This window comes from Pantoea sp. Cy-639 (assembly GCF_011752525.1).
Classification (GTDB): Bacteria; Pseudomonadota; Gammaproteobacteria; order Pseudomonadales; family Pseudomonadaceae; genus Aquipseudomonas.
Window position 1 is genome coordinate 113,842 of record NZ_VWXI01000006.1, and the last position, 55,775, is coordinate 169,616.

At 63.6% G+C, this 55,775-nt stretch carries 55 protein-coding genes and 2 tRNA genes (2 of these 57 only partly in view); 30 read left to right on the forward strand and 27 right to left on the reverse strand.

Annotation, left to right across the window (positions count from 1 at the left end; translation table 11 throughout):
• The 7 genes from F3J43_RS09770 to F3J43_RS09800 form a co-directional block, all read left to right on the forward strand.
• Positions 1-2,279: the 3' portion of a serine/threonine-protein kinase gene (locus F3J43_RS09770; RefSeq protein ID WP_166885227.1), read on the forward strand. It extends 682 nt beyond the left edge of the window; 2,279 of the gene's 2,961 nt are visible here — the last part of the coding sequence; its start codon lies beyond the left edge, outside the window; its stop codon occupies positions 2,277-2,279.
• A complete protein-coding gene (locus F3J43_RS09775; protein WP_166885230.1) occupies positions 2,279-2,983 on the forward strand; it encodes an ATP-binding cassette domain-containing protein in 705 nt (234 codons plus the stop codon). Before F3J43_RS09770 ends, F3J43_RS09775 begins: the two co-directional genes overlap by 1 nt.
• The gene (locus F3J43_RS09780; protein WP_166885232.1) at positions 2,983-4,185 is read left to right on the forward strand and encodes an ABC transporter permease family protein; all 1,203 of its coding nucleotides are present in this window, start codon (positions 2,983-2,985) and stop codon (positions 4,183-4,185) included. Before F3J43_RS09775 ends, F3J43_RS09780 begins: the two co-directional genes overlap by 1 nt.
• Entirely contained in the window at positions 4,178-5,944 is a 1,767-nt protein-coding gene (locus F3J43_RS09785) for a formylglycine-generating enzyme family protein (RefSeq protein ID WP_166885234.1), read from the forward strand. The genes F3J43_RS09780 and F3J43_RS09785 overlap by 8 nt, the downstream gene beginning before the upstream one ends.
• A 76-nt stretch (positions 5,945-6,020) precedes the next feature.
• On the forward strand, positions 6,021-6,938 hold the full coding sequence (gene tagQ, locus F3J43_RS09790) for a type VI secretion system-associated lipoprotein TagQ (protein ID WP_166885236.1): 918 nt from the start codon (positions 6,021-6,023) through the stop codon (positions 6,936-6,938).
• 81 nt (positions 6,939-7,019) lie between these two features.
• Entirely contained in the window at positions 7,020-7,922 is a 903-nt protein-coding gene (gene ssp4, locus F3J43_RS09795; protein ID WP_166885238.1) for an Ssp4 family T6SS effector, read from the forward strand.
• Positions 7,919-8,338: a hypothetical protein gene (locus tag F3J43_RS09800; RefSeq protein WP_166885240.1), complete on the forward strand. Its 420-nt coding sequence runs from the start codon at positions 7,919-7,921 to the stop codon at positions 8,336-8,338. The genes ssp4 and F3J43_RS09800 overlap by 4 nt, the downstream gene beginning before the upstream one ends.
• Positions 8,339-8,396: 58 nt before the next feature.
• Here F3J43_RS09800 and F3J43_RS09805 read toward each other — a convergent pair whose 3' ends face one another.
• Positions 8,397-8,594 (reverse strand): DUF3079 domain-containing protein, encoded by a 198-nt coding sequence (locus F3J43_RS09805; RefSeq protein WP_166885242.1) that lies wholly within the window; start codon positions 8,592-8,594, stop codon positions 8,397-8,399.
• 77 nt (positions 8,595-8,671) lie between these two features.
• Positions 8,672-9,814 (reverse strand): copper-containing nitrite reductase, encoded by a 1,143-nt coding sequence (gene nirK / locus F3J43_RS09810; protein ID WP_166885244.1) that lies wholly within the window; start codon positions 9,812-9,814, stop codon positions 8,672-8,674.
• A gap of 171 nt (positions 9,815-9,985) precedes the next feature.
• Here nirK and F3J43_RS09815 point away from each other — a divergent pair, with 171 nt between their 5' ends.
• Positions 9,986-10,201: a hypothetical protein gene (locus F3J43_RS09815; protein ID WP_166885246.1), complete on the forward strand. Its 216-nt coding sequence runs from the start codon at positions 9,986-9,988 to the stop codon at positions 10,199-10,201.
• Positions 10,202-10,270: 69 nt separating this feature from the next.
• On the opposite strand, the gene F3J43_RS09820 is transcribed toward F3J43_RS09815, so the two are convergent.
• The 5 genes from F3J43_RS09820 to F3J43_RS09840 all read right to left on the reverse strand — a co-directional run bounded on the left by F3J43_RS09820 (position 10,271) and on the right by F3J43_RS09840 (position 11,911).
• Positions 10,271-10,346 (reverse strand) — tRNA-Thr (locus F3J43_RS09820).
• A gap of 98 nt (positions 10,347-10,444) precedes the next feature.
• Positions 10,445-10,696: a hypothetical protein gene (locus F3J43_RS09825; protein ID WP_205297763.1), complete on the reverse strand. Its 252-nt coding sequence runs from the start codon at positions 10,694-10,696 to the stop codon at positions 10,445-10,447.
• 21 nt (positions 10,697-10,717) lie between these two features.
• Positions 10,718-11,098, reverse strand: a complete 381-nt coding sequence (locus tag F3J43_RS09830) for an Aq_678 family protein (protein WP_166885248.1) — start codon at positions 11,096-11,098, stop codon at positions 10,718-10,720.
• Positions 11,099-11,116: 18 nt separating this feature from the next.
• Positions 11,117-11,323, reverse strand: a complete 207-nt coding sequence (locus F3J43_RS09835; RefSeq protein ID WP_166885250.1) for a helix-turn-helix domain-containing protein — start codon at positions 11,321-11,323, stop codon at positions 11,117-11,119.
• Between the two features lie 9 nt (positions 11,324-11,332).
• Positions 11,333-11,911, reverse strand: coding sequence for a hypothetical protein (locus tag F3J43_RS09840; protein ID WP_166885252.1), 579 nt, complete (start codon positions 11,909-11,911; stop codon positions 11,333-11,335).
• 514 nt (positions 11,912-12,425) lie between these two features.
• Here F3J43_RS09840 and F3J43_RS09845 point away from each other — a divergent pair.
• Both F3J43_RS09845 and mdtI read left to right on the forward strand, forming a co-directional pair.
• Positions 12,426-12,785 carry an SMR family transporter gene (locus F3J43_RS09845; protein ID WP_166885254.1) on the forward strand — a complete coding sequence of 120 codons (360 nt, stop codon included), beginning with the start codon at positions 12,426-12,428 and terminating at the stop codon, positions 12,783-12,785.
• Positions 12,779-13,096, forward strand: coding sequence for a multidrug/spermidine efflux SMR transporter subunit MdtI (gene mdtI, locus F3J43_RS09850; protein WP_166885256.1), 318 nt, complete (start codon positions 12,779-12,781; stop codon positions 13,094-13,096). Before F3J43_RS09845 ends, mdtI begins: the two co-directional genes overlap by 7 nt.
• Positions 13,097-13,346: 250 nt before the next feature.
• On the opposite strand, the gene F3J43_RS09855 is transcribed toward mdtI, so the two are convergent.
• From F3J43_RS09855 to F3J43_RS09875, 5 genes are all read right to left on the reverse strand, one after another.
• Positions 13,347-14,567 (reverse strand): methyltransferase, encoded by a 1,221-nt coding sequence (locus F3J43_RS09855; RefSeq protein ID WP_166885258.1) that lies wholly within the window; start codon positions 14,565-14,567, stop codon positions 13,347-13,349.
• Between the two features lie 97 nt (positions 14,568-14,664).
• The gene (locus F3J43_RS09860) at positions 14,665-15,354 is read right to left on the reverse strand and encodes an ABC transporter permease (protein ID WP_166885260.1); all 690 of its coding nucleotides are present in this window, start codon (positions 15,352-15,354) and stop codon (positions 14,665-14,667) included.
• The gene (locus tag F3J43_RS09865; protein ID WP_166885262.1) at positions 15,355-16,047 is read right to left on the reverse strand and encodes an ABC transporter permease; all 693 of its coding nucleotides are present in this window, start codon (positions 16,045-16,047) and stop codon (positions 15,355-15,357) included. It lies immediately after the preceding gene.
• 56 nt (positions 16,048-16,103) lie between these two features.
• On the reverse strand, positions 16,104-16,865 hold the full coding sequence (locus F3J43_RS09870) for an ABC transporter substrate-binding protein (protein ID WP_166885264.1): 762 nt from the start codon (positions 16,863-16,865) through the stop codon (positions 16,104-16,106).
• 11 nt (positions 16,866-16,876) lie between these two features.
• Positions 16,877-17,650, reverse strand: coding sequence for an ABC transporter ATP-binding protein (locus F3J43_RS09875; protein ID WP_166885266.1), 774 nt, complete (start codon positions 17,648-17,650; stop codon positions 16,877-16,879).
• Positions 17,651-18,258: 608 nt separating this feature from the next.
• Between F3J43_RS09875 and gabP the strand changes: the two genes are divergently transcribed.
• Positions 18,259-19,647 carry a GABA permease gene (gene gabP, locus F3J43_RS09880; protein WP_166885268.1) on the forward strand — a complete coding sequence of 463 codons (1,389 nt, stop codon included), beginning with the start codon at positions 18,259-18,261 and terminating at the stop codon, positions 19,645-19,647.
• 134 nt (positions 19,648-19,781) lie between these two features.
• Here gabP and F3J43_RS09885 read toward each other — a convergent pair whose 3' ends face one another.
• The 6 genes from F3J43_RS09885 to F3J43_RS09910 all read right to left on the reverse strand — a co-directional run bounded on the left by F3J43_RS09885 (position 19,782) and on the right by F3J43_RS09910 (position 25,254).
• Positions 19,782-20,225, reverse strand: a complete 444-nt coding sequence (locus F3J43_RS09885) for a hypothetical protein (protein WP_166885270.1) — start codon at positions 20,223-20,225, stop codon at positions 19,782-19,784.
• Positions 20,226-20,315: 90 nt separating this feature from the next.
• Positions 20,316-21,326 (reverse strand): polyphosphate kinase 2, encoded by a 1,011-nt coding sequence (gene ppk2, locus F3J43_RS09890; RefSeq protein ID WP_166885272.1) that lies wholly within the window; start codon positions 21,324-21,326, stop codon positions 20,316-20,318.
• 185 nt (positions 21,327-21,511) lie between these two features.
• Positions 21,512-21,587: transfer RNA gene (locus F3J43_RS09895), tRNA-Phe, on the reverse strand.
• A 90-nt stretch (positions 21,588-21,677) separates the two neighbouring features.
• Complete coding sequence (locus tag F3J43_RS09900; protein WP_011536185.1) at positions 21,678-21,950, reverse strand: oxidative damage protection protein; 273 nt, start codon at positions 21,948-21,950, stop codon at positions 21,678-21,680.
• Positions 21,947-23,014 carry an A/G-specific adenine glycosylase gene (gene mutY / locus F3J43_RS09905; RefSeq protein WP_166885274.1) on the reverse strand — a complete coding sequence of 356 codons (1,068 nt, stop codon included), beginning with the start codon at positions 23,012-23,014 and terminating at the stop codon, positions 21,947-21,949. Before mutY ends, F3J43_RS09900 begins: the two co-directional genes overlap by 4 nt.
• Positions 23,011-25,254, reverse strand: coding sequence for an AsmA family protein (locus tag F3J43_RS09910; protein ID WP_166885276.1), 2,244 nt, complete (start codon positions 25,252-25,254; stop codon positions 23,011-23,013). Before F3J43_RS09910 ends, mutY begins: the two co-directional genes overlap by 4 nt.
• 379 nt (positions 25,255-25,633) lie before the next feature.
• On the opposite strand from F3J43_RS09910, the gene F3J43_RS09915 reads away from it, so the two are divergent.
• From F3J43_RS09915 to hisF, 6 genes are all read left to right on the forward strand, one after another.
• Positions 25,634-27,292, forward strand: a complete 1,659-nt coding sequence (locus F3J43_RS09915) for an OFA family MFS transporter (RefSeq protein WP_166885278.1) — start codon at positions 25,634-25,636, stop codon at positions 27,290-27,292.
• Between the two features lie 260 nt (positions 27,293-27,552).
• A complete protein-coding gene (gene hisB, locus F3J43_RS09920; RefSeq protein WP_166885280.1) occupies positions 27,553-28,146 on the forward strand; it encodes an imidazoleglycerol-phosphate dehydratase HisB in 594 nt (197 codons plus the stop codon).
• Positions 28,147-28,785 carry an imidazole glycerol phosphate synthase subunit HisH gene (gene hisH, locus F3J43_RS09925; RefSeq protein WP_166885281.1) on the forward strand — a complete coding sequence of 213 codons (639 nt, stop codon included), beginning with the start codon at positions 28,147-28,149 and terminating at the stop codon, positions 28,783-28,785.
• The gene (locus tag F3J43_RS09930; protein ID WP_166885283.1) at positions 28,786-29,046 is read left to right on the forward strand and encodes a DUF2164 domain-containing protein; all 261 of its coding nucleotides are present in this window, start codon (positions 28,786-28,788) and stop codon (positions 29,044-29,046) included.
• Positions 29,047-29,073: 27 nt separating this feature from the next.
• Positions 29,074-29,811 (forward strand): 1-(5-phosphoribosyl)-5-[(5-phosphoribosylamino)methylideneamino]imidazole-4-carboxamide isomerase, encoded by a 738-nt coding sequence (gene hisA / locus F3J43_RS09935; RefSeq protein WP_084856396.1) that lies wholly within the window; start codon positions 29,074-29,076, stop codon positions 29,809-29,811.
• A gap of 9 nt (positions 29,812-29,820) precedes the next feature.
• Entirely contained in the window at positions 29,821-30,591 is a 771-nt protein-coding gene (hisF, locus tag F3J43_RS09940; RefSeq protein ID WP_166885286.1) for an imidazole glycerol phosphate synthase subunit HisF, read from the forward strand.
• A 115-nt stretch (positions 30,592-30,706) separates the two neighbouring features.
• On the opposite strand, the gene choV is transcribed toward hisF, so the two are convergent.
• The 3 genes from choV to F3J43_RS09955 all read right to left on the reverse strand — a co-directional run bounded on the left by choV (position 30,707) and on the right by F3J43_RS09955 (position 33,768).
• The gene (choV, locus tag F3J43_RS09945; protein ID WP_166885288.1) at positions 30,707-31,885 is read right to left on the reverse strand and encodes a choline ABC transporter ATP-binding protein; all 1,179 of its coding nucleotides are present in this window, start codon (positions 31,883-31,885) and stop codon (positions 30,707-30,709) included.
• Positions 31,882-32,727 carry a choline ABC transporter permease subunit gene (choW, locus tag F3J43_RS09950; protein WP_166885290.1) on the reverse strand — a complete coding sequence of 282 codons (846 nt, stop codon included), beginning with the start codon at positions 32,725-32,727 and terminating at the stop codon, positions 31,882-31,884. Before choW ends, choV begins: the two co-directional genes overlap by 4 nt.
• A 93-nt stretch (positions 32,728-32,820) precedes the next feature.
• The gene (locus tag F3J43_RS09955) at positions 32,821-33,768 is read right to left on the reverse strand and encodes a choline ABC transporter substrate-binding protein (RefSeq protein WP_166885292.1); all 948 of its coding nucleotides are present in this window, start codon (positions 33,766-33,768) and stop codon (positions 32,821-32,823) included.
• A gap of 442 nt (positions 33,769-34,210) precedes the next feature.
• On the opposite strand from F3J43_RS09955, the gene F3J43_RS09960 reads away from it, so the two are divergent.
• Positions 34,211-35,587, forward strand: a complete 1,377-nt coding sequence (locus tag F3J43_RS09960; protein ID WP_166885293.1) for an L-serine ammonia-lyase — start codon at positions 34,211-34,213, stop codon at positions 35,585-35,587.
• Between the two features lie 468 nt (positions 35,588-36,055).
• Entirely contained in the window at positions 36,056-37,162 is a 1,107-nt protein-coding gene (gene gbdR / locus F3J43_RS09965; protein ID WP_166885300.1) for a choline metabolism transcriptional regulator GbdR, read from the forward strand.
• 85 nt (positions 37,163-37,247) lie between these two features.
• Here the strand turns inward: gbdR and F3J43_RS09970 are convergent, their stop codons facing one another.
• Complete coding sequence (locus F3J43_RS09970; RefSeq protein WP_166885302.1) at positions 37,248-37,505, reverse strand: hypothetical protein; 258 nt, start codon at positions 37,503-37,505, stop codon at positions 37,248-37,250.
• Positions 37,506-38,847: 1,342 nt separating this feature from the next.
• Here F3J43_RS09970 and F3J43_RS09975 point away from each other — a divergent pair.
• Entirely contained in the window at positions 38,848-40,026 is a 1,179-nt protein-coding gene (locus tag F3J43_RS09975; RefSeq protein ID WP_166885304.1) for a hypothetical protein, read from the forward strand.
• Between the two features lie 89 nt (positions 40,027-40,115).
• Here F3J43_RS09975 and F3J43_RS09980 read toward each other — a convergent pair whose 3' ends face one another.
• The 4 genes from F3J43_RS09980 to choX form a co-directional block, all read right to left on the reverse strand.
• Positions 40,116-40,583: a thioesterase family protein gene (locus F3J43_RS09980; RefSeq protein ID WP_166885306.1), complete on the reverse strand. Its 468-nt coding sequence runs from the start codon at positions 40,581-40,583 to the stop codon at positions 40,116-40,118.
• Between the two features lie 11 nt (positions 40,584-40,594).
• Positions 40,595-41,560 (reverse strand): L-carnitine dehydrogenase, encoded by a 966-nt coding sequence (locus F3J43_RS09985; RefSeq protein ID WP_166885308.1) that lies wholly within the window; start codon positions 41,558-41,560, stop codon positions 40,595-40,597.
• Positions 41,561-41,665: 105 nt separating this feature from the next.
• Entirely contained in the window at positions 41,666-42,550 is an 885-nt protein-coding gene (gene cdhC, locus F3J43_RS09990) for a 3-dehydrocarnitine:acetyl-CoA trimethylamine transferase CdhC (RefSeq protein WP_166885311.1), read from the reverse strand.
• Positions 42,551-42,610: 60 nt separating this feature from the next.
• Positions 42,611-43,555, reverse strand: coding sequence for a choline ABC transporter substrate-binding protein (choX, locus tag F3J43_RS09995; RefSeq protein WP_166885313.1), 945 nt, complete (start codon positions 43,553-43,555; stop codon positions 42,611-42,613).
• Between the two features lie 80 nt (positions 43,556-43,635).
• Between choX and F3J43_RS10000 the strand changes: the two genes are divergently transcribed.
• The 3 genes from F3J43_RS10000 to F3J43_RS10010 all read left to right on the forward strand — a co-directional run bounded on the left by F3J43_RS10000 (position 43,636) and on the right by F3J43_RS10010 (position 45,340).
• Positions 43,636-44,652, forward strand: coding sequence for a GlxA family transcriptional regulator (locus F3J43_RS10000; RefSeq protein WP_205297764.1), 1,017 nt, complete (start codon positions 43,636-43,638; stop codon positions 44,650-44,652).
• Between the two features lie 76 nt (positions 44,653-44,728).
• The gene (locus F3J43_RS10005) at positions 44,729-44,923 is read left to right on the forward strand and encodes a hypothetical protein (RefSeq protein WP_166885314.1); all 195 of its coding nucleotides are present in this window, start codon (positions 44,729-44,731) and stop codon (positions 44,921-44,923) included.
• A gap of 18 nt (positions 44,924-44,941) precedes the next feature.
• Positions 44,942-45,340: a metallophosphoesterase family protein gene (locus tag F3J43_RS10010; RefSeq protein WP_166885315.1), complete on the forward strand. Its 399-nt coding sequence runs from the start codon at positions 44,942-44,944 to the stop codon at positions 45,338-45,340.
• 98 nt (positions 45,341-45,438) lie between these two features.
• On the opposite strand, the gene F3J43_RS10015 is transcribed toward F3J43_RS10010, so the two are convergent.
• Positions 45,439-45,840, reverse strand: a complete 402-nt coding sequence (locus tag F3J43_RS10015; RefSeq protein WP_166885316.1) for a lysozyme inhibitor LprI family protein — start codon at positions 45,838-45,840, stop codon at positions 45,439-45,441.
• A gap of 286 nt (positions 45,841-46,126) precedes the next feature.
• Between F3J43_RS10015 and F3J43_RS10020 the strand changes: the two genes are divergently transcribed.
• The 7 genes from F3J43_RS10020 to F3J43_RS10050 form a co-directional block, all read left to right on the forward strand.
• Complete coding sequence (locus F3J43_RS10020) at positions 46,127-47,104, forward strand: dipeptidase (protein ID WP_166885317.1); 978 nt, start codon at positions 46,127-46,129, stop codon at positions 47,102-47,104.
• 211 nt (positions 47,105-47,315) lie between these two features.
• A complete protein-coding gene (locus F3J43_RS10025) occupies positions 47,316-47,846 on the forward strand; it encodes a DUF5943 domain-containing protein (RefSeq protein ID WP_166885318.1) in 531 nt (176 codons plus the stop codon).
• A 15-nt stretch (positions 47,847-47,861) separates the two neighbouring features.
• A complete protein-coding gene (gene dgcA / locus F3J43_RS10030) occupies positions 47,862-49,922 on the forward strand; it encodes a dimethylglycine demethylation protein DgcA (RefSeq protein ID WP_166885319.1) in 2,061 nt (686 codons plus the stop codon).
• A 208-nt stretch (positions 49,923-50,130) separates the two neighbouring features.
• Positions 50,131-52,083 carry a dimethylglycine demethylation protein DgcB gene (dgcB, locus tag F3J43_RS10035; protein ID WP_166885321.1) on the forward strand — a complete coding sequence of 651 codons (1,953 nt, stop codon included), beginning with the start codon at positions 50,131-50,133 and terminating at the stop codon, positions 52,081-52,083.
• Positions 52,083-53,315, forward strand: a complete 1,233-nt coding sequence (gene etfA, locus F3J43_RS10040; protein ID WP_166885323.1) for an electron transfer flavoprotein subunit alpha — start codon at positions 52,083-52,085, stop codon at positions 53,313-53,315. Before dgcB ends, etfA begins: the two co-directional genes overlap by 1 nt.
• Positions 53,316-53,326: 11 nt before the next feature.
• Positions 53,327-54,097, forward strand: coding sequence for an electron transfer flavoprotein subunit beta (etfB, locus tag F3J43_RS10045; protein WP_166885325.1), 771 nt, complete (start codon positions 53,327-53,329; stop codon positions 54,095-54,097).
• An 831-nt stretch (positions 54,098-54,928) separates the two neighbouring features.
• Positions 54,929-55,775 (forward strand): IS3 family transposase gene (locus F3J43_RS10050; protein ID WP_166885327.1). Its coding sequence is split into 2 segments (ribosomal slippage): positions 54,929-55,184 and positions 55,184-55,775, totalling 1,164 coding nucleotides; it runs 316 nt beyond the window's last position; the frame shifts between segments, so codons are not numbered across the junction.

Consider the following 55,775-nt stretch of genomic DNA (forward strand, 5'->3'; position numbering starts at 1 on the left):
TCGAACATGGCCGTTATCAGGACATCCTGCGTGGGCTGTTGGCCAAAGAGCCGGACGAGCGCTTCGCCGATGCCGCCGCGCTGCTCGCTGCGCTGGATCGGTTGGGTGCTCAGGAGCAGGACGGCACGGTGATCAGGCCGTTGGCCGTGACGGCGCCGGTGGTGCCGGGGCCGGAGGCGGTCACGCCTCATCCTGCGGCGAGCGAACCGGCGCCACGCGCGGCAAACGGGCCGCCGGCGACGGCGAGGTCCGATGCCAGCCGGCCGGCCAAGGCCGTGCTGGCGGTGGCCATCGCCGTGGCATTGGGCCTGGGTGGAGCGTTCTTCTGGCTGCTCGATGGTCACGACGAGGCGCCGCCAACACAGGCTGCGCAGGGACAGGCGCCAACCCCGCCTGAGACAACGGCGGTGGTCGGTACCGACGAGGGCCGTCCGTTGCTGATGGCAGGCAAGAAAACCCTGTTCCAGCGTGTGCTGGTCAAGCCAGGCGCACAGTTGATGGCCAAGCCTGGCGACGCTTCGGGCGAGCCGTTGCCGGCGTTTTCCGTGCTCTATGTCTATCAGCGCAAGGACGTTGGCGGCCAGGCCTGGCTGCAAGTCGGCGCCGCCAGCGACGGTCAGCGCGAAGGCTGGTTGGCGGCCGCGCAGGCCAGCGACTGGAAACAGAGCCTGGTGCTCAAGTTCACCGAGCGTTCGGGGCGTTCGCCGGTGATGTTCATGCGCCAGGCAGACGATGTGCAGCGCCTGCTCGACGACACTGCCAAGGCCCGCGACAGCCTGCTCAAGGCGCAGAACCAGCCCGACCAGGTGCCACAGGTGCTGGCGCTCGAGCCGGCTGCCAGCGCCGTGCCGCAGAACCAGTTCTACCTGATGCCGATCTTCGACTATCGCGAAACCTTCGATGCCGATGGCCAGCCGTTGCAGTTGCTCAACATCGCCTCCATCGATCCCGGTACCAGCCAGCCCAGTGCTGCGCCGCAGGCCGCTGGCGTGGCGTTGGCCGACAACAGTTTCCGCACCGGTATCGTCCTGGTGGTCGATACCTCGGTATCGATGCAGCCCTATATCGATCGGGTGCGCCAGGTGGTCGCCGAACTGCAGCAACAACTGGCCGCCCGAGGCGAGCTGGACAGCGTCAGCTTCGGCCTGGTGGGTTTTCGCAACAGCGTCAAGCGCACCCCGGGCCTCGACTACCTGAGCAAGACCCTGGTCAGCCTGGAAGAGGGCCGCGACCCTGCGCGCTTCCTCAAGGCCGCTGCCCAGGTGAAGGCCACCCAGGTGTCCAGCCATTCGTTCAACGAGGACGCCTTCGCCGGTGTGATGCAAGCGGTCGAGGGCATGGACTGGTCGGGTTATGGCGGGCGGATCATCCTGCTGGTCAGCGACGCCGGAGCGTTGCGCAAGAACGACCCGTTCAGCAGCACCCGGATGAACGAAGCCGAGGTCCGCCAGGCCGCGCTGAGCAAGCAGATCAAGATCTACGCGCTGCACCTGCGCACTCCGGCAGGCGTGAAAAACCATGCTTCGGCCGAGAGCCAGTACCGGGTACTCACTGCCGACAGCAACCCGCAGATCGGCGACCTCTATGTCGGCGTGCCTGGCGGCGAGATCGGCGCGTTCGGCGATCGCGTGCGCGAGATCGGCTCGACTTTCGCCGAACTGGTGCATCAGGTACGCAACCAGCAGCCGCAGGCCGTGCCGCTGCTGACTTCGGCGGCGAGCCTGGCGGCCAAGACCCAGGCCATCGGCTACGCCATGCACATGGATTTCCTCGGCCGTCACGCTGCCAGCCAGGCACCGCAGCTGGTCAGCGCCTGGACCGCCGACCGCGACCTGACCAATCCGGCGCTGCCGACCCTGCAGGTGTGCGTGATGCTGAGCCGGCTGCAACTCAACGACTTGCAGCAGTCGCTCAAGCTGATCGTCGACGCCGCCCGCAAGACCCGCAGCTCGCCTGGCGACTTCTTCGCCGAGATCGCCAGCGCCAGTGCCTACATGAGCCGTGATCCCGATGCCTTGCGCAAGGGGGCCAACCTGGCCCAGGGCGGTGTGCTTGGCGAATACCTCGAAGGCCTGCCGTACCGCAGCAAATCCCTGAGCATGACCCAGGACCTGTGGCTGTCGCTGTCGGTGGCGGAGCAGGAAGACTTCATCGACGAGCTGGATTCGAAAATCCGCTTGTACGAGACCTTCCACAATGACATGGCCAACTGGGTGCGCTTCGGCAATGCCGAGCCAGGCGACGCCTTGTACCGTGTCCCGTTGTCGACGCTGCCGTGATGATCCGCCTGGACGGTGTGCGCAAGACGCGCGGGCAGGGTGCCCAGCGCTACAGCCTGCAGGTCGACGGCCTGGTGCTGGCGGCTGGCGAGCGGTTGGCGCTGGTTGGCCCCAGCGGTTGTGGCAAGAGCACCTTGCTCGACCTGCTGGCGCTGGTGCTGGCACCGGATGTCGCCGAGGCGTTCGAGCTGGGCGGCGAAGACATCGCCAGGTTGTGGCGGGCCCGCCAGCTAGACCGCCTGGCGAGCCTGCGCAGCCGCCAGTTGGGCTATGTGCTGCAGGCCGGGGGGCTGCTCGGCTACCTCGATGTGCGTGGCAACATCCGCCTGCCACGCCAGTTGCTGGGCTTGTCCGACGACGGCAGCGTCGAGCGTCTGGCCCAAGCGCTGGATGTGCACGAGCAACTCGGCAAGAGGCCTGCGAGCCTGTCCATCGGGCAGCGTCAGCGGGTCAGCTGCGCTCGCGCGCTGGCCCATGCCCCGGCCCTGTTATTGGCTGACGAGCCTACCGCGGCGCTGGATCCGGTCAACGCCGGGCGGGTGATGCAACTGCTGCTGGGCGAGGCAGGGCGGCGCCGGGTGACGTGTGTGATCGCCACCCATGATCAGACCCTGGCCGAGGCCGCAGGGCTGGCCGTGCTGCGCATGACCTGCCGCCGCGATGCCGATGGCGGCGTCACGGCCACCGTGGAGCGTTCGGTCTGATGCGCCCGCTGCTGATCGCCGGGCTGGCCTGGCAGGACTACCGCCACGAGGCGCGCCTGTCAGCCTGCGGCGTGCTGGCGCTGGTGGCGGTGATCGCGCCGTTGCTGGTGCTGTTCGGGCTGAAGTTCGGTCTGGTCGGCAGCCTGACCGAACGCCTGCAACGCGACCCCGGTGTGCGCGAGATCATTCCGCTGGGAGGCGGGCGTTTCCGTGCCGCGTTCATCGAGGAACTGGCACGCCAGCCTGGGGTGGCTTTTGCCATCCCGCGTACCCGGCAGATCGCGGCGACTGCCGAACTGCTGCTGCCGGCGCAGGGGCGTGGTGTCACGGTCGAGATGTTGCCGACCGCCGAGGGCGATCCTCTGTTGCAGGAGGTGGTGCCGCCTGCCGGCCTGCAGCAGGTAGTGCTGAGCCTGACTGCGGCGCAGAAGCTCGGGGCCAAGGCTGGCGACGAACTGCAGGCCAGCTTCAGTCGCCAGCAAGCCGGGCAGGTGCAATGGCGCCAGACCCGCCTGCAGGTGGTCGCGGTGCTACCGCTGGCGGCCTTCGAGCGTGACGCCCTGTTCGCTTCCCTGGCCTTGCTCGAGGCTGTCGAGGACTACCGCGATGGCCGTGCCGTACCGGCGCTGGGCTGGCAGGGCGAAGTCCGCCCAGCGCAGGCCGCACGGATATATCCGGCGTTCCGTCTCTATGCCCGCGAACTGGGCGATGTCGAGCCGTTGCGGCGAATGCTTGCCGAGCGCCGGCTGCTGGTTTCCACCCAGGCGGCGCAGATTGCCCAGGTGCAGTCCTTGAGCCGCAACCTCGACCTGGTGTTCTGGATCATCGCCAGCCTGGCCGTGGCCGGTGCCGTGGCGGCCGTCGCCGCAGGTGCCCTGGCGGCCGTTGCGCGCAAGCAGCGCGAGCTGGCGGTACTGCGCCTGCTGGGCTTCGGCAGTGCGGCGCTGTTGCTGTTCGTCATCTGCCAGGCGCTCTACAGCGCAGTGCTGGCCGGTGCCGTGGCGGGATTGCTGTACCTGCTGGCCGAGCAGGGTCTCAACCGATTGTTCATGCAGGTGCCCGGCGAGTACGCCAGCCACTTGTTGCCTGTGCACTATCTCGTTGCGCTGTGCGTCGTGCTGCTGGCCAGCACCGCCGCCGCCGCCCTGGGCGGCTGGCGTGTCGCACGTGTCGATCCTTGCCAAGGAATCCGTGATGTCTGACCTTCGCCTCGGGGCTGCGGCCCTGATCCTCTGCACGCTAAGCCTGGGCGGCTGTTCCCAGGCCGATGGCGATGACAAGGCCAAGCCGGCGGCGCCGTCCCAGGTCGCCGCCGACAGCCGACTGGACAACCCCAAGCCCCTGCCGGGCGATGTGAGCCTGCCGCTGCCGTGCGGCGGCGAACTGGTGCTGCGCAGCGTCTACGTATTGGCCCAGGGCAGCCTCGACGATCGCGAGGTCAACCTTGGCTACCCCTTCAGCGAGGGCGAGGATGGCTACCGGCAGTCGTTCATCTCCGGTTATCGGCGCGACTACATCAACGGCCAGTTCCGCTTGCAGGACCTGGCGCCGCAATGGCAGGCGGCGGTCGGGCCGAGCCTGCCGGAGGTCGAGAAGGGCAGCCCGCTGACACCGATGATGTACTTCATCGGCAAGTACGAGGTGACCGCGCGCCAGTACGCCCAGGTCATGGCCCAGGCCCAGTCGCTGGCCGACGGCGGCGCTGCGCCGGCCTGCGAGGCGAACGGCGACGCGGCGGGCCGGTTGCCAAAGGTCAGGCTTTCGCGGTTCGAGGCCGAGCGCTTCGGTGCGGTCTACAGTGCCTGGCTGATGAAGCATCACCGCGACCTGCTGCCGGTCAGCGGGCGTGACGGCAAGGCGCAGGAGGGCGGTATCGGTTTCGTGCGCCTGCCCACCGAGGTGGAATGGGAGTTCGCTGCCCGAGGCGGCTCGGCGGTCAGTCGCCAGGAGCTGGAGGGGCGGTTGTTCCCACGCAAGGTCGAGGGTTCCGACAGCGAGGGTCCACTGGCTGACTTCGCGGTGTTCAATCAGGTGGCCGGAGGCACTGGGCAAGCCGCGCGGCTGATGCCGATCGGCACCCGGCAACCCAACCCGCTGGGTCTGTTCGACATGATCGGCAACGCCGCCGAGATGGTCCAGGAGTCGTTCCAGCTGGTTCACGCTGGCCGTCGCCAGGGCGCCTATGGCGGCTTCGTGGTCAAGGGCGGCAACTACCTCGAAGGCGAGGGTACGCTGTTCACCGGTATGCGCCGCGAGTACCCGCTGTTCGCTGCCGACGGCACCGAGCAGCGTAACGAGACCACAGGCTTCCGGGTGGCCATCGGCGCCTTGTCGGCGCCGCGCTCGCGCTATCCGGAGCTGTTCGAGCAATGGCAGAAGGAGGGGCGCCTGGCCGGTCTGACCGATGACATCGAGGCCAGCCAGGACCCGACCCAGCGCCTGGACAGCATCATTGCCGCCAGCCACGACCCGCGCCAGCAGGCTGAGCTGGGCTTGGTCAACGAAGAGCTCAAGCGCAATGTCTCGTTGATCGCCCGCCAGCGCGAGGAAGCCGCCGGCAACCTGATCCAGTCCGCCGCGCTGGTGGCCGAGACCATCAACAACTACAACATCCGCCTGACCAACCTGCAGAGCACTCAGGCCAAGGCCGAGGCCGCTGGCGACCAGGCCAGCGCCCGCCTGTATGGCGCCGCCATCGCCAATGGCCGCGCGGCGCTCGACGGTGCCGTGGCGATCTACATCGACAACCTGGCCAGCGGTACGCGCTACACCGACGCGGTGATTCAGGCGCAGTTCCAGCGGGTCAAGGAAGAACTCAACCGCAAGCCGGTCCTGGGCAACAGCCTGGTGACCCGCGCCACCCTGTTCGTCCGCCACGTTGGGGAGTACCGCCAGAACCGGCGGGCCGATCCGGCGACGATCCTCAAGGAGCTGCTGGTATCGGCCGCTCCGCGACGCTAAGGACAGCTTCGACGCCAAGCCATCCCGGGCGGCATGAGGCCCCCGGACATCGACACCACCAGGAGAGAACCTGACCATGTTCACCCGCAAAGCTCTGATCAACACCTCCCAGGCCCGTACCGCGTTGCTGCTGGCTGCCGGCTTCAGCACCGTGCTGCTGAGTGGCTGCGCCAGCTCGCCGACCTCCAAGGTCGGCGCCACGACCAAGGTAGAGTACTACCCCAACTGCTATGAGCCGGTTCAGCACCTGCGCGCCACCGACGGCGACATGACCCGCTCGGTCGCCACCGGCGCGCTGCTGGGCGCGGTCGGTGGTGCCCTGACCGGCGCCCTGGTCGACAAAGACAACCGTGGTCGCAACGCCGCCATCGGCGCGGCCGGTGGTGCCCTGGTCGGTGGTGCCGCTGGCTACTACACCGAGCGCCAGAAACAGATCAGCGACGACCGCCAGCGTATTGCCTCCTATGCCGGTGACATCGACAAGAGCGCCGCCGACCTGGATCGCACCACCGCCTACGCCAAGTCCTCGCAGAGCTGCTATCAGCGTGAATTCTCCAGCCTGATCCAGAACCGCAAGAGTGGCCGCATCAACGACAGCGAAGGGCGCAAGCGCCTGGCCGAGATCGTCTCGGGCCTGCAGGAGTCGAACAACCTGCTGGGTGCTGTCAATGGCCGCGTCGGCGAGAACCTCGACAACTACACCCAGGCCTATGAACAGGACCTCAAGCAGGTCGGCGTGCCGCGTACCGCAGTGGTCGCAGCGGTCGAGCCACCCAAGCCCGTCAGTGGCAAGAAGGGCGGCGCCAAGGTCCAGCCCAAGGTCGACAAGGCCGTGCCGCAGGAGGCGCTGACCACCGAGAAGACCCTGCAGAACGCCAACGGCAAGAAGGCCCAGGCCCAGCAGGTTGCCAAGGCCGGCCAGGACCAGGTCAACAGCATGTGCCGCAACCCGGACATGGGTGACTGGGCGCCGGTGCCGTGCCCGAACGTGTAATGCCTTGAGCATGGCCGTGGGAGCGCCGTGATCGCTCCCGCGGACCGTGCGCTCCAGTTTTTCACTGCAAGGAGCCCTGCCGTGACTGACCTTCTGGCCAACAGCCTGGCCAACAGCTCGCAACAGTTCGCCCGTCAGCGCATCCAGGCGCGGATCAACCTGCCGCAGATGTTCGCCGCCATCGATGCCGACCCGCGTATCGTCGGTGCTGGCGTGGTGTACATCGATGCCCACTACAACATCGTCACCCTGCGTGAGTTTCAACCCATCTGCAGCATCAGGCCCAAGCGGGTGATCCTGCGCGAGATCAAGAAATACCAGACCCCCGACCAGTACACCCAGCAACTGCAGCACAACCCGCGGGAGTCCCGGGTGGTCAAGGAGGCGATCAACACCAGCCTGTCCTGTGCCGGCGCGGTGATCGGCTGGTTCGTGGTCTTCAGCGGCACCATCGCCGCGCCGTTTTCCGGTGGCACCAGCCTGGTGCTGACCTATGTCGGTGGCGCCGCCGCCACTGCCAGCAGCATCCAGTGCGGCATCGGCGTGATGCGCACGGTACGCGAGGTGACCAACCCGGCCGCCAACGACGCCCTGGACGAAAACCAGTGGTACCAGGCCGCTTCCATGGTTCTCGACGGTGTGTCGTTGCTGGGGGTCGGCGCTTCCGGACTCACCACCCTGAAGTACCTGCAGGTGCACAAGGCCGCCACCGGGCGCAGTTGGCTGGAACTGTCCAAGACACTCAGCCGTCAGCAGCGCAAGGCGCTGACCGAGGAACTGCTGTCGATCAAGCATCCGAGCCTGACCGCCAAGCAGCTCAAGTTGCAGCAGGTGGCCGGTACCTTGCCCAAGCGCTACACCCCGACCGAGATCAGCCATGCCACGCAGACACTGTTGCGCGATTCGCTAGGCGCCACCCTGGGTCTGGCCGGCAGCGCGACGATGCAGAGCATTGCCGTGGGGCTTTACGAGGAAATCGAATGATGGCCGACAACGGCGACTTCCAGGCCTTCATGGCCCGTTACTTCCCGATCTTCCTGCTGGGCTTTTTCACCTCGTTGCTGGCGGTGGCGCTGGCGGTGACGCTATGGGTCGATGGCCATTGGCGCGGGCACCCGGACAATGCGTTGTACAGCGTGGGGGCCTGCGGTGGCCTGGTGCTGTTGCTGTGCATCGGCCACTTCGTGATGATCCGCGGGCTGCGTTGGGCGACGTGGGTGGTGCTGGCAGGGCCGGTGGTGGCGCTGCTGATGGCGCTGAGCCTGATCGGCAGCGGCCAGGACCGGGTGTTGCTGGCGGTCATGCTGGGGCTGCCATTGCTGGCGCTGCTGGTCTTCAACACCGCCCGGCACCGGGAAATGCGCCAGCGGCTGGTGGCGTTGCGACAGGCGCGCCGGTAGCAGCAATAACTGCTCATCCGGTACGCCCTGGGCCTGGTCCGGCAGGAGCCGATGTCTGTCAGGGCTGGTGGGCTTTTTCGAGCGGCTTGTCGAGCCGATTCTCGAAGCTGTCCCAGTCCTCGCCGAACAGCTCCAGCGGATGCATGGTGCGATCCGCGCCGTTGCCACAGGCCAGCGCCTTGGCCGGGCAATACAGGTCGCACCCCCAGCAGATCCGTTCGGGATGGCTGGGGTTCGCGGGAAATTTCTTGGCCATGGTCTCCCTCCCTGAAGTGGATGCCTGCACTCAGGCTATGCCGCGCATGGCCAAGGGGCTTGACCGGGGTCAACCCGCTAGCGGATCGGCCCAGGTGCCTCCAGCTGTTTCATCAGGTCGTCGTTCCACTGCCCCTCGACCTGCACATGGGCGGCAGCGCCGAGCATCACCGCCTCGATCAGGTTGTGGTTGAGGTAGGTGTACAGGCCTGGCTGGCGGAAGGTGTACAGCGCCGTGCCGGCCGCGCCACCGGGGATGAACCAGGTCTCGAGGTTGCGCTGCGGCGGGTTGGCGAACTTGCCGGAGGCCCACACGTAGTCGCCATGGCCTCCGATCAGGTGCGGGCGGGTATCACGGTTGGCCTGCGAATGGACGATCAGCACACGCTCGCCAACCTTGGCGGTGAGCGCCTGCTTGCCGGTGAGGGCGCCGACGCTGCCATTGAATACCACATGGGTCGGCACCAGCCCCTTCATCAGCTGGCTCATCTCGGCGAAGCTGGCCATCGGCGTGGGGTAGCGCTTGTACTTGCCGTCCTGGTCGCGGGGGAGGTAGTAGTCCTGCTCGCCGATGTACCAGGCCGTGTCGTACTGCAGTGGCCGGCCCTCGGGGTCTTTCAGGCCATCGCGCGGCAGCACCATGACTGCGCCGTTCATGCCGCACACCACATGCCAGGGGATCATCGAGCCGCCCGGAGCGCAGTGGTAGACGAACACCCCGGCGCGATCGGCCTTGAAGCGCAGTTTCACCTGCTCGCCGGGCTTCACATGGGTCAGCTCGCCGCCGCCGAGGGCGCCAGTGGAGGCATGGAAGTCGATGTTGTGCATCATGCTGTTGCTGGCCGGATTGACCAGCGTGAGCTCCACGTAGTCGCCCTCGTGCACCACCATCAGCGGCCCGGGCACCGAGCCGTTGAAGGTCATGGCATGGATGTAGGCGCCATTGCCATCGACCGCCAGTTCCTTTTCCTCGATGACCATGCGGAACTCGACGATTCGCGGCTGGCCGGGCGCGCGTTGGCTGTGGGCATGGACCTGTGGTGGCGCGACCAGTTCGACCTTGACCCGCTCCAGCTTGGCCAGGTCCGCCGCCGGCGCTTTCGCCGCTGCCGGTGCGGCCTGGGCCAGGCCGCTGCCCAGCACGGTACCGCCAACCCCCAGCAGCACACCACCGGCAAGGATGCCGCGGCGGGTCAGGGCTACGCCTTGTTGTTCACTCATGGGACTTCTCCTTAAGTCGACGAAAGCCGTCGGCGACAGGATTACCCATTTTTTGTGTGTGGTTTATTGAGCGAAAACAATAAGTGGAGGGGCGAGCGGGGTGTCGCAATGATGGCTGGGAGCTACGCTGTCTGGGGACCGTTGCGACGCGTATTGCAAGGAGAGCATGGCGTGAGCCGTTTCGTCAGTTTCGAGATCACCAATCACCGTCAGTACGTGGTCAGTGTGGACCGTATCGTGGCGCTGTATCCGCTGGCCCAGGAACGGACCTTCGCCAAGGGCGGCATCGTGCTGATCAGCGGGCTGGGCAAGGAGGGCGCGAATGTAGCGCTGGAGCTGAGCGGGCCGGAGATCCGCAAGCTGCAGAAGACGTTGGTGCATGAGTGAGGGGGGGGGGATGGGAGAGGGTTGGCCCCCCAGAAACACGAAAGCCCCGCGTAGCGGGGCTTTTGAATATGGTGCCGGCACCAGGAATCGAACCCGGGACCTACTGATTACAAGTCAGTTGCTCTACCATCTGAGCTATACCGGCACAGGGGCGTCATTATAGCGATGGATTTGCGCCTGTAAACCACTTCCTCGCATCCACCACACAATCCCCTAAGTCACCGCGCTGAAAGGAGAATTTTCCTACCAGCCGCGGTGGATGGAGTTGACGCTCGGTTCGGGTTGTCCAGGGTTGAAGAACAGCTTGCCGTTGTCGCAGCCGCGCTTGCGGCAGGAGCCGTCGAGGTTGTGCAGCGGCAGGCCGCGATCGCCGCCCAGCTGCATGCCGGGCATGTTCCAGTCCAGCGGCGCGGGACGGCTCGAGGACAGGTCGTTGGCGCAGCCGGTCATGGCCAGGGCGACGGTGAGCAGGGCGAAGGGCTTGGTGTGTTTCACGATGTCGGGTCCGTTCCGGGGTCAGTCTTTGTTCAGGATGCGCTGGATGGTGCCGCCACAGGCCATGTAACAGGTGTCGTAGTCAGCGCCGCAGCTGTAGCTGCTCCCCGATGAATAGGGGTAACTGGGGTAGTAGCAACTGCGACGTGCTTCCTTTTTGCTCTTGCCGTTCTGGCAGTACTGGTAGGCCCGCATCTCGGCCTGGTACACCGCGCGCTGGTTGTTTTCCTGCAGGCGGTTCATCTGCTGGCAGTGGTTGCGCTCCACCGAGCAACTGTTGATGCAGTTCATGCCATGCGCACTGGGCGGCGGCGAGTACCTATAGCTGTAGCTCGGGCCGCAGCCAGTGAGCGACAGTCCGGCCAGTACGACGACGGCCAGCATCTTGCGCGAAAATTCCATGGGTGTTGCGGTCCTTGATCATTCCTCGCTGAACTCCAGCAGGTCGCCGGGTTGGCAGTTCAGCGCGCGGCACAGCTTCTCGAGGGTCTCGATCTTGAAACCCTTGATCTTGCCGTTCTTCAGCAGCGACAGGTTGGCTTCCGTGATACCGATGATTTCCGCCAGGTCCTTGGAACGCATCTTGTTCCTGGCCATGACGACGTCGAGGCGGATGATTATCGGCATGGGGAGCGGTTAGACATAACAGTTGTGTTCATCGCTGATGGTCTTGGCGTCACGCATGAGCAGCGAGAAGGCGCACAGCAGGATGCCTTTCATGATCTCGTAGACAGCCTGCGATGATACACCGATCGAGACGTTGAAGCTCCTTTCCCCGGCCGGCAGGTCGATGGCCAGGGCCAGGCCTTGCAGGGTGTAGGTCACCGGCCACAGCAGCGGCGTGCCGATGCACAGCAGGCCGACCCACCACAGCAGCTTGATGTTGGATGAGGTCCAGGTCTGGCCCTTGGACAGACGATGGAAGAACAGGCCGGTCAGGGCCAGGGCCAGGACCGAGACGCCCGACAGGATCATCTCCACCACCAGCACCAGGCCGATGGCCAGCGACGATGCCTGGTAGCCGGGCGCCAGCAGCAGGGGCATGGTTTCGCCGTGGATCTGCAGGTAGGTGGACTGGATTTCCGGGAAGTCGAATGCGAAGAGCAAGGGCGTGCCCAGCAGCTCGATCATGGCTGTGGTCCAAGCCAGGTATGCAGCGCATGCGCCGATGGTGCGTAGGCGCGAACGCGCATAGGCCACGGATCTACTGTTCATGGGGTGCCTCCGTACAGTGATGAACGAGGCGGATTATTCTTGATTAATTATCGTAATACAATAATTAATTCGCTGTATTCGTCAGTGGCGACGGTTTGTCGCAGCTCTGGGTCATCAGCCAGCCGCTGCAACGGAGGCAGGCTTCATGAGCCGCGTAGCGCCTCATTGATGCAAGCAAGCTGCTTCCACGGGCTGATCCTGGAATGTCGGGCGGGGAATATAATTTACGAAGCTTTCAGCAAGCTTTAAGGGACTTTCCCTGAGAGACGCAAGACAAGCGCGAGAAATTATTAGTTTCTAGCTATCATTTTGACTTAATCGATCATCTGAGTTAATCTTCTGTTCATTATGTTGAACAGTAAAGCTTTCAAGCTCCTCTCTACCTCCCGCCTGGTTTCCCGTGAGCGTCACTGGACCGGCGACCTCTAGCCCCACCCTCCCTTCACAGCCTTGAACATTCCTGTCCGGCGCCGATGACTGCGCGCCCGGCTGCTGTCGCCCATGGGAGGGCACCATGCGTTCCTGGATCTATCTGGTCGTTGCCATCACCGCCGAGGTGATCGGTACGGCGTCGATGAAACTCGCCGCCACTCATTTCCCCGTGATGGGGCTTGTCGTCATGTACGGCATGATCTGTCTGTCGTATTTCTTCCTGGCCCTGGCGGTCAAGCGCGTGCCGGTCGGCGTGGCCTATGCATTGTGGGAAGGAATCGGCATCGTGCTGATCACCCTGGTCAGCGTGCTCTGGCTCGGCGAAAGCCTGGGCTGGACCAAGGCCCTGGGCCTGGCGGTGATGATCGCTGGCATCCTGCTGGTCAAGGCCGGCACCCGCAGCAAGGCTGTCGAGGCTGAAGGGGAGGCGCTGCCATGCTGATTCCATTCGCCTGGCTGGGCCTGGCCATCGTGCTGGAAGTGCTGGCCAACCTGCTGCTCAAGTATTCCGATGGTTTCCGCCGCAAGGGCCTGGGCCTGGCCTCGATCCTCTGCGTGCTGGCGGCGTTCACCGCGCTGGCCCAGGCCGTGCAGGATATCGAGCTGTCGCTGGCCTACGCCATCTGGGGCGGCTTCGGCATTCTCGCCACCGTGGCCATGGGCTGGGCCTTGTTCGGTCAGCGCCTGGCCGGTCGTGGCTGGCTGGGCCTGGTCTTGCTGCTGGTGGGCATGAGCCTGCTCAAACTGGCCTGAAGCGCGCATCGTTCAGGGGTGTTCGATGCACCTGGCCGGAAGGCTTATGCACAAGAGGCATTTATCTCTTGCGCGAAAGGCATGCCAGCAGGCGCTACCGCTGATCTTTGCGCAAAGGCCTGTTTTTACTGGTTTCCAGCTGAAAAGCGGAATAAGCCAGGCGATCCAAATAGCGTTTGGATCCAAACGGCGACGTATTTCATCACAAGCTTGTTCACAGAGTTATCCACAGGGTTCAGGCCTTGCGCGGCTATTCGTCGCGCTCGCCCAGCACCATCAGGTTGCGTGGCGTGAGCGGGTAGTCGCAGAACACTCCGACACTGACCGCATAGCCCTGTTCCTGGAGGAACAGGGCGCGGTCCAGCACCAGCCACATCTCCAATGGCCGGCGGAACAGGTTACGGACCAGCTCGAGGTTGCGAACTTCGGCCAGACGCTGCCAGCCGGCCGCTTCCAGCGCGGGCCAGTCGGGTTGGCCCTGCAGCTCGACCTGCCGGAGCTCGGCGAGGTCGCGGCAGTAGCGTTCGAAGTCTTTTTCCAGCCAGCTGACCGGTAGCGAGGGGGTCGACAGGTACTGGTCGACACCGCGTTGCTGGCGTTGCAGCAGGTCGAATCCCAGACGTCGGGCCATCGAGATATCACGCTGGCGCCGCACCCGGGCACTGGAGGTCACTGCCTCGGTCAGTGGCAGGCCCAGGTCATCCTGGCTCAGGTGCAGGGTCGAGGCCTTGGCGGCCTGCGACATCGGCTGGTAGGCCTTGCCAGGAATCCGGTTGTAGCAGCAAGGCGCGATCGCGATCTGCCGGCAGCCTTGCTGGCTGGCCAGTTGCAGCAGGCGCACGTGCAGCTCGCCGCAGGCGTGCAGGGCGACGGCGCTCTTGGCGTTATCCAGGTGGCGGACGCTGTCGGGGGCCAGTACATCCTGCTGCACATGCTCGGCGGCCAGATGGTGATGGTCGCTGAGGGCCTGGCCAGCTTTGACCAACTCGCCGTCATGCTCCAGGCAGGTCAGTCGCTGGCCTGGCCGTAGCAGGCGCCGGCCCAGGTGGCCCTTGCCAGAGCACCAGTCCAGCCAGTGCGCTGCGGGTTGGCGGAAGGCCAGGCGGCGACTGAAGGCTTCGATCTGTTGCCACTTGCGACCCGGGACATTGACGTCGAGACGGTGGCCCGGCGAGTGCAGGCCGATGTCGGGCAACTCGCCCAGGCTGGACAGTCGCAGGGCTTCGTTGGCCAGCTCCGTGAAGGGCGCAGGGGCAGGCAGCCGTTCGGGGTGTTGCTGGGCGGCTTCGGCCTCGTCCAGGCTGCGCTGGCGCAGCCAGGTGGACAGCCCAGGGTAGTGGCTCTCCCAGCTCAGGCACGGCTCGGTGAAGGGGCGCGGGCGCCACAGGTGCTGGTGCTGGAGCAGGAAATCGTCGAGGGCGTCGAAGCGCTCGAGCAGGAGCTGGGCGTGGAGGTGGGTGGTCGTGTTCATGGAAGCACCGGGGCGCTATGGGAGGGGAGCGTCTTGCGCTCCATCGCCGGCAAGGCCGACACCTGCAGGGGCTGCAGGTGTCGGGGTCGTTACGGTTTCAGCGGCCCTGGCAGGCGTCCACTCGTAGCCAGCGTTCCAGCAGCTTGAAGCCTTGCACCAGCAGGAACGAGATCACCAGGTAGAACACGCCCGCGGCGAAGAAGATCTCCACCGGCAGGTAGGTCCGCGCGATGATGGTCCGCGCCATGCCGGTCAGTTCCAGCAGCGTCACGGTGCTGGCCAGGGCGCTGGCCTTGAGCATCAGGATCACTTCGTTGCTGTAGGCCGGCAGGCCGATGCGCGTGGCGCGCGGCAGCATGATGTAGAACAGCGTCTTGGCCCGCGACATGCCCAGCGCACGGGCCGCTTCGATCTCGCCCTTGGGGATCGACTGCAACGCGCCACGCAGGATCTCGGCGATGTAGGCGGCGGTGTGCAGGGTCATGGTCACCACCGTGCACCAGAACGGATCGCGCAGGTACGGCCACAGCGAGCTCTCGCGGACCACGTCGAACTGCGCCAGGCCGTAGTAGACCAGGAACAGCTGCACCAGCAGCGGCGTGCCGCGGAAGAAGAAGATATAGCCGTAGGGCAGGGCGCGCACGTACCAGTGGCGCGAGGAGCGGGCGATCCCCAGAGGGATGGCCAGGATCAGCCCGGCGATGACCGCGATGGCCACCAGCTCCAGGGTCAGAGTCGCGCCCTGGGCCAGGCGTGGCAGCCACTTGATGATGACTTCCCAGTTCATTTATTCGGCCCTCATGAAGCCGCGAGCGGCGCGCTTTTCCAGGAAGTGCATGCCGATCATGGCGATGATGGTCAGGCCCAGGTAGATGCAGGCGGCCACCATGTAGAAGGTGAAGGGCTGCTTGGTCACGGTCACGCCGATCTGGGCGTGGCGCATGATCTCTTCAAGGCCGATCACCGACACCAGGGCGGTGTCCTTCATCAGGATCATGAACAGGTTGCCCAGGCCCGGCAGGGCGATGCGCCACATCTGCGGCAGGATCAGCCGCGAGAAGATCCGCGCCTTGGACAGGCCCAGGGCGATGCCGGCCTCGCGGTGCCCCTTGGGGATCGCCAGGATGGCGCCGCGGAAGACTTCGGTGGCATAGGCCCCGAAGCACAGGCCGAGGGCGATCACGCCGGCGGCGAAGGCGTTGAGCTCCAGGCCGGGAATGTTCAGGGCCTCGCCAAGCCGGTTCATCAGGCTGACGGTGCCGAAGTAGATCAGCAGGACCCAGAGCAGCTCGGGTACGCCGCGGACCAGGGTGGAGTAGAAACCACCGAGCCATTGCAGGGGCTTGAAGGGCGAGGTCTTCGCCAGGGCGCCAAGCAGCCCCAGCACCAACCCGAGGCACAGGGCCGACAACGCCAGTTTGACGGTCATCAGCGTCCCGGCCAGCAAGGCCGGACCGAATCCGTAAAGATCAATATTCATGGGCAGGTTTGTTCAAGGGACAGGCACCGCCGCCAGGCGGTACCTGTCGGGGCGAATCAATAGATGCTGAACGGGAAGTACTTGTCGTTGATCTTCTTGTAGGTGCCGTCGGCGACGATTTCCTTCAGCGCGGCGTTGAGCTTGTTGCGCAGCTCGTTGTCGCCCTTGCGCACGGCGATGCCGACCTTGTCGCTGTCGTTCACCGGTTCACCCTTGAACTCGTAGTCCTGGCCAGCCTTGGACTTGAGCCAGTCGTAGTTGGCGTACTTGTCCGCCAGCAGGGCGTCGACACGGCCGGAGGTCAGGTCCAGGTAGGCGTTTTCCTGGGTGTCGTAGAGCTTGACGGTGAAGTCGCCTTCCATGCCGCCGTGGTCATCCAGCCAGATGGCTGCCTGGGTCGAACGCTGGGTACCGATGGTCTTGCCCTTGAGCGCGGCGGGGTCGGTCTTGAAGTCGACCTTCTTCGGCGCGATGAACTGCTGCTTGTTCGAGTAGTACGGATCGGTGAAGTCCACGGCCTGCTTGCGCTCGTCGGTGATCGACAGCGACGAGATGATGAAGTCGAACTTCTTGGCGTTCAGCGACGGGATGATGCCGTCCCAGTCGGAGGTGACCACTTCGCACTCGACTTTCATCTTGGCGCACAGGGCGTCGCCGATGTCCTTGTCGAAGCCGACGACCTGGCCGCTGGCATCCTTGTTGTTGAACGGTGGGTAGGCGGCCTCGATACCCATGCGCAGTTTCTCTGCGGCCAGGGCGTTGGCCGACATCACCAGCGTGGCGGCAGCTGCCAGGAGGAACTTCTTGTAGGTCTGCATGTAGTGCTCCGTTAGCGATGGCTGGACATGAATTGCTTGCAACGCGCCGAGGTCGGGTTCTCGAAGACCTGCTGCGGCGATCCCTGCTCTTCGACCAGGCCCTGGTGCAGGAAGACCACTTCGCTGGACACCTGGCGGGCAAAGTTCATCTCGTGCGTCACCAGCAGCATGGTACGGCCTTCTTCGGCCAGGGCGCGGATGACGTTAAGCACTTCCTGGACCATTTCCGGATCGAGCGCCGAGGTCGGCTCGTCGAACAGGATGACCTTGGGCTTCATGGCCAGGGTACGGGCGATGGCGGCGCGCTGTTGCTGGCCACCGGAAAGCTGGGCGGGGTAGCTGTGACGCTTGTCGAAGATGCCGACCTTGTTCAGCAGGGCTTCGGCGTGCTCGATGGCCTCGGCCTTGCTCTGGCCGAGCACGCGGCGTGGCGCCTCGATGATGTTGTCGAGGATCGACATGTGCGGCCACAGGTTGAAGTTCTGGAAGACGAAGCCGATCTCGCTGCGCAGGCGGTTGATCTGGCGGCTGTCGGCGGCGATCAGGTCGCCGTTCTTCTGCGCCTTGAGCTTGAGGGCCTCGCCGGCGACGAGGATTTCGCCCTGGTGCGGGTTCTCGAGCAGGTTGATGCAACGCAGCAGGGTGGACTTGCCGGAGCCGGACGACCCCAGGATGGAGATCACGTCACCGTCGCGCGCGGTCAGCGAAATACCCTTGAGAATTTCCTGCTCGCCATAGCGTTTGTGCAGGTTGCGGATTTCCAGCGCGGGCGTGGCCTGGGCCATGTGCGGTCCTCATGTGTTCGGGTGCATTCCCAGCTGTTGGCGGCCTTCCTGGCGTGCGCCACGCTAGCATAGCGGCGCAACGACGGCCAACGGGGTCGCTAGGGGCTCAGGTCGCTGGTGAGACAGTTTGTCGCATCGTTGCAGTGGACTGTCGCGAGGATGTCCGCAATGGCGTTTTGCCCAGCACCGGAGCCTTGATGAAAAAAGGCGCGATGGTGCCAGTTTTGGCCCGCCCTGGGAAGCCGTTTTTGGCCGGATGGCGCTTTGCCGGGGGCTGTGCGGGGTCAGGTTGCGCCGGAAGGTTGCGCTTTTGGCTGCACTGAAGTCGTGCACGGGTGTTACCGAGGGGCACCTTTGTTGCGTTTGTAAGTGGGTATTTCAGTAATCTGCCATTGGTACGGCAATTTGGCGGCCTTTCGGTCAAGTCGTGGCACAAAGGCCGCAAGGCCGCGTAGATTGCGGTCGGCAAAGCCAGCGGACGAACGTCATGGAAGAGTGGCGCGCTTATTGCCAGCAGGAAATGACCGAATGCAGCGACGCCTAAACCAACCCCGGGTTCGCTTCGTTTCCCTTCATTCGGGTGGTCCACTCCTTACAAAGGTAGTTTTATGAGCGGTAAGCACAATTCCAATGACCTCGCTCAGGGGCTCAAGCAACGGCATGTGACCATGCTGTCCATCGCAGGCGTGATCGGCGCCGGCCTGTTCGTCGGCTCCGGCCACGCCATCGCTGCCGCCGGCCCCGCCGTGCTGCTGGCCTATGCCGCCGCTGGCACCCTGGTGGTGCTGGTGATGCGCATGCTTGGCGAAATGGCGGTCGCCTCGCCGGACACCGGTTCGTTCTCCACCTATGCCGACCGTGCCATCGGGCGCTGGGCCGGCTTCACCATCGGCTGGCTGTACTGGTGGTTCTGGGTCCTGGTGATCCCGCTGGAAGCCAACGCCGCCGCGGCCATCCTGCATGCCTGGTTCCCGTCCGTTGACCTGTGGGCGTTCTCGCTGATCATCACCCTGGCGCTGACCATCACCAACCTGTTCAGCGTGAAGAACTACGGTGAGTTCGAGTTCTGGTTCGCCCTGCTCAAGGTGCTGGCGATCATCGGCTTCATCGTCGTCGGCTGCGCCGCCATGTTCGGCATGGTGCCGAACAGCCAGGTCAGCGGCATCAGCCACCTGTTCGATACCCAGGGTTTCATGCCCAATGGCCTGGGCGCCGTGCTGGCAGCCATGCTGACCACCATGTTCTCGTTCATGGGCACCGAGATCGTCACCATCGCCGCTGCTGAATCGAAGGACCCGGGCAAGCAGATCAGTCGTGCGACCAACTCGGTGATCTGGCGGATCTGCCTGTTCTACCTGGTGTCGATCTTCCTGGTCGTGGCCATGGTGCCGTGGAACGACCCGACCCTGGCGGAAAAAGGCTCCTACCAGACCGTCCTCAGCATGATCGGCGTACCGAACGCCAAGCTGATCGTCGATATCGTCGTGCTGATCGCCGTGACCAGCTGCCTGAACTCGGCGCTGTACACCTCCTCGCGCATGCTGTTCTCGCTGAGCAAGCGCGGCGATGCTCCGGCTGTCGCCCAGCGCACCACCAAGGCCGGCACGCCGCACTGGGCGGTGCTGCTGTCTACCGCGGCGGCGTTCCTGTGCGTGTTCGCCAACTTCCTGGCCCCGGCCGAGGTGTTCGAGTTCCTGCTGGCCAGCTCCGGTGCCATCGCCTTGCTGGTGTACCTGGTGATCGCCGTGTCGCAGCTGCGCATGCGCAGCCAGCGTGAGGCCAGTGGCGAGAAGATCTCGTTCAAGATGTGGATGTTCCCGGGCCTGACCTGGGCGACCATCGCGTTCATCATCGCCGTGCTGGTGGTTATGGCCTTGCGCGAGGATCACCGCGCCGAGATCATCGCCACGGCCATCCTCAGCATTGGTGTGGTGGCGGCCGGCCTGCTGGTGCATCGCCGGCGCGGTGTCGCGGCGCGCGTGGCGCTGGATAGCTGATCCACTGGTGAAATGAACAAGGCCGCGTCCTGTGAGGGGCGCGGCCTTTTTGCTGGGCTGTGCACGGGTTGTGGGAGCGGGCTTGCCCGGCGATCGCTAGCGCGGGGCAAGCCCGGATCCTGTGCAATCCTGTTTCAGCCGAACTGCTTCTGCTGTTGCTGCTGCTTGGCCACGACTTCCGAAGCGGTGATGTAGGCGTCCTGGAACTCGTCGCTCTCCAGCCAGGCCATGGTCGTGTCCTCGTCGGCGCCGTCGAGCCATTTGCGGTAGGCGGTGAACACCATGACGATGTAGTCGGTGGAGTGCTCTTCCTTGTGACCCTTGAGGACCAGGGCCAGCAGTGGGTCGACCAGGAACACCGAGATCATCGGCACCAGGCCGTCTTCCTGGGCTTGCTTCATCTTGTCGAACAGGCTGTTGTAGCTGCCCGAGTCCATCGCCTTGTTGAACACCTGCTCGACGCTGGCGCTGTCGCCGGCGCTGGCCTTGACTGCCTGGCCGCTGCGCACCATGCGGTTTTGCTTGGCCTTGGCGGCGGCGCGCTTGGCGCGTTTCTGTTGTTTGCTGTTGGTGGCCATGAGGGGCTGGTCCTTGGGGTATCGGTAAAGGCGCGTATTGAAGCGTAGTTGCCGGGGAAACCCAAGGGCTGCGCGGCAGCCCCCAGGGTTTCAGTTGAGCGGCGCCGCCGGCTCGTCCTCCTCGAACCCCCGCGATGCCCGGCCGACCAGCAGCGCATCCGGCGCGTGCGCCACGCTAGGGTCCTTGCCCGGATAATCCAGCGAATGCAGGAAGTGACGGATGCAGTTGATCCGTGCGCGCTTCTTGTCGTCGGACTTGATCACCGTCCATGGCGCATCGGCGGTGTCGGTGTGGAAGAACATGGCCTCCTTGGCCGCGGTGTAGTCTTCCCACTTGTCCAGCGACTTGATGTCGATGGGCGACAGTTTCCAGTGCTTGAGCGGGTCGTCGCGGCGCGAGATGAAGCGGCGCAGCTGCTCCTCGCGGTTCACCGAGAACCAGAACTTGAACAGCAGGATGCCGCTGTTGCACAGCATGCGCTCGAGGTCCGGCGCCTGGCGCATGAACTCCAGGTATTGCAGCGGGGTGCAGAAGTCCATGACCTTCTCGACCCCGGCGCGGTTGTACCAGGAGCGATCGAAGAACACCATTTCACCAGCGGTGGGCAGGTGCTGGATGTAGCGCTGGAAATACCACTGGCCCTTCTCTTGCTCGGAGGGCTTCTCCAGGGCGACGATGCGCGCGCCGCGTGGGTTCAGGTGTTCCATGAAGCGTTTGATGGTGCCGCCCTTGCCCGCAGCGTCGCGGCCCTCGAACAGCACCACGATGCGCTGGCCGGTCTCTTTCACCCAGCTCTGCACTTTCAGCAACTCGATCTGCAGGTCGTGCTTGGCCTTCTCGTAGTCCTGGCGGCGCATGCGCGTGCGGTACGGGTAGTTGGCCGGCAGGCGTGCCGAGGTGCTGTCCTCGCTGCTGCCTTTGCGCGCGTTGGCCACTTCCAGGGCGGCAGGTTGCTGGCTGACCTGGGTGATGGTCTCTGGCACGGCAGTGCTGGCAGCGGGCTTGCGCTGGCGTGGGCGGCGCGTGCGAGGAGCGGGCTTGGGGTGGCTGGCGCTGTCGCTGGGCGACGGCAGGAGGAGGGTGGCGGATTCTTCGCTCATGGAGGTCCTTGCGGGATCGTTCGAGTGTCCACCTTCCATCCTATGAGCGCAGGGCGGGTGGCTTTTTGATATCGATCAACCGGGGAGAAGGATCGTGCGGGAAAAATCGCAGGCAACAAAAAACCCGCACTGGGCGGGTTTCTTGTGTCGCTTCGGGTAACTTTGCAACCACCAGAAGCTGAAGGTGGTGCCCAGAGACGGAGTCGAACCGCCGACACGAGGATTTTCAATCCTCTGCTCTACCGACTGAGCTATCTGGGCGACGGGGCGAATTAAAAAGGTTTTCAGATCTTCCGTCAACGATTTTTTGAAAAATTTTTAAAATAAATCCGTCGCTTACGGTTTCCGGGGTCAATTCGAGGGCGGAACGTAGCCTTCGGCCTGGGCGTAGTCCTCGCCGGCGAAGAACTTGTCCATCTCGGCCTGGATGAACTTGCGATCCTCGGCATTCATCATGTTCAGGCGCTTCTCGTTGATCAGCATGGTCTGGTGGTCCTGCCACTCCTTCCAGGCCTTCTGCGAGATGTGCTCGAAGATGTCCTGGCCCTTGGCGCCCGGGTAGGGTGGACGGTCCAGGCCAGGCAGTTCTTCGTTGTACTTGCGGCACTTCACGGTGCGGGTCATCGGGTCTCTCCTGCAATCAGTTCGTCGGCCGCGCGTTGCAGCAGCTTCTTGACCGGGGCGGCGAGGCCCAGGCGCGGCGGGGTGGCGAGGTTATACCAGAGCCAGTCGGCCTCGGCCACGTGCGCGCCGACGGGTTCGACACGCACCAGCCAGGGCTCGATCGCCAGCTGGAAATGGCTGAAGGTGTGGGTCAGGCCCGTCAGGGCCTGGCTGCCGGCCAGACGCAGACCGTGCTGGTAGGCGAGGTCTTCGAGCTGCTCGAGGCTGTCCAGCTCCGGCAGGCTCCACAGCCCGCCCCACAGCCCGGAGGACGGTCGGCGGTAGAGCAGGATCGCACCTTCGTGGTTGGTCAGCAGCGGCATCAGGGTCTTGCGCTGGGGTAGGGCCTTGCGTGGCTTGGGCTCGGGGTAGCGGGTCTCTTCGCCGTGCAGGTGCGCCTCGCAGCCGCGCTGCAACGGGCAGATCAGGCAACTGGGCTTGCTGCGGGTGCACAGCGTCGCGCCCATGTCCATCATCGCCTGGGTGAAGTGGTTGACCCGGGTCATCGGCGTGAAACGCTCGGCGCTGGCCCACAGCTGGTTGGCCACCTTCGGCTCGCCTGGGTAGCCGGCCTGGGCGGTGAAGCGGGCCAGCACGCGCTTGACGTTGCCGTCGAGGATCGGCGCGCGAATGCCCATGCTGATGCTGGCGATGGCGCCGGCGGTGGAGCGGCCGATGCCGGGCAGCTCGGTGAGCTGTTCGACACTGCGCGGGAATTCGCCGCCATGCTGCGCGACGACGATCTTCGCGGCCTTCTGCAGGTTGCGGGCGCGGGTGTAGTAGCCCAGGCCCGTCCACAGGTGCAGGACCTCGTCCTCCGGTGCCTCGGCCAGGGCCTGCACGGTGGGCAGGGCCTGCATGAAGCGGTCGAAGTAGTTGAGCACGGTGCTGACCTGGGTCTGCTGCAGCATGATTTCGGAGACCCACACCCGGTAGGGGGTGATGCGCTGTTGCCAGGGCAGGTCATGCCGGCCGTGCTGGTCGTACCAATCCAGCACGGCGCTGGAGAACTGCTGGGGGGTCATCGCTTGAACAGCCCCTTGAGCGCGTCTTTGAGTTCTGGGCTCACCTTGTCTCCGAGTTTTTCATCGAGTTTCTGGTCGATCTTGTCCTTCAGGCGGTTGCCGGCCAGCTTGGCGGCAACCTTGCCCAGGCCGTCCTGGTCCAGGCGGCAGGCCTTGGCGCCCAGTTCCAGGGGGCCGCGGCAGCGCAGCGGCACTTCGACGCCGACATAGCGCTCGTTGACCTGGCAGGCTGGGTCGGGCATGGCGCGCTGGTCGCCGTCGACGATCACGCCGATGTTGTAGTCCATGCCCAGCACGCGCAGGTCGAGGTCGCCATGGCCGTTGACGGTCAGGCCTGGGATGCGCGCCTTCAGGTCAGGGTTGCTGGCCACGCCGTTGCGGATCACCAGGCTGCCGCGCAGTTCCTGGAAGGGTGTGTCCTTGCCGCGAGGCTCGCCGCTGAGTTGCTTGCGGTTGAGGGTGGCAATGGCCTGGCACAGCTGCTGTTCGAGGTTGGCGTTGACCAGCACGCCATCGTTGATGGTGAAGCTGGCAGTACCGTTGAGCGTGTCGACCAGCGCCTTCTGGCTGTTGCCGGTGGCGGTGAGGTCGCTGTTCAGGGTCAGCAGGCCTTTGACCGGTGGCGCCTGGTCCGGGCTTTCGCGCTTGATGAAGTGTTCCACGGGCACGCGGTTGATCCGGGTGTTCACGCCGATCTGTGGCACGGCGGGGCGCACGTCGACGCTGCCCTTGGCCTCGAAGGTACCGTTGTACAGGCCGCCGCGCAGGGTCTGCAGGGTGATCAGGCCGCCTTGGCCGGTGGCGGTGAGCTGGGCGTCGTTGATCGGCAGTTTGTCCAGCACCAGGGCGCCGAAGGACAGGTCGGCCTGCAGGTCGAGGGCGCGCAGGCGGTCCACCGGCAGCAGCTTGTCGCTGCTCCAGGCCTCCTGGGTCGGTGCGCTCGGCAGCGGCGTGGTGCCGGCACCGGCGACGGATTCCTGCTGCTTCACTTCGGCCTGGCGCGCGGCGGCGCTGCCCTTGGCTTGCTCGCTCTTGGCCGGCAGGTAGCGGTCGGCGTCGAACTTGTCGCCCTTGAGGCGTACGCGCAGGGCCTGCTTGGCGAAGTCGTCGATGGCAACACGACCGCTGAAGCTGCTGTCGTCGAGTTTCAGCGCCAGGTCCTCGAGGGCCAGACTGTTCTGGTTGCCTTGCAGGCGAGTGACCAGCTCCAGCTGCTTGAACGCGGCGGGATCGGCGGTCGCTGGCAGCGGGTGGCCGATGCCGTCGAGGAAGGTGCGCAGGTCGAGCTGGGCGATGGACAGCCCGCCGCTGACCTGCGGCGCCTTGTCCAGGTCGCGCACGTTCAGCTCGCCGAGGGCGCGCAACTGGTTGGCCGAGACCTTCAGGCCACTCCACGAGGCGACGTTGGCGGCCAGGTCGAGCAGCACTTGGCCCTGGGCGGAAAAGGTCAGGCTCTTGCCGGCCAGCGGCTCACCCGAGGTTTCCCCGGACAGGCGCATGTCCTCGAGGTTGTAGCGCTTGAGCTTGCGGTCGAAGCGCAACTCGCCGGTCAGTTCGGTGCGGGCCTTGATGTTCGGCTGGCTGGCGCTGAGGAAGGCGCTGGCCTTGAGCGGGATGTTCACGCCCTCGTGCACCGGACCGGTGCTCAGCTGGATGCTCTCGGCACCGTAGCTCTGGCCGTTCTTCTCATCGGTGTACAGGATCCGGGCGTTGTTCACGGTCAGGCTGTCGATGTCGAGCTTGACCGAACGCTCGCTGCTGTCCGCTTTGGGCGCGGTGGCGGCGGGCGCCTCGCCAGGCACGGTGGCCGGTGCGCCAGCGACGGCAGGGTCGGGCAGCGGCTTGCCGATGTCTTCCCAGTTGCCATGGCCATCGGCGTCGCGGGTGAGGGTGAGGTTCAGGCCCTCGACGCGCACGTCGCTCATTTGCACTTCGCGGCGCAGCAAGGGCAGTACGCGTACCGACAGGCCGAGCATCTGCAGATCGGCGAACGGCACCTTGGGGTTGTTCAGCGTGGCGATGCTCGCCTCGTGCAGCTCAAGGCCCAGCCAGGGGAACAGGCTCCAGCCGATGTCGCCGTTTAGGGTCAGTTCCACATGGGCCTTGTCGCGGGCCAGCTGGCGGATTTCGTCTTTGTAGTCGTTGGGATCGAAGAGGTGGGTCAGGGCGAAGCCCAGCGCCACGACGATCAGCAACAACCCGAGAAGTCCCAGCCCCAGGATTTTGCCGAACGCTTTCATGGGCGAGTCCTTGTAGTCCGTTTTTGAAAATTCAGGCGGCAGAGTATAGCGCCGCGGGGGTGTGCGCTGCGTATCCGACGTTTCGACAGTGTGTGTGCCGACAGTTCATTCATTGCCAGGGTGGGCCTCGTCGCGGGGCGTTCCTGCTCACACGCAGCCCAGGGTCTTGCCCCGCGGTGATGCCAGCGCTTATGCAACCGGTTCAGTTCCCGTGAAAAACACGGTATCAGATTGCTTCCATGACGCTGGCTACTGGTAACCTTGCGCCGCCCGCGCCTCCCCGTGACCGATTGTCACGGGCGTCGAAACGGCCTGCCTTGCGTGCAGCCATCCATAGAGCCGTCCGCGTGCACAGCCCACCTACAAGAAGGAACAATCCATGAACAGCAGTATCACGGCAGGGGCGCTGGCGAACACGCCTGGCTTCCTGTCGAAGGAGCGCATCATCGCCCGCCCGGGCTTCAATCGCTGGCTGGTGCCGCCAGCGGCCCTGGCGATCCACCTGTGCATAGGCATGGCCTATGGTTTCTCGGTGTTCTGGTTGCCGTTGTCCCAGGCCCTGGGTGTCAGCGCTCCGGTTGCCTGCGCCGCCGACATGGGCTTCGTCGCCCGCCTGTTCAGCGCCGAATGCGACTGGCCGATCTCCATGCTCAGCTGGATCTACACCCTGTTCTTCGTCTTCCTCGGCTGCTCGGCCGCGGTGCTCGGCGGCTGGCTGGAGCATGCCGGCCCCCGCAAGGCCGGCCTGGTCTCGGCGCTGTGCTGGTGCGGCGGCCTGCTGATCTCGGCGGTTGGCGTGAAGACCCATCAGCTGTGGCTGATGTGGCTTGGCTCGGGGGTGATCGGGGGGATCGGCCTGGGCCTGGGTTACATCTCGCCGGTGTCGACTCTGATCAAGTGGTTCCCGGACAAGCGCGGCATGGCCACCGGCATGGCGATCATGGGCTTCGGTGGCGGCGCCATGGTGGGTGCTCCGCTGGCCACGGCGCTCATGGGTCACTTCGCCAGTGCCAGTGAAGTGGGGGTGTGGCAAAGCTTCGTCGTCATGGCAGCGATCTACTTCGTGTTCATGACCGCGGGCGCGCTGGCCTATCGTGTACCGCCAACCGGTTGGAAGCCTGAAGGCTGGACGCCGTCGGCAAAACAGGGCAAGGCCATGGTCACCGACCGTCACGTGCATGTCAGCGTGGCCTGGAAGACCCCGCAGTTCGCCCTGATCTGGCTGGTACTGTGCCTGAACGTGTCGGCCGGTATCGGCATCCTCGGCATGGCCTCGCCGCTGCTGCAGGAAGTGTTCGCCGGCAAGCTGCTGGGCAACACGCTGGCCTTCGGTGAACTGGATGCCGCGCAGTTGGCGCAGATCGCCGCCATCGCCGCGGGCTTCACTGGCCTGCTGAGCCTGTTCAACATCGGCGGGCGCTTCTTCTGGGCGTCGTTCTCCGACTATATCGGGCGCAAGAACACCTACTTTGCCTTCTTCGCCCTGGGCGTGGGCCTCTACAGCCTGGTCCCGAACATGGGCCATCTGGGCAATGTGGCGCTGTTCGTGACCGCGTTCTGCATCATCCTGTCGATGTACGGCGGTGGGTTCTCGACCGTGCCGGCATATCTGGCCGACCTGTTCGGCACGCAGATGGTCGGTGCCATTCACGGTCGCCTGCTGACCGCCTGGGCGGCTGCCGGCGTGCTCGGTCCGGTACTGATCACCTACCTGCGCGAGGCGCAACTGGCGGCGGGTGTCGAGCGGGCCGCGGCCTACGACATGACCCTGTACATCCTCGCCGGGCTGCTGGTGCTGGGCTTCATCTGCAACCTGCTGGTACGACCGGTGGCGGACAAGCACTTCATGACCGACGCCGAGCTGGCGGCCGAGCGGGCCCTGAGCCATGACAAGGGCGCGGATTCGGCACGCTCGCTGGAGTGGCACGCGGCGCCGGGGAGCCTGCCGCTGGTGCTGCTGGCCTGGGCGGTGGTGGTGATACCGCTGGCCTGGGGGGTGTGGGTGACCTTGCAGAAGACGGCGGTACTGTTCCACTGATCGAGAGCGCTGGGGCGCCTTGCGCCCCTTTCGCGACACAAGATCGCTCTTGCAGGGCGCGCATATACCCAACGATTGCGCGGCCCCTGCAAGAGCGGCCTCGGCCTGCAAAGCCGTCCCGGTCTGTTCTTGTATAGACCTGTAGAACCCTCCGTCCCCCCGTAATTACTAGCTCTGCCATATGTCATGCGCGTTTCAAGCCGGCGCGTTCTGGGCCTATAATGAAGCCCTTTTCGCCCAATGATTTTGCGGAGCTGGTGATGGTCGAACGTAAGGCTTCCGTCGAGCGCAATACCCTGGAGACCCAGGTCAAGGCCTCGATCAACCTCGATGGCAGTGGCAAGGCCCGATTCGATATCGGCGTGCCTTTCCTTGAACACATGCTGGACCAGATCGCCCGACATGGGTTGATCGATCTGGACATCGAGTGCAAGGGTGACCTGCATATCGACGATCACCATACCGTCGAGGACGTCGGCATCACCCTGGGCCAGGCATTCGCCCAGGCCATCGGCGACAAGAAGGGCATCCGCCGCTACGGCCATGCCTACGTGCCGCTGGATGAAGCCCTGTCGCGCGTGGTCATCGACTTTTCCGGTCGTCCGGGCCTGCAGATGCATGTGCCGTATACCCGCGCCAGCGTCGGTGGCTTCGATGTCGACCTGTTCCAGGAGTTCTTCCAGGGCTTCGTCAACCACGCCCTGGTGACCTTGCACATCGACAACCTGCGTGGCCACAACACCCACCACCAGATCGAGACCGTGTTCAAGGCCTTCGGCCGCGCGCTGCGCATGGCCGTCGAGCAGGACGAGCGCATGGCCGGGCAGATGCCTTCCACCAAGGGATGCCTGTAAATGCAGACGGTAGCCGTGATCGACTATGGCATGGGCAACCTGCACTCGGTGGCCAAGGCCCTGGAGCACGTAGGCGCCGGCAAGGTGCTGGTGACCAGCGATGCCGCGGTGATTCGCGAGGCTGACCGCGTGGTGTTCCCGGGCGTGGGCGCGATCCGCGACTGCATGGCCGAAATCCGCCGTCTGGGCTTCGACAGCCTGGTGCGTGAAGTCAGCCAGGACCGCCCGTTCCTCGGCATCTGCGTCGGCATGCAAGCGCTGCTCGAGCATAGCGAAGAAAACGACGGTGTTGACTGCATTGGCCTGTTCCCTGGCCAGGTGCGCTTCTTCGGCAAAGACCTGAAGGAAGACGGCGAGCACCTGAAGGTGCCGCACATGGGTTGGAACGAAGTCAGCCAGACCATCGACCACCCGCTGTGGCACGACATTCCCGACCGTGCACGCTTCTACTTCGTGCACAGTTACTTCATCGAGGCCGGCAAGCCGGGCCAGGTGGTCGGTCGCGGCCACTACGGCGTCGACTTCGCGGCCGCGCTGGCCGAAGGTTCGCGCTTTGCCGTGCAGTTCCACCCGGAGAAGAGCCATACCCATGGCCTGCAACTGCTGCAGAACTTCGTCGCCTGGGACGGGCGCTGGTAAATGAGCCGATCGAAGACCAAGGCCCCGGCCATCACCCTGGCCCCCGAGCAGGAGCGCGAGGCGCTCGACACCTTGAAGCGCTTCCTTGAAGACCGCTTCGAGCTGGAGCTCGGGTCGTTCGAGGTGGCCGAGGTCCTCGAGCTGTTCAGCAAAGAAATTGCACCTCACTACTACAACAGGGCGATTGCCGATGTTCAGCTGCACCTCAAGGAGCGGTTCGAGAGCATCGAGAGCGATCTGTGGGCACTCGAGAAGCCCTGAAACCCCAAGAACAGACAGGTTCCCAAGATGCTGATTATCCCCGCTATCGATCTGAAGGACGGTGCCTGCGTGCGCCTGCGCCAGGGCCGCATGGACGACTCCACGGTCTTTTCCGATGACCCGGTGAGCATGGCTGCCAAATGGGTCGAGGGTGGCTGCCGCCGCCTGCACCTGGTCGACCTCAACGGCGCCTTCGAAGGCCAGCCGGTCAACGGCGAGGTGGTCACCGCCATCGCCAAGCGCTACCCGAACCTGCCGATCCAGATCGGCGGCGGCATCCGCTCGCTGGAAACCATCGAGCACTACGTCAAGGCTGGCGTCAGCTACGTGATCATCGGCACCAAGGCGGTCAAGCAGCCGGAGTTCGTCGCCGAGGCGTGCAAGGCGTTCCCGGGCAAGGTCATCGTCGGCCTGGACGCCAAGGACGGCTTCGTCGCCACCGACGGTTGGGCCGAGGTCAGCTCGGTGCAGGTCATCGACCTGGCCAAGCGCTTCGAGGCCGATGGCGTCTCGGCGATCGTCTACACCGATATCGCCAAGGACGGCATGATGCAGGGCTGCAACGTGCCGTTCACCAAGGCGCTGGCCGAAGCCACCTCGATTCCGGTGATCGCCTCGGGCGGTATCCACAACCTGGGCGATATCAAGGCCCTGCTGGACGCCAAGGCCCCGGGCATCATCGGTGCCATTACCGGCCGTGCCATCTACGAAGGCACCCTCGACGTCGCCGAGGCCCAGGCCTTCTGCGACAACTACCAAGGCTGAGGAGCGACCATGGCACTGGCCAAGCGCATCATCCCTTGCCTGGACGTGGACAACGGCCGGGTGGTCAAGGGCGTCAAGTTCGAGAATATCCGCGATGCCGGCGACCCGGTGGAGATCGCCCGGCGCTACAACGAACAGGGCGCCGACGAGATCACCTTCCTCGACATCACCGCCAGCGTCGATGGCCGAGATACCACGCTGCATACCGTCGAGCGCATGGCCAGCCAGGTGTTCATCCCGCTGACCGTGGGCGGGGGCGTGCGGACCGTGCAGGACATTCGCAACCTGCTCAACGCCGGCGCCGACAAGGTGTCTATCAACACTGCCGCGGTGTTCAACCCCGAGTTCGTCGGCGAGGCGGCGGACCGTTTCGGTTCGCAGTGCATCGTCGTCGCCATTGACGCGAAGAAGGTTTCCGGGCCTGGCGAAGCGCCGCGCTGGGAGATCTTCACCCATGGCGGGCGCAAGCCCACCGGGCTGGATGCCGTTGAGTGGGCGAAGAAGATGGAAGGCCTGGGTGCCGGCGAGATCCTGCTGACCAGCATGGATCAGGATGGCATGAAGAATGGCTTCGACCTGGGCGTGACCCGCGCCATCAGCGACACGCTGGGGATCCCGGTGATCGCCTCGGGTGGTGTGGGCAACCTGCAGCACCTGGCCGATGGCATCCTGGAAGGGCATGCCAGCGCGGTGCTGGCGGCGAGCATCTTCCACTTTGGCGAGTACACGGTGCCGCAAGCCAAGGCCTACATGGCTTCACGCGGGATCGTCGTACGCTGATCTTGCCGACGATGCCATCACGTGGGAGCGGGCTTGGCCCGCGATGCGCTGCTACATTCAACAGCGCATCGCGGGGTAAACCCGCTCCCACGTCGTCATCCGAGCTGCGTTTTCCTCATCCGTGGTTCTTGCCGAGCAGCGCGTGGTACAGCTCGGTATCCCCCAGGATCCCCACCACCTTGTCGTTATCCTGCAGGACCAGCTTGTTGCCGGTGTGATAACGAATCTGCAGCGCTTCGCGCATGCCGATGTTGGCGTTGACCAGGGTCGGTCGGCGGTCGAGCAACTCGACATCTTGCCCGGGCGTCCAGTTCTGCAGGTCGAGGCCATTCTGGCCTTGGCGCGCGCGCTTGATCGAACCGCCTTCGCCAAGGTCCAGCCAGGAGTCGATGCCCGGATCGATGCACACCGAGCCGTTGACCCGCTTGCACTTGTCCAGGCTGCGCATCAGGCTGCGGCCGCACAGCACATTGAGCGGGTTGGTGTGGGCGACGAAGGTGCGCACATACTCGTCGGCCGGGTTGAGCACGATCTCTTCCGGCTTGCTGTACTGGATGATCCGGCCGTCTTTCATGATCGCGATGCGGCTACCCAGCTTGAGTGCCTCGTCCAGGTCGTGGCTGACGAACACGATGGTCTTGCTCAGCTTGTTCTGCAACGCCAGCAGTTCGTCCTGCAGGCCCTGGCGAATCAACGGATCGAGGGCCGAGAACGGTTCGTCCATCAACAGGATGTCGGCATCCATCGCCAGCGCCCGGGCCAGGCCCACGCGCTGCTGCATGCCGCCGGACAGCTCGTCCGGCTTCTTGTTGCGCCATTGCGCCAGGCCCACCAGTTCGAGTTTCTCGTCGACCAGGGTACGCCGCTCCTTCTCCGGACGGCCCTGCATCTCCAGGCCGAAGCTGATGTTCTCGCGCACGGTCAGCCAAGGCATCAGGGCGAATTTCTGGAACACCATGGCGATGCGCTTGGTGCGCATCATCTTCAGCTCCGCCGGGGTGCAGTGGGCGATGTCGATGTGCTTGCCTTCATGCTCGACGAACAGCTTGCCGCGGCTCACCGTGTTCAGACCGTTGATGCAACGCAGCAGGCTCGACTTGCCCGAGCCGGACAGGCCCATCAGCACGCAGATCTCGCCCTTGTTGATATCCAGGTTGGCCTTCTCGACCCCGACCACCAGGCCGGTCTGCTTGAGGATCTGTTCGCGGGTCTTGCCCTGGTCGAGCAGCGCCAGCGCTTCGCGCGGCTTGCTGGAGAAGATGACGTCGACGTCTTCGAAACGAATGATGCTCATGCCTCACCCCTTGCCGGCAGCTCCGGTTGCTTGCAGATACGGTCGAGCATGATCGCCAGCAGGACGATGGCCAGGCCTGCTTCGAAGCCCAGCGAGATATCGGCGGTGTTCAGTGCGTTGACCACCGGCTTGCCCAGGCCGTCGGCACCTACCAGCGCGGCGATCACCACCATCGACAGCGACAGCATGATGCATTGGGTCACGCCAGCGGCAATGCTTGGCATGGCGTGGGGCAGTTCGATGCGGGTCAGTAACTGGCGGCGCGAGCAGCCGAAGGCCTTGCCGGCGTCGAGCAGTTCCTGCGGCACGTCGCAGATGCCCAGGTAGGTGAGGCGGATCGGCGCGGCGATGGCGAACACCACGGTGGAGATCAGCCCCGGTACCACGCCAAGGCCGAACAGGGTCAGGGTCGGGATCAGGTAGACGAAGGTCGGCACGGTCTGCATCAGGTCGAGCACCGGGCGCATGGCGGTGTAGAACATCGGCTTGTGCGCGGCGACGATGCCCAGCGGCACGCCGATGGCCACGCAGACCACGGTGGCGAAGGTGACCTGCGCCAGGGTCTCCATGGTTTCCTGCCAGTAGCCCAGGTTGAGGATGAGCAGGAACGACAGGGCGACGAACACGGTGAGCGCCCACTTGCGTTGGATCAGGTGCGCCAGGGCGGCGAACAGGGCGATGAGCACGAACGGGTTGAACCAGGTCAGGGCACTGGTGACGCCATGGATCATGAATTCCAGGCCCTGGGCGATGGCGTCGAAGTAGCTGGCGCCGTTCTGGGTCAACCATTCGACGAATGAGGCGATGTACTGCCCTAACGGTATTTTCTGATCGATAAGCATGATAGCGAGCTTCCACCTGCAAAGATTGAAATCAGTCCGGGGCGGCACGGTCCCGCCCCGCGGTAGTGCTTACGGCTACTGCGAATTTCGTGGTTATTGCGTCAGCTTGGCCTTCACCGCCTCCAGCCCCGGCTTGCCATCCACGGTCGTCACCCCGGCCAGCCAGGTGTCGAGCACTTGCGGGTTGCTCTTGAGCCATGCCTTGGCGGCCGCCTCGGGTTTCATCTTGTCGTCCAGGACGTTGCCCATCAGCGTGCTTTCCATGTCCAGGGTGAACGACAGGTTCTTCAGCAACTGGCCAACGTTGCCGCACTCCTGCGTGTAGCCCTTGCGGGTGTTGGTGAGTACCGTCGCCTTGCCGAACTCGGGGCCGAAGAAGTCGTCGCCGCCGGACAGGTACTGGATCTTGAAGCGCTTGTTCATCGGGTGCGGTTCCCACCCCAGGAACACCACCGCCTCGCCACGTTTCTGCGCCCGGTCGACCTGCGACAGCATGCCGGCCTCGCTGGACTGCACCAGCTTGAAACCGGCGCTCTTCAGGCCGAAGGCGTCCTTGTCGATCATGCTCTGGATGGTGCGGTTGCCGTCGTTGCCCGGTTCGATGCCGTAGATCTTGGCGCCGAGCTTGTCCTTGAACTTGACGATGTCGGCAAAGTCCTTGAGCCCCTCGTCATAGAGGGCCTGGGGCACGGCCAGGGTGTACTTGGCGTTTTCCAGGTTGGCGCGCACGGTCTCGACGGTACCGGCGTCGCGGTACTGCTTGATGTCGTTCTCCATGGTCGGCATCCAGTTGCCGAGGAACACGTCGAGGTCCTTGCCGCCGGCCAGCGACTTGTAGGTGACCGGGACCGAGATCATGTTGGTGTGGGTCTTGTAGCCCAGGGCCTCGAGCACGACGCTGGTCACTGCGGTGGTCACGGTGATGTCGGTCCAGCCGACATCCGAGAAGCGTACGGTTTGGCACTGTTCGGGTTCGCCGGCCTCGGCCAGCAGCGGAGCGGACAGCAATGCAACCAGCAACAGCGAGGGTGAAGCTTTCATAGGTGGACTCCTGTGATTTTATCTTCGGGTTCGCGAGGGCCGCCGGCGCTTCTGGGGCGCCGGTCGACCAGGCCTGCAGAGGGCAGGATGCGAGGCCGTGCAATACGAGTCGCTTTCGATAATCCTCCAGCGTTGGGCAATCGCCTACTGGTGGGGTCGTAACCAGTACAGGACGGGTCGCATCCAGTATGGGCAATGTCGTAACTGGGTTTTTCCAGCCTCGCGCCTGGGTTTTTACGGCGTCCGGCTTGTGGAAAACGGCGGGTGAAGAGGCTGCTGGACAGCGGCGCTGCTGGACAAAAGTACGTCGGTTGCAGACGGCGAGGGGCTGGATAAAAGCCCGATGATGCGGGCAATCAGGCGGCCCGGCTGCTTCAGCCTGGCAGTTGCTCCGCCCTGCGCCTGAGGCGCACAGACAAGCCCAGCAAGAGGTGATTCGACAATGGCCATCAGCGTGTTCGACCTGTTCAAGATCGGTGTCGGGCCTTCCAGTTCCCATACCGTAGGCCCCATGCGCGCCGGCGCGTTGTTCGTCCAGGGGCTGCGCGAGCGCGGCGAACTGGCGCAGGTGCGGCGCATCGAGGTCAGGCTGTATGGTTCGTTGTCGGCCACTGGTATCGGCCATGGCACCGACAACGCCACGATCATGGGGCTGATGGGGGAGTGGCCTGACGCGATCGATCCGAGCCAGATCACCCCGCGTATCGCCGATCTGCGCGAAACCAACGTGCTCAAGCTCGACAACCACCTGCCCATCGAATTCGTCTGGGCCCGCGACATGCGGCTGCTGGACGAGAACCTGCCGTACCACCCCAACGCCATGACCCTGATCGCCGAAGGCGAGGGCGGCGAGTTGCACCGCGACACCTACTACTCGGTGGGTGGCGGTTTCGTCGTCGATGCCGCCCAGGCTGCCAGCGGCGTGCTGGATGCCGACCAGACCGTGCTGCCCTACGATTTCGGCAGTGCTGCCGAGCTGTTGCGCCTGTGTCGGCAAAACGACCTGAGCGTGTCGCAATTGATGATGGAAAACGAAAAGGTCTGGCGCAGCGAGGCTGAGATCCGCGCTGGCCTGCTCAAGCTCTGGCAGGCCATGCAGGAGTGTGTGAACAACGGTCTCAAGCATGAAGGCACGCTGCCTGGCGGGCTCAACGTGCGCCGTCGCGCGGCTCGCCTGCACCGCAGCCTGCAGGAGTTGGGCAAGCCCAACGTGATCGGCTCGACCATGAGCGCCATGGAGTGGGTCAACCTGTTCGCCCTGGCGGTCAACGAGGAGAACGCCGCCGGCGGGCGCATGGTCACCGCGCCCACCAATGGCGCGGCGGGAATCATCCCGGCGGTGCTGCACTACTATGTGCGCTTCTCCGATGCGGTGGATGAAAGCAACGTGGTGGACTTCTTCCTCGGCGCCGCTGCGGTGGGCATCCTGTGCAAGAAGAACGCGTCGATCTCTGGCGCCGAGGTCGGCTGCCAGGGCGAAGTCGGCTCGGCCTGTGCCATGGCGGCTGCGGGGCTGGCCGAAGTGCTCGGCGCTACGCCGGCCCAACTGGAGAACGCGGCCGAGATCGCCCTGGAGCACAATCTCGGGCTGACCTGCGACCCGGTCGGCGGCCTGGTCCAGGTGCCGTGCATCGAGCGCAACGCCATCGCCGCGGTGAAGGCGATCAACGCGGTGCAGATGGCCCTGCGTGGCGACGGCGAGCATTTCATCTCCCTCGACCAGGTGATCCGCACCATGCGCGACACCGGCGCCGACATGCATGACAAGTACAAGGAAACCTCGCGCGGCGGCCTGGCCGTCAGCGTGATCGAGTGCTGATGCACGGGGACTGGCTGGTGGGAGTGGGCTTGCCCCGTGATGGCGGTTACCGGCGCGGACGCCATCGCGGGGCAGGATGCGCCGTTTTGGCCCAGGCATGACCGTTGCGTCACTTTATGGCGCAGCGACTGCCAGCCAGGGGGCATCGCCTGTCGTTACCAGCAGGGACGTTGTCGGTGACACTCAAGTCTGTCGCTTTTGGGCAACCTTCCCACAAGTGCTACCGAACTGCTCAGTGCCGGAGCGCAGAGGCGCTGGTGCGGCGCTTTGCGTTGGCCGGGAGCGCTGCTGAAAAACGCTCGCATGGCAATGACATGGGGTCGTTTCTGTTTTTTTTTGGATGGTCGTTCAACTTCCGGCACGCCGTTTGCGTCGAGATTGGCAAAGCCCCTGCATACGAAACGGGGTGATAACAAGAAACCAGTGTCCGCCTGAGACACACCCTGCATTGTGTGAGGAGAAATCGCGATGACGTCGTACACCTCCGGGAACCCAACCCAGAACCGCACAGCACCCCAGTCCATCGGCTTTCTCCTGCTGGACAACTTCACCCTCATTTCCCTGGCCTCGGCCGTCGAGCCGCTGCGCATGGCCAACCAGCTGTCCGGTCGCGAGCTGTACCGCTGGCACACGTTGACCGCCGACGGCGGCCAGGTATGGGCCAGCGATGGCCTGCAGATCACCCCTGACGCTGCCATGCACAGTGCCCCGCCGATCGATACGGTGATCGTCTGTGGCGGCGTTGGCATCCAGCGCACCGTCACCCGCGAGCATGTCACCTGGTTGCAGGCCCAGGCCCGCCAGTCGCGCCGTCTGGGGGCGGTGTGCACTGGCAGCTGGGCATTGGCTTGCGCCGGCCTGCTCGACGGTTTCGACTGCAGCGTGCATTGGGAATGCCTGGCGGCGATGCAGGAAGCCTACCCACGGGTGAACATGAGCACCCGCCTGTTCACCCTCGATCGCAACCGCTTCACCAGCTCCGGCGGCACCGCGCCGCTGGACATGATGCTGCACCTGATCAGCCGCGATCATGGCCGCGAGCTGTCGGCGGCGATTTCCGAGATGTTCGTCTACGAGCGCATCCGCAACGAGCAGGACCACCAGCGCGTGCCGCTCAAGCACATGCTGGGCACCAACCAGCCGAAGCTGCAGGAGATCGTCGCGCTGATGGAGGCCAACCTCGAGGAGCCGATCGACCTGGATGAACTGGCGGTGTACGTGTCGGTATCGCGGCGTCAGCTCGAGCGATTGTTCCAGAAGTACCTGCACTGCTCGCCGTCGCGCTACTACCTCAAGCTGCGGCTGATCCGCGCCCGGCAACTGCTCAAGCAGACACCGATGTCGATCATCGAGGTGGCGTCGGTGTGCGGCTTTGTCTCCACGCCGCATTTCTCCAAGTGCTACCGCGAGTACTTCGGCATTCCACCGCGTGACGAGCGCGCGGGCTCGAACACCACGCAGCAAGTGGCGATGATGCCGATTCCGCAGGCCATGGCCCTGTCCCCGCACAGCGGGCCGATGGCGGCGCTGAGCCAGGCGCGCAACGAGTCTACCTTTGCCAGCGTGAGGCTTTGAACGCAGTTGGCGCGGCATGCGCAATCCCTGTAGGCGCGGCACAAGGCCGCTCCTGCAAGGGGGCGCAGGCCCCCGTTGCGGTGGCTCAGCCGCGCTGGCTGTACTGCGCCAGCGCTGGCAACAACTGCTTGTCGATGGCCTGGCGCACCGCCGGCAGGATCGTCGCGCTGCCGGTGTACATCTGCTCGACCATGCTCTTTAGCGCCCGCGCATTGGGCTCGGTCAGCCCCCGCACCACCACCTCGCAGGCCTGCTCGGCGCTGGCGCCGGCCGGAATGTCGAAACCCCGCGCGCGCAGTTGGCCCAGCAGGTCGTCTTGGTCGATCAGATCCGCATGCATCATGGCTGTTGTCCTTCGCTGCTGTTGTTTTCGAACGATTCTGTGGCGCGCACGATAGGGCGGCAAGGGCAGATTGTCGTGATGGCCGCTTTGGCTAAGAACAGGTCGTTCACGGCTAAGTCGCGAAGGGAAGGGCGCACACTGAAACCATTCACGGCATCGAGGGAGTGGCCACCCTCGCTCACATACTGTGGATGTTGCTCGTTCTTGATCCCGGATGCCCACAGCTTCCCGGGATTTTTATTTGGCTGCCTCAATCCCTAGTGTCCTGTCTCGGAAATAATCTGTTCACTTTTGGCGGCGTCTCGGGCGCCCGACCGGCGTTGCCACTCCTCGCCATAGCCCTGCTATGACTCGTCGAGGCGTCTTGGCCGCCCCCCCAAGCCACTCGCCAAAAGAGAACGTATTTCCGAGACAAGACACTAGCAATTTTGCCAGTTGCTGGTTGCCCGCGAATGAGGTTCTATGAAGCAGCGTGTATTGCTGATGCTGTTCTAGTTTGCTAATCGTGAGGAAGCATGAATGGCTGAGTTAAAAGGTGTTTATAGTGCACTACTAGGTTGCGGATTGCTTTTTCTTATATCCGCATGTAGCACAGAAAAAACTAGCGACGTGTCCCCGTCGGCGAATGAGATGATTGTTACTCTTCATAAGACGCTGTACGGTTCGGGTGGAGTTCTCTGTAATATCCCAGTGCCTGACCGGGGAACCGCACCAATATGCCAAGAGGCACTGGCCGCCCCAGAGAAACCTGGTGGTCCATTAGTCCCGAAAATCTGGTCGATCAGTTTCAAATTCTGGAGAGGTACCCATTTTGTTTGCTTGCAGACGGATAAAAGCGTAGACGTGTTGTGTGTGCTAGGGACACTTCCAGATGATAATGTACACAAGACCCCGGTCATTGCTGATATGAGGCTTGTAAATGGTTATCCAGAATTCCTTAAATCTGTGGCGGTGACTTATTGGAATGCAGGATTATTCAATGAGGTTACGAAGTTGAGAAGCCGGTAAGTTTGGTCAGCGATTGATTTTTATTCGCATTTTATATTGCGTGGCGTGGGTTGATTTGTTGTTTTGGTGAGTGAGGGTGAGTGGTGGGCGTGTTGCATATGCTTGATGGCTCTGCCCGTTTAGTTGTTGAAGTGATTGTTTCTCGTTAAGTGTGACAGGCTTTAGTTGGGTGGAGTAAAACTCTGTTCAGGAGGGCCGAATGGTGCATTGTCGAAGTTTTATGCCGTTTTTTCTCTATATAGTGTTTCTCTTGCTTTCAGCTTGCACAACGTCCGACCATTCGATGGTCTCATCAGTAGACGATGAGACTAGGCTCTTCGAGCTCAAGCAGCCTATGAACCTCCAGCAGTTATCGAGCCAGGCCTCCAGCGATGTAGACGAACATTTTCTGAAGGTGCTGCATGATGCGGTTGCTATAGAGGATGCACGGTTCATTGATATCAATCCGCCCTTGGTCAACGCGAAGACCAGTCGGCTGTCGGTACCACTGCCGAATGGCCAGACCATCAAATTCCAGCGACGGCATGTCCATGAGGAAGGTGGTGATGTGGCGTACTGGTATGGAGATATCGTGTCTGACCGAAAGCAGCGCTACCCGTTCCCCAGTGAAATCGAAGCCGATCCTGTCAGCAGAATGGTGCTGGTGCGCCAAGGGCAGCGCCTGAGTGGGGAGATTCATCTTCCGGGTCAACATTATCGGCTGGAGAATGCTGGCGCCGGTCGCCATGTTCTAATCAAGCTTGGCATAGAAAATAACTTGAAATGTGAGCCGATATACGAAGCACGCGGGACAGACCTTGAGCAAGCAGTGAGTGGCCGGCAGCCAAAATCGCGTAGCACGATTCGAGTCATGTTCGTGAGCACGACCGGCGCGCGTGAACTTGATCCGGGTTTTGAAAATAAAATCTCTCCCTGGTTAAATATGGCCTCTCTGGATTTTAGAGAAAGCGGTGTCGATGTTGAATTCAAAAACGCGGGCTACTACGCCTTGGATCTTAAGGACTCTGATTTCGATTATGACCCGGATAAAATACTCAGGGAAATTCGGATGCCAGGTACGGATGCCGGGAAAAAAGTAGCCGCGCAGAGGGATTCATGGAGAGCTGACCTGGTGATTATTGCCGCCGGGAATCCTTGGGCTGCTCTTAAGAGCTATATCGGAGCCAGAAAAGAGACGGCGTTTGCCGTGATCACCCCACTCCATGATCCAGAAATTCTGACGCATCAACTGGGGCATCTTTTTGGTGCAATGCATATTTGGAAGCCTGGCGACCCTGACCTAGGTGGACCTGCTTATAGATTCGCACACAAGTTCTTTGTCGGTAGTACTAAGTATCACACGATAATGGGGCGCTTTGATTGCGAGAATAACGCGTGCGACCAATATGAGATCAATCGGTTCTCTGATCCCAATGCTACCTTTGCCTCAGTTCCATTGGGCACCAAGGAACATAATGACAATGTCCGTTATTTAAATGAGGTTCGGGACGCTGTGTCAAAATTTTATCCCTAGTATTTTAAATACTTGGCTCTGCGCGCCAACAGGAGTGAGGAGGTATTTGGAGGCTCGGATGCCCTCCTCACTCGGATCACATTTTGTGCTTAAGGGATGCTTATGGTCCGACCAATGTAAGCTGGATAGGGTTGGCTCTCTTGCGCACTGACCAGGGTCTCCAATCGTTCGATGGTGTTTTCCCCAAATGAAGCAGCCTTCGGCCCTGCCATATCCACATGCAACAGCATCTGCTCGCTAGCGGCGAGGGCTTCGCTAAAGTCTCTTCTGTGCAAGCTGTGGTACAGGTGCAGGCGTTTCTTATCGAAGCCGATGATGTATGTCTCCACCCACACGTCGGTATCCCGCTTCACCTCGTGCAGGTAGTTTATATGCGCCTCCAAGGTGAACAGCGAATGTCCGCTCTGCCCACGGGCAGCGACATCCAGGCCGATGCGCTCCATCAGTGCATCGGTGGCGTAGCTGAAGATCAGCAGGTAATAGGCATCGCGCAGGTGGCCGTTGTAGTCGACCCAGTCCGGCAGTACCGCGGTGCGGTAGGTAATCAGTGCGGGCATCGTCGTTTCTCCTAGTCGCTGAAGGCCATGCCGTGGCTGGCCTTGCTGTTCTTCACTGCCTCCAGAACAGCCAGCAGCGTGTCGTCACGATAGCGCTCCAGCGTGGCGATGCTGCGCTCGCCCAGTTGCTCGGCGGTACCTGCCACGACGTCGTCGATCAGCCTGTCGGTCAGCTCGGGCGCGGGCAGGTAGGTCCAGGGCAGTTTCAGCGCCGGGCCGAACTGGCTCATGAAGTGGCGCATGCCGGCATCGCCACCGGCGAGGGTGTAGGTGAGGAAGGTGCCCATGAACGACCAGCGCAGGCCGGCGCCGAAGCGGATCGCGTCGTCGATTTCGCCGGTACTGGCGACGCCGTCGTTGACCAGGTGCAGGGCTTCGCGCCACAACGCCTCGAGCAGGCGGTCGGCGATGAAGCCAGGGACTTCCTTGCGTACGTGCAGCGGGCGCATGCCCAGGGCGGTATAGATGGCCTTGGCCGCTTCGATGGCCTCCGGGCTGGTGTTGCGGCCACCGACGATCTCCACCAGTGGCAGCAGGTACACCGGGTTGAACGGGTGGCCGACAACGCAGCGTTGAGGATGGCTGGATGATTCGTAGAACTCGCTGGGCAGCAGGCCCGAGGTGCTGGAGGCGATGATCGCGTTCGGCTTGGCCGCGGCGCTGATCTTGCCGTGCAGCTCGAGCTTCAGGTCCAGGCGTTCGGGGGCGCTTTCCTGGATGAAGTCGGCGTCGCGCACGCACGCCTCGATGGTGTTCACGAACTTCAGCCGCTCCTGCGAAGCGCCGCGAGACAGTCCTTGTTTTTCCAGGGCCGGCCAGGCATTGGCGATGCGCTTGCGCAACGCAGCCTCGGCGCCGGGGGCGGGGTCCCAGGCGACCACGTCCAGGCCATGGGCCAGGGCGCGGGCGACCCAGCCGCTGCCGATCACGCCGCTACCCAGGGCGGCGAAGGTCTTGATGTCGGTGATCAAAGGCATGTCTGGCTCCTGTGGAACGTTACTCGATAATGTTTCGGGGAGCTGGTGGGGCGGACCGTGCTTCCTGGCCAGGCCCGCTCCTACAGCGTCCCTGCTGCCTAAGGCTTAGCGGCGCTTGAGGTTCATCTTTTCCCGGCCCTCGGCCGGGCTGAGCACGCGGGCGCCCATGCGGGTGATGATTTGCGCTGCGCGTTCGACCAGTTGGCCATTGCTGGCCAGCACGCCACGGTCGAGGTACAGGTTGTCCTCCAGCCCGACCCGCACGTTGCCGCCGAGCAGCACCGCCTGGGCGGCCATGGGCATCTGCATGCGGCCGATGCCGAAGCCGGCCCAGGTGACGTTGGCGGGCAGGTTGTCGACCATGGCCTTCATGGTGGTGGTGTCTGCCGGCGCACCCCACGGGATGCCCAGGCACAGCTGGAACAGCGGGTCGTCGAGCAGGCCCTCCTTGATCATCTGCTTGGCGAACCACAGGTGGCCGGTATCGAAGATTTCCAGTTCCGCTTTCACGCCCAGCTCGGTGATGCGCTTGGCGCCGGCACGCAGTTGCGCCGGGGTGGAAACGTAGATGGCGTTGCCGTCGCCGAAGTTGAGGGTGCCGCAGTCCAGGGTGCAGATTTCCGGCAGCAAGGCCTCGACATGGGCCAGGCGCTCCAGCGGGCCGATCAAGTCGGTGCCGGCGCCGAATTCCAGCGGCGTTTCGCCGGGGCCGATCTCCAGGTCGCCGCCCATGCCGGCGGTGAGGTTGACGATGATGTCGACGTCGGCTTCGCGGATGCGCTCCATCACTTCGCGGTACAACGCCACGTCGCGGCTGAAGCGACCGGTCTGTGGGTCGCGGACGTGGCAGTGGACCACGGTGGCGCCGGCCTTGGCGGCTTCGACGGCGGCCTCGGCGATCTGTTTCGGGGTGACCGGGACCAGGTGGCTCTTGGCAACGGTGTCGCCGGCGCCGGTGAGCGCGCAGGTGATGATGACGTCATGGTTCATGGCGGATTCCTTGTGATATCTGGGTAGCCGGATCAGCGCAGGTGCGGCCAGGTGCACCTGTCAGTTGGCGGTGAGCTTGAGATTTTCCGCGGCCGGCTTGCCGTCGAATGTGGTCACGCCCTCGAGCCAGCGTGCCTTGTCCTGGGGGTGGTCCTCGAGCCACTTGCGTGCTGACGCCAGCGCATCCTTGTGGTCGAGCAACGGCTGCATCATGCGGCTCTCGTCTTCGGCGCTGAAACTGAGGTTGGTCAGCAGGCGATGGGCATTGGGGCAGCGCTGGGCATAGTCTGGCGCCGTCACGGTCCACACCGTGGCGCGGCCTTCGTCCGGGCCGAGGGCGTCCTGGCTGTCGCCCAGATAGACCATGTCGATGTTCACGTTCATCGGATGCGGCGCCCAGCCGAAGAACACCACCGCTTCCTTGCGCCGTACCGCGCGATCGACCGCCGCGAGCATGCCGGCCTCGCTGGATTCGACCAGCTGGAACTGACCGAGGTCGAACTGGTTCCTGGCGATCATCGCCTTGATCTGGGTATTGGCGCCGGAGCCTGGCTCGATGCCGTAGATCTTGCCGCCCAGCTCTTTCTGGAACTTGTGGATGTCGGCGAACGTCTTCAGGCCCTTGTCGGCGAGGTATTTCGGCACCGCCAGGGTGGCGCGGGCGTCTTCGAGGCTGGGTTTGTCGAGCACCTTGACCTGGCCGGCCTGGACGAACGGGGTGATGGTCTGGGTCATGATCGGGTTCCAGTAGCCCAGGAACAGGTCCAGGCGCTTGTCGCGGATACCGGCGAAGATGATCTGCTGCGAGGCGCTGGTCTGCTTGGTCTGGTAGCCGAGGCCATCGAGCAGCACCTGGGCCATGGCGCTGGTGGCGATCACGTCGGTCCAGTTGACCACACCCAGGCGCACGTCCTTGCAGACGGCGGGTTCGGCGGCGAACAGTGGGGTGGCGAGGGTGGAACTGAGGACGAGGGGCAACAGGCTGCGGCGGACAAAGCGATACATGGTGGCTCTCCATCGGCAGTGCATATTGTTATCGGGTCCGGCCTCTGCGGGCCGTGTGAACACGCTACGCTGGCAGCAGGGTGGAAAATCGCACCCTGGCGACCAACATTTGCACGGAGGCGACCACCTTCACCGTGGAGCATGTGATGCCGGAAACCATTGATTTCCTCTTGCTGCCGGGCTTTTCGGCCATGGGTTTCATCAGTGCCGTCGAGCCTTTGCGAGTGGCCAACCGCTTTCGCGGCGCCCTGTATCGCTGGCGCGTGCTGAGCCTGGATGGCGGTGCGGTACAGGCCAGCAACGGCATGTCGGTGAACGCCGATGGCACGCTTGGCGAGGGCGCGCGCGGGCGTTTGCTATTGCTGGTCGCCGGTTTCGAGCCGCTGGCCTGCTACGGACCTGGGCTGCAGCAGGCGTTGCGTCGGCTCGACCATGACGGGGTGATGCTCGGGGGCATCGATACGGGAGCGATGGTGTTGGCCGAGGCCGGTTTACTCGATGGTCATCGCGCCACTTTGCACTGGGAGGCCCTGGAGGCGTTCAAGGAGCGTTATCCGCGGCTGCAGGCGACCCAGGAGCTGTTCGAGATCGATCGTCGGCGCATCACCTGTGCCGGCGGCACTGCCTCGATCGACCTGATGCTCGACCTGATCGCCCAGGCCCACGGCACTGAGCTGGCGGTACAGGTATCGGAGCAGTTCGTGCTGGGGCGCATCCGCCCGCGTCAGGATCACCAGCGCATGCAGATCGCCAGCCGCTACGGGTTGCGCAACAAGAAGCTGGTGAAGGTGATCAGCGAAATGGAGCGCAACACCGAGTTGCCGCTCAATACCCAGGTGCTGGCCGACACGGTGCAGGTGACGCGTCGCCAGCTCGAGCGGCTGTTCCGGCTGCATCTGGAGGACACTCCCACGGGCTTCTACTTGCGCCTGCGGCTGGACAAGGCCCGGCAGTTGCTGCGCCAGACTGAAATGAGCGTGCTCGAGGTCGCGGTGGCCTGTGGTTTCGAGTCGGCGTCGTACTTCACGCGCTGCTACCGGGCGCGGTTCGAGCGCTGTCCGCGTCAGGACCGTCAGGCGAGCACAATCAATCCGTAGGACCTGTTTCCTGATTACTGTCGGATACATTCATCTCTAGCGTAGGTAATCCATTTAACGAACAAGGATTGCCAAGATGTTTCCTGCAACTCATGTCCATAAAGCCTGGTGTTTCACCTTGGCCTTTGCCTCGTTGCTCGCAGCCGGGCAGGTCAATGCCTTCGACTACCGGTATGTGAACGACACGCACGAGGGGTCGTTGTCCTACTCGGTGACGGTGGGCCAGGTGCGCATCATCCAGCTGAACAATGAGCCGACCTACGAGCGGTAGTGGGGCACGGGGGGCGGCTTGTCATTCAAACCCAAGCGCCATTTCATCATTACCCGCTCGCTGGGTTGGCTGGAGGGGCAATTGCAGGAGGCCAAGGCCAAGGGCGAGACGGTGATCGTCAACATGCACATGTCCGAGGATTGGCAGGACAAGCACATCCGCTACTGGGCCTTCCCCCAGTTGCTGGAGAAATATGGCGTGGCGGCGGTATTCACCGGTCATACCCACTGGAACCTTGGCAAGCACCATGACGGCTTCGGCAGTGTGGCCAACTTCAAGACGGGGGCACTGAACAGCGGGACCTATCTGCGCTTGACCTTCGACTGGCAGGCCCAGCGGCTTTTGGTGGATGAGGTGAGCATGGATGGGTACTTCGACAAGACCCATGTGGTCGAGCTGAGCTCGCTAGCGGGCTGACCAGTCATCGCGGGGCAAGCCCGCTCCCACGCCAGGCCGATGATGCATGCAGGCTGGAGCGGGAGTGGGCGTGCCCTGCGACTGGGACGTCCAGGTGCCTACTGCTGCCCGATCGTCTGCAGATACTCCGAACGCTCATCGCTGCGTTGCGCCACGCAAGTGTTCCAGGCCGCTTCGAAGGCTTTGCTGCCGGGCTTCTCGGCCCAGGTCTCGACCTTGCAATCGGCGTCGCGCAGTTGGGTCCAGAGCTTTTCGGCGGCTTCCATCTTGCCGGCCAGCGCCGTGGCCTTGTCGTTTTCATCGGCGTACTGGTCGCGGATGCGCTGGATCAGGTCATCGTAGGCCGCCTTCAGCTCCCGCTCGGCGGTCTGCTTGTTGTAGGCGGCGCAGGCATAGCCTTGCTGATCGGTCTCGACGTTGTCGCAGGGCGTACTGTCCTCCTCCGCGGCCTGTGCGCCAGAAACAACGGCCAACAGGACCAGCCATGGCATTGATTTCATCCGTGTTCTCCTGATCGGGCTGACGAATCGCTGGGATTCTCGCTCAGCCCCGGCGTTGGCGATAGCTCCCTGACAAAAAGTTCATCCAAGCCCTACACGAGCGACAGTCGAGACTCTCTCTCATCTACGCGGGCCGTGCCAGAGCGCGCGACGACAGCCATTGACGCTTTCGGCAAACCCCCTGTCGTTTTTGCATCGGGGCGCCGCGGGCGGCAGGCATATGCTGGCCCCAAAGCGCCGGCACAAGGCTCGGCGCATGCAAACTTCAATAAAAGGGGACAGCCTGATGAGCCCAGCCGAACTTCACGCCGACAGCATCGTCATCGACGGCCTGATCATTGCCAAATGGAACCGCGAGCTGTTCGAGGACATGCGCAAGGGCGGGCTGACCGCGGCCAATTGCACAGTGTCGGTGTGGGAAGGGTTCAAGGCCACCGTCGACAATATCGCCGCCAGCCAGAAGCTGATCCGCGACAACGCCGACCTGGTGATGCCGGTGCGCACCACCGCCGACATCCGCAAGGCCAAGGAACTGGGCAAGACCGGCATCCTCTTCGGCTTCCAGAACGCCCATGCGTTCGAGGACCAGATCGCCTACGTCGACGTGTTCAAGCAGTTGGGCGTGGGTATCGTGCAGATGTGCTACAACACCCAGAACCTGGTGGGCACCGGCTGCTACGAGCGGGACGGGGGCCTGTCGGGCTTCGGTCGCGAGATCGTCGCCGAGATGAACCGGGTCGGCATCATGTGCGACCTGTCCCACGTCGGCTCGAAGACTTCCGAGGAAGTCATCCTCGAGTCGAAGAAGCCGGTCTGCTACTCCCACTGCCTGCCTTCGGGCCTGAAAGAGCACCCACGCAACAAGTCCGACGCCGAGCTGAAGTTCATCGCCGATCACGGCGGCTTCGTCGGCGTGACCATGTTCGCGCCGTTCCTGGCCAAGGGCATCGACTCGACCATCGACGACTATGCCGAGGCCATCGAGTACACCATGAACATCGTCGGTGAAGACGCCATCGGTATCGGTACCGACTTCACCCAGGGCCACGGCCAGGACTTCTTCGAATACCTGACCCACGACAAGGGTTACGCCCGGCGCCTGACCAACTTCGGCAAGATCATCAACCCGCTGGGCATCCGCACCGTCGGCGAGTTTCCCAACCTCACCGAGACCTTGCTCAAGCGTGGCCACTCCGAACGCGTGGTGCGCAAGATCATGGGCGAGAACTGGGTGAACGTCCTCAAGGACGTGTGGGGCGAGTGAGTACTGCCGGGGCCTGCTGCGCACGCCGGTCGTGGCCTCAGGCCCTCACGAAAAGCTCACCGTGCCTTGGCACTGTCTCGCTTTTCGCCTCGGCCCTTCCTTGCGCCCGACGCGCTCGCTGCGGCCCCAACAGCACTCACTGCGGCTGTTTATAAAAGCAAAAGCCAGCGCGGCTTTTGAACCAATTCAAATTTTATGGAGTTGAGTTTCCATGGCCAAGATCGCCCCGCAATTGCCAATCGAAGTCGACAGCGAGACCGGTGTCTGGACCAGCGACGCCCTGCCGATGCTCTACGTGCCACGGCATTTCTTCGTCAACAACCACATCGGCATCGAGGAAGTGCTGGGCGCCGACGCCTATGCCGAGATCCTCTACAAGGCCGGCTACAAGTCTGCCTGGCATTGGTGCGAGAAAGAGGCCGAGTGCCACGGCCTGGAAGGCGTGGCGGTGTTCGAACACTACATGAAGCGCCTGTCGCAGCGCGGCTGGGGCCTGTTCCAGATCCAGGACATCGACCTCGACAAGGGCACCTGCAGCGTCAAGCTCAAGCACTCGGCGTTCGTGTACGTCTATGGCAAGTGTGGGCGCAAGGTCGACTACATGTTCACCGGCTGGTTCGCCGGCGCCATGGACCAGATTCTCGCTGCCCGCGGCAGCTCGATCCGCACCGTGGCCGAACAGGTCTATGGCGGGTCGGAAGAAGGCCACGAAGATGGCCTGTTCGTCACCAAGCCGTTGTAAGCCGGAGACTGCGTCATGGCATTCGAAGCAATGTTCCAGCCGATCCAGATCGGCAAGCTGACCATCCGCAACCGTGTGCTCAGCACCGCGCACGCCGAGGTCTACGCCACCGACGGCGGCATGACCACCGAGCGCTACGTGAAGTACTACGAGGAGAAGGCCAAGGGCGGCATCGGCCTGGCGATCTGCGGCGGTTCCTCGGTGGTGGCCATCGACAGCCCGCAGGAGTGGTGGTCGTCGGTCAACCTGTCGACCGACCGCATCATCCCGCATTTCCAGAACCTCGCCGACGCCATGCACAAGCATGGCGCCAAGATCATGATCCAGATTACCCACATGGGCCGTCGCTCGCGTTGGGACGGTTTCAACTGGCCGACCCTGATGTCGCCGTCGGGCATCCGCGAACCGGTGCACCGTGCCACCTGCAAGACCATCGAGGTGGAAGAGATCTGGCGGGTGATCGGCAACTACGCGCAAGCGGCGCGCCGGGCCAAGGAGGGCGGGCTGGACGGCGTCGAGCTGTCGGCCGTGCACCAGCACATGATCGACCAGTTCTGGAGTCCGCGGGTCAACAAGCGGACCGACGAGTGGGGCGGTAGCTTCGAGGGGCGCATGAAGTTCGGCATGGAAGTGCTGAAGGCCGTGCGTGCCGAAGTTGGTGACGATTTCTGCGTGGGCATGCGCATCTGCGGCGACGAGTTCCACCCGGATGGCCTGAGCCACGAGGACATGAAGCAGATCGCCGCCTACTACGATGCCACCGGCATGCTCGACTTCATCGGTGTGGTCGGCTCGGGCTGCGACACCCACAACACCCTGGCCAACGTCATTCCCAACATGAGCTACCCGCCGGAGCCGTTCCTGCACCTGGCGGCCGGCATCAAGGAAGTGGTCAAGGTCCCGGTGCTGCATGCGCAGAACATCAAGGACCCGAACCAGGCCACGCGCATTCTCGAAGGCGGCTACGTGGACATGGTCGGCATGACCCGTGCGCACATGGCCGATCCGCACCTGATCGCCAAGATCAAGATGGGCCAGATCGACCAGATCAAGCAGTGCGTCGGCGCCAACTACTGCATCGACCGCCAGTACCAGGGCCTGGACGTGTTGTGCATCCAGAACGCGGCGACCTCCCGTGAATACCTGGGCGTGCCGCATATCATCGAGAAATCCAGCGGGCCGAAACGCAAGGTGGTGGTGGTCGGTGCCGGCCCGGCGGGCATGGAGGCCGCACGGGTGGCCGCCGAGCGTGGCCACGATGTCACCGTGTTCGAGAAGAAGGAGCAGATCGGCGGGCAGATCACCATCGCCGCCAAGGCGCCACAGCGCGACCAGATCGCCGGTATCACCCGCTGGTACCAGCTGGAGTTCGCCCGCCTGAAGGTCGATCTGCGCCTGGGCACTGCGGCCGATGTGGCGACGATCCAGGACTTGCGCCCGGACATCATCGTGCTGGCGGTGGGCGGCCATCCGTTCGTCGAGCAGAACGAGCACTGGGGCGCCGCCGAAGGCCTGGTGGTGAGCAGTTGGGACGTGCTCGACGGCAAGGTCGCACCGGGCAAGAACGTGCTGGTGTACGACACCATCTGCGAGTTCACCGGCATGTCCACCGCCGATTTTCTCGCCGACAAGGGTTGCCAGGTGGAGATCGTCACCGACGACATCAAGCCAGGCGTGGCCATGGGCGGTACCACCTTCCCGACCTACTACCGCAGCCTGTACCCGAAAGAAGTGATCATGACCGGCGACATGATGCTGGAGAAGGTCTATCGCGAGGGTGACAAGCTGGTGGCGGTGCTCGAGAACGAGTACACCGGCGCCAGGGAAGAGCGGGTGGTCGACCAGGTGGTGGTGGAGAACGGCGTGCGTCCCGACGAGCAGTTGTACTACGCGCTCAAGGACGGCTCGCGCAACAAGGGCCAGACCGATGTCGAGGCGCTGTTCGCCATCAAGCCGCAGCCGATCCTCGGCCAGCCGGGCGAGGGCTACCTGCTGTACCGCATCGGCGACTGCGTGGCCCAGCGCAACGTGCACGCGGCGATCTACGACGCCTTGCGCCTGTGCAAGGACTTCTGATCGCACCGCCTCTCTAGAGGCGGGATTGGCCCCCTGTAGGAGCGGCCTTGTGTCGCGAAAGGGGCGCGAAGCGACCCCGGGATCGGTGCATCACCGCTGAGCCCCTGGGGCTGCTACGCAGCCCTTTCGCGACACAAGGCCGCTCCTGCAGGGGTCGGTGCCGCCCTTGAGAGCGGCGCAGGATTCTAGCTGTTTGTGGGAGCCTCCCATGTTGAACACCCTTCTGCCCATCCTGCTGTTCGCCGCCCTCGGCCTGGCGCTGCTCGGTGCCCTGCGCCGGGTGCGCATGTGGCGGCGCGGGCGGCCGAGCCAGGTCGACCTGCTCGGCGGCCTGCTGGCCATGCCGCGGCGCTACCTGGTCGACCTGCACCATGTGGTCGAGCGCGACAAGTACATGTCCAAGACCCACGTGGCTACTGCTGGCGGCTTCGTGCTCTCGGCGCTGCTGGCGATCCTGGTGCATGGCTTCGGCCTGCACAGCAAGATCCTCGGCTACGCGCTGCTGGTCGCCACGCTGATCATGTTCAGCGGCGCAATCTTTGTCTTCAAACGCCGGCTCAACCCACCTGCGCGCCTGTCCAAGGGCCCGTGGATGCGTCTGCCAAAGAGCCTGCTGATGTTCGCGGCGAGCTTCTTCATCGCCACGCTGCCAGTGGCCGGCATCCTGCCGGAAGGTACCGGCGGCTGGGTGCTCGTCGCGCTACTGGGCATCGGCGTGCTGTGGGGCGTGTCCGAGCTGTTCTTCGGCATGACCTGGGGCGGACCGATGAAGCATGCCTTCGCCGGTGCCCTGCACCTGGCCTGGCACCGCCGCGCCGAGCGCTTCGGCGGTGGTCGTTCCACCGGTCTCAAGCCGCTGGATCTGGAAGACCCGAACGCTCTGCTGGGGGTGGAGAAACCGGCGGACTTCACCTGGAACCAGTTGCTGGGCTTCGATGCCTGCGTGCAGTGCGGCAAGTGCGAGGCCATGTGCCCGGCGTTTGCCGCTGGCCAGCCGCTGAACCCGAAGAAGCTCATCCAGGACATGGTCATCGGTCTGGCCGGTGGCACTGACGCGCAGTTCGCCGGCAGCCCATATCCCGGCAAGCCGATCGGCGAGCATGGCGGCCAGCCGCACCAGCCGATCGTCAATGGCCTGGTCGATGCCGAGACCTTGTGGTCGTGCACTACCTGCCGTGCCTGCGTCGAGGAGTGTCCGATGATGATCGAGCATGTCGATGCCATCGTCGACATGCGCCGCCACCTCACCCTGGAAAGGGGGGCCACCCCGAACAAGGGCGCCGAGGTGCTGGACAATCTGATCGCCACCGACAACCCCGGCGGTTTTGCCCCAGGCGGACGGATGAACTGGGCGGCCGACCTCAACCTGCAACTGCTCAGTGATGTGAAGCGCACCGAAGTGCTGTTCTGGGTTGGCGATGGCGCTTTCGACATGCGCAACCAGCGCACGTTGCGCGCCTTCGTCAAAGTGCTCAAGGCCGCCGGCGTGGACTTCGCCGTGCTTGGCCTGGAAGAGCGCGACAGCGGTGACGTGGCCCGTCGCCTGGGCGATGAAGCGACCTTCCAGCAACTGGCCAAACGCAATATCCAGACCCTGGCCAAGTACCCGTTTCAGCGTATCGTCACTTGCGACCCACACAGCTTCCATGTGCTGAAGAACGAATACGGTGCCCTTGGCGGCGACTACCAGGTGCAGCACCACAGCACCTATATCGCCGAGCTCATTGCAGCCAACAAACTCAACCTCGGCCAGCACAAGGGCGGCAGTGTCACCTATCACGACCCTTGCTACCTGGGCCGCTACAACGGCGAGTACGAAGCGCCGCGCGATGTGCTCAGGGCGCTGGGGATCGACGTGCGAGAGATGCAGCGCTCGGGCTTCCGTTCCCGTTGCTGCGGTGGCGGCGGCGGTGCGCCGATCACCGATATTCCTGGCAAGCAGCGTATCCCCGACATGCGCATGGACGATATCCGCGAGACCGAGGCCGAGCTGGTGGCCGTGGGTTGCCCACAGTGCACGGCGATGCTCGAAGGCGTGGTTGAACCACGCCCGCAGATCAAGGACTTGGCCGAGCTGGTTGCCGATGTGCTGATCGAGGACCAAACCCCTGCAACCGCCAAGTCGCAGGCTGACAAACGTGAACCTGCGGAGGTGCACTGATGAGCGACATCATCCGCCGCGACCCACGCGCCGAGTGGATCGCCCGCAACCGCCTGCACCCGCTACATGCGGCAATGCAGACGCAACAGACCAGCTGGATGGGCCCTCAAGGCATCATCCGCAAAAACCCGCACGCGATCGCCGCCGGCTTCATCGGCCCCAGCGGCCTCAAGCGCATCGACCGCAGTGGCGCCCAGCAGGGCACCGGTGTCGGCGGGCGACGCAGCGTGGCGGCCGAAGTGCAGTTGCCGCTGCATCAGGTGGTTGAGCCTGCCTTCTACATCGCCGTGGTGCCGGACATGGTCGGTGGCCGCCTGGGCAGCCACGATCGTGACCTTCTGGGCCTTGCCCACAGCCTTGCCGGCAGTGAAGGAGCGGTGTTGGCAATCGTGTTTGGCGAACACAAGGAAAACAACTTTTCCACAGCCGGTGTCGATCGGCTGCTGGTTATCGAGGGCGAGGCCTTCGCAGGTTATGCACCGGAACAACTGGTCCAGGGCTTGCGGGCTGTGGATAACCAGTTCGCGCCACGCCACTGGCTGCTGCCCGATAGCCGTACCGGTGGTGGTGAACTGGGTCGTCGCCTGGCCGCCGTGCTCGGCGAACGCCCAGCGACGCGGGTATGGCAGGTCAAGGATGGCCAGTGCATCGGCCGTGCCGGTGCCGGCCAGCAGGATATCCAGCGCAGCGTGCCACGCTTGATCCTGGCCGCCGCCGAATGCGCCGAGCCGGTCAGCGAGACCCGTCACCAAGCGCTGCCGGTGGAGTTGTCCACAGGCGTGGCGCGCAGCCTGTCGCGTATCGAAGATCTTGGCTCGGTGGCCGTGGACCCGGCCACCATCGCCATGGCCGAGGCCGAATTCATCGTATCGGGCGGCAACGGCGTCAAGGATTGGGACCTGTACCACAGGGCCACCGCTGCCTTGGGTGCCACCGAGGGCGCGTCGCGGGTGGCGGTGGACGATGGCTTCATGCCGCGCAACCGCCAGGTCGGCGCCACCGGCACCTGGGTCACCGCACGGGTCTATGTGGCTGTGGGTATCTCCGGTGCCATCCAGCACCTGCAGGGCATCGGTGCCTGCGACAAGGTGGTGGCGATCAACATGGACCCGGGCTGCGACATGATCAAACGGGCCGACCTGTCGGTGATTGGCGACAGTTCGGCGATTCTCAAGGCTCTGATCGAGGCTGTGGACAACTTCCGCAGCGGCGGCCAGCGCGACGCGGCATAGGGGCAGTGAGCATGAGTACGAAAGTCATCAGCCTGGTCTCGATCGGCGCCCACCCCAGCTCCGGTCGTGCCCGTCGCGCCGAGCAGGACGCCCGGGCCGTCGAGTTGGGTTTGCAACTGGCTGGGGATAACTTGCAGGTGGTGCATGCTGGCGATCCGCGTGAAGAGGCGCTACGTGCCTACCTGGGCATGGGCCTGGAGCATCTGGACGTGCTGGAACAGCCGGTGGGTGCCGATGTGCTCGGCGTGCTCGGCGACTACCTGCGTGAGGCGGGCGCCCAGTTGGTGCTGACCGGCAGCCAGGCCGAGACCGGCGAGGGCTCGGGCATGTTGCCGTTCCTGCTGGCCGAGAAGCTGGGCTGGCCGCTGGTGGTCGGGCTGGCTGAAGTGGAGTCCATCGACAACGGTGCTGCTCAGATACTTCAGGCGCTGCCTCGTGGCCAGCGCCGCCGCTTGAAGGTACGCCTGCCATTGTTGGCGACTGTGGATAACGCCGCACCCCAGCCTCGGCAGAGCGCGTTCGGCCCGGCGCGTCGAGGCGTGCTGGCGGCGCGCAATGTAGAGGTCGTGGAAGATCCGCTGCTGGCCGAAGATGCCTTGCAACCCGCCCGCCCACGGCCCAAGCGGCTCAAGGTGATCAAGGCCAAGAGCGGCGCCGACCGCATGAAGGCCGCCACGGCCAAGGCCAGCGGCGGTGGCGGCAAGGTGCTCAAGGATGTTTCCGCGCAGGACGGCGCCGAGGCCATTCTCAAGCTGCTGGTGGAGGAGGGAGTGCTGCGCTGAAATTTTGAGGCTCAAGCGCAGGTCCGATATTCGCGGGCAAGCCCGCGAAAGGGCCAGCACAGGCACCACATGAATCAGCCCTCACTTCATTTCGCGGCGGTTTGAATCTTGTCCACAACGGCTCTAGCCACGACCGCTCCCGGCCCAGATCAGTGATATCGGCAATCTGGCTTTCGGTTATCCCCGAAATCTGTTCGACAATGTGTGGATAAAGTGTTCGTGCTTCGCTGTAGCCCTTACTCGGTAAGGCTTACACGGATTTGTTCGAAATTTGATCAAGTCTACCCACTGGGGATAACGAGGCTCCTTAACTGCTCAAGACAGTTTGCTCACAATCTCTGTTGGCCGTGCTGTGGATAACCTGTTTAGCTATCGCTGGAGGGCCCGTTTATCAAGGGACAAGATAGATTGTTCAGTAATCGATCAAAGGCTCGGCTCATCAAACAGAACTGGCAAAAGGTGGGTTCCGGCGAGATATGCACAACCCCTTTTCCCCTCGGTCAGAGTTTTTCACAGTTCCTGTGCGCCCACCTGTGGAAAAGGTGTTGGATTTTCGCTGCAAGCGCCGCAATCCCTAGCGTGCATGGAGCTGCTCGATATTTGATCAGCCGCGGTCAGTGTAAACGATGGCCGTTGCGGGCGCGCTTTGATCAAGCGGGAAGGGAAGCTGTGGATAAGTGCGTGAAAGCAAGGTGACGCCTAGTATTTTTGTCAGTAGTCAGCCCCTCCGGCCAGGGCCACAATCGAAGCCACATCCTGCTGGCCGGTGTAGTGGTCTACTAACCCCGGACACCTTTTTAGGCGAGTATGATCGCCATACAGAGGTGTTCGATGAGCAGACAACGACGTACTTTCACTCCGACCTTCAAGCGTGAGGCTGCCTGCCTGGTGCTCGATCAAGGCTACAGCCATGCCGAAGCGGCCCGTTCGCTGGGTTTGGTCGAGTCGGCACTGCGCCGATGGGTGCATCAGCTTCAGCAGGAGCGCGACGGCGTTACGCCGGCCAGCAAAGCGTTGACGCCAGAGCAGCAAAAAATTCAAGAGTTGGAAGCCCGGATCACGCGCCTTGAACGCGAGAAATCGATACTAAAAAAGGCTACCGCGCTCTTGATGTCGGAAGATCTCGAGCGTACGCGCTGATCCGCCAGCTCAGCGATCATGAGCCCGTTGATTGTTTGTGCGAAGTATTCGAAGTTACTCGCTCAAGTTACTACGCATATCGTCACAGAAGGCGAACTCCGGACGTTGAGCGACTGCGGTTGCGCAGTCGAGTGAATGAGTTTTTCACGCGAGGTCGAAGCGCGCCCGGCAGCCGTACCATCATGGCAATGATGCAAGAAGAGGGTGAGCAAATCGGGCGGTTCAAGGTGCGCAGCCTGATGCGTGAGCTGGCGTTGATCAGCAAGCAGCCAGGATCACATGCGTACAAAAAGGCCACAGTGGAACGGCCAGATATTCCGAATACCTTGAACCGAGCGTTTGATGTCGAAGCGCCAAATCAGGTCTGGTGTGGAGACATCACTTACGTCTGGGCACAGGGCAAATGGCACTATCTAGCAGTTGTCCTGGATCTTTATGCACGCAGGGTGGTTGGCTGGGCCTTATCAGAAAAGCCGGATGGAGGCCTGGTGGTCAAAGCGCTGGATGTCGCTTACGAACAACGTGGAAAGCCTCAAGG

Bases quoted from the DNA above. Each gene is read 5' to 3' on its own strand.
- F3J43_RS09865 (WP_166885262.1), bottom strand. From the start codon at position 16,047: ATGAATATTGATCTTTACGGATTCGGTCCGGCCTTGCTGGCCGGGACG.
- F3J43_RS09900 (WP_011536185.1), bottom strand. From the start codon at position 21,950: ATGACCCGCACCGTGAAGTGCCGCAAGTACAACGAAGAACTGCCTGGC.
- gabP (WP_166885268.1), top strand. From the start codon at position 18,259: ATGAGCGGTAAGCACAATTCCAATGACCTCGCTCAGGGGCTCAAGCAA.
- etfA (WP_166885323.1), top strand. From the start codon at position 52,083: ATGAGCGACATCATCCGCCGCGACCCACGCGCCGAGTGGATCGCCCGC.
- hisF (WP_166885286.1), top strand. From the start codon at position 29,821: ATGGCACTGGCCAAGCGCATCATCCCTTGCCTGGACGTGGACAACGGC.
- dgcB (WP_166885321.1), top strand. From the start codon at position 50,131: ATGTTGAACACCCTTCTGCCCATCCTGCTGTTCGCCGCCCTCGGCCTG.
- choX (WP_166885313.1), bottom strand. From the start codon at position 43,555: ATGTATCGCTTTGTCCGCCGCAGCCTGTTGCCCCTCGTCCTCAGTTCC.
- F3J43_RS09775 (WP_166885230.1), top strand. From the start codon at position 2,279: ATGATCCGCCTGGACGGTGTGCGCAAGACGCGCGGGCAGGGTGCCCAG.
- hisB (WP_166885280.1), top strand. From the start codon at position 27,553: ATGGTCGAACGTAAGGCTTCCGTCGAGCGCAATACCCTGGAGACCCAG.
- F3J43_RS09855 (WP_166885258.1), bottom strand. From the start codon at position 14,567: ATGAACACGACCACCCACCTCCACGCCCAGCTCCTGCTCGAGCGCTTC.
- F3J43_RS09780 (WP_166885232.1), top strand. From the start codon at position 2,983: ATGCGCCCGCTGCTGATCGCCGGGCTGGCCTGGCAGGACTACCGCCAC.
- F3J43_RS09835 (WP_166885250.1), bottom strand. From the start codon at position 11,323: ATGCCGATAATCATCCGCCTCGACGTCGTCATGGCCAGGAACAAGATG.
- F3J43_RS09910 (WP_166885276.1), bottom strand. From the start codon at position 25,254: ATGAAAGCGTTCGGCAAAATCCTGGGGCTGGGACTTCTCGGGTTGTTG.
- F3J43_RS09805 (WP_166885242.1), bottom strand. From the start codon at position 8,594: ATGGCCAAGAAATTTCCCGCGAACCCCAGCCATCCCGAACGGATCTGC.
- ppk2 (WP_166885272.1), bottom strand. From the start codon at position 21,326: ATGAGCGAAGAATCCGCCACCCTCCTCCTGCCGTCGCCCAGCGACAGC.
- dgcA (WP_166885319.1), top strand. From the start codon at position 47,862: ATGGCATTCGAAGCAATGTTCCAGCCGATCCAGATCGGCAAGCTGACC.
- F3J43_RS09845 (WP_166885254.1), top strand. From the start codon at position 12,426: ATGCGTTCCTGGATCTATCTGGTCGTTGCCATCACCGCCGAGGTGATC.
- F3J43_RS09860 (WP_166885260.1), bottom strand. From the start codon at position 15,354: ATGAACTGGGAAGTCATCATCAAGTGGCTGCCACGCCTGGCCCAGGGC.
- nirK (WP_166885244.1), bottom strand. From the start codon at position 9,814: ATGAGTGAACAACAAGGCGTAGCCCTGACCCGCCGCGGCATCCTTGCC.
- hisA (WP_084856396.1), top strand. From the start codon at position 29,074: ATGCTGATTATCCCCGCTATCGATCTGAAGGACGGTGCCTGCGTGCGC.
- hisH (WP_166885281.1), top strand. From the start codon at position 28,147: ATGCAGACGGTAGCCGTGATCGACTATGGCATGGGCAACCTGCACTCG.
- mdtI (WP_166885256.1), top strand. From the start codon at position 12,779: ATGCTGATTCCATTCGCCTGGCTGGGCCTGGCCATCGTGCTGGAAGTG.
- F3J43_RS10025 (WP_166885318.1), top strand. From the start codon at position 47,316: ATGGCCAAGATCGCCCCGCAATTGCCAATCGAAGTCGACAGCGAGACC.
- F3J43_RS09800 (WP_166885240.1), top strand. From the start codon at position 7,919: ATGATGGCCGACAACGGCGACTTCCAGGCCTTCATGGCCCGTTACTTC.
- F3J43_RS09960 (WP_166885293.1), top strand. From the start codon at position 34,211: ATGGCCATCAGCGTGTTCGACCTGTTCAAGATCGGTGTCGGGCCTTCC.
- F3J43_RS10005 (WP_166885314.1), top strand. From the start codon at position 44,729: ATGTTTCCTGCAACTCATGTCCATAAAGCCTGGTGTTTCACCTTGGCC.
- F3J43_RS09870 (WP_166885264.1), bottom strand. From the start codon at position 16,865: ATGCAGACCTACAAGAAGTTCCTCCTGGCAGCTGCCGCCACGCTGGTG.
- F3J43_RS09930 (WP_166885283.1), top strand. From the start codon at position 28,786: ATGAGCCGATCGAAGACCAAGGCCCCGGCCATCACCCTGGCCCCCGAG.
- F3J43_RS09980 (WP_166885306.1), bottom strand. From the start codon at position 40,583: ATGCCCGCACTGATTACCTACCGCACCGCGGTACTGCCGGACTGGGTC.
- mutY (WP_166885274.1), bottom strand. From the start codon at position 23,014: ATGACCCCCCAGCAGTTCTCCAGCGCCGTGCTGGATTGGTACGACCAG.
- F3J43_RS09955 (WP_166885292.1), bottom strand. From the start codon at position 33,768: ATGAAAGCTTCACCCTCGCTGTTGCTGGTTGCATTGCTGTCCGCTCCG.
- F3J43_RS09885 (WP_166885270.1), bottom strand. From the start codon at position 20,225: ATGGCCACCAACAGCAAACAACAGAAACGCGCCAAGCGCGCCGCCGCC.
- F3J43_RS10015 (WP_166885316.1), bottom strand. From the start codon at position 45,840: ATGAAATCAATGCCATGGCTGGTCCTGTTGGCCGTTGTTTCTGGCGCA.
- tagQ (WP_166885236.1), top strand. From the start codon at position 6,021: ATGTTCACCCGCAAAGCTCTGATCAACACCTCCCAGGCCCGTACCGCG.
- F3J43_RS09975 (WP_166885304.1), top strand. From the start codon at position 38,848: ATGAACCTCCAGCAGTTATCGAGCCAGGCCTCCAGCGATGTAGACGAA.
- F3J43_RS10020 (WP_166885317.1), top strand. From the start codon at position 46,127: ATGAGCCCAGCCGAACTTCACGCCGACAGCATCGTCATCGACGGCCTG.
- F3J43_RS09830 (WP_166885248.1), bottom strand. From the start codon at position 11,098: ATGGAATTTTCGCGCAAGATGCTGGCCGTCGTCGTACTGGCCGGACTG.
- F3J43_RS09785 (WP_166885234.1), top strand. From the start codon at position 4,178: ATGTCTGACCTTCGCCTCGGGGCTGCGGCCCTGATCCTCTGCACGCTA.
- choV (WP_166885288.1), bottom strand. From the start codon at position 31,885: ATGAGCATCATTCGTTTCGAAGACGTCGACGTCATCTTCTCCAGCAAG.
- etfB (WP_166885325.1), top strand. From the start codon at position 53,327: ATGAGTACGAAAGTCATCAGCCTGGTCTCGATCGGCGCCCACCCCAGC.
- choW (WP_166885290.1), bottom strand. From the start codon at position 32,727: ATGCTTATCGATCAGAAAATACCGTTAGGGCAGTACATCGCCTCATTC.
- gbdR (WP_166885300.1), top strand. From the start codon at position 36,056: ATGACGTCGTACACCTCCGGGAACCCAACCCAGAACCGCACAGCACCC.
- cdhC (WP_166885311.1), bottom strand. From the start codon at position 42,550: ATGAACCATGACGTCATCATCACCTGCGCGCTCACCGGCGCCGGCGAC.
- F3J43_RS09970 (WP_166885302.1), bottom strand. From the start codon at position 37,505: ATGATGCATGCGGATCTGATCGACCAAGACGACCTGCTGGGCCAACTG.
- F3J43_RS09915 (WP_166885278.1), top strand. From the start codon at position 25,634: ATGAACAGCAGTATCACGGCAGGGGCGCTGGCGAACACGCCTGGCTTC.
- F3J43_RS09985 (WP_166885308.1), bottom strand. From the start codon at position 41,560: ATGCCTTTGATCACCGACATCAAGACCTTCGCCGCCCTGGGTAGCGGC.
- F3J43_RS09875 (WP_166885266.1), bottom strand. From the start codon at position 17,650: ATGGCCCAGGCCACGCCCGCGCTGGAAATCCGCAACCTGCACAAACGC.
- F3J43_RS09840 (WP_166885252.1), bottom strand. From the start codon at position 11,911: ATGAACAGTAGATCCGTGGCCTATGCGCGTTCGCGCCTACGCACCATC.